The sequence below is a fragment of the Pseudomonas qingdaonensis genome (assembly GCF_018398475.1).
Classification (GTDB): domain Bacteria; phylum Pseudomonadota; class Gammaproteobacteria; order Pseudomonadales; family Pseudomonadaceae; genus Aquipseudomonas; species Aquipseudomonas palmensis.
In genome coordinates, this window is record NZ_CP074676.1 from 523,308 (window position 1) to 580,205 (window position 56,898).

Consider the following 56,898-nt stretch of genomic DNA (forward strand, 5'->3'; position numbering starts at 1 on the left):
AGGTTGCGCAACCAGCGCTCATACCCCGCCCGGCGCAGCGGCGAGCCTTCGGTGCTGGCCAGAAACGTCTCTTCATCCCACATGAACAGCTCCGCCAGCCCGGCATTGTCCAGCCCGTGCCGCGGCTTGAAATCCGCTTCGCCGGTGGGCCGGGCAAAGCGGTTCCACGGGCACACGATCTGGCAATCGTCACAGCCGAACACCCGGTTGCCGATCAGCGGCCGCAGCTCTTCGGGGATCGCGCTCTTCAGTTCGATGGTCAGGTACGAAATGCAGCGCCGCGCATCCAGCACATACGGCCCCACGAAGGCCTGGGTGGGGCAGATGTCCAGGCATGCACTGCACCGCCCGCAATGCTCGGTGGCCTGCGCCTCGTCCACCGGTAGCGGCAGGTCGACGAACAGCTCGCTGAGGAAGAAGTAGCTGCCCGCCTTGCGGTTGAGCAACAAGGTGTTCTTGCCGATCCAGCCCAGCCCGGCCTGTTCGGCGATGGCCTTTTCCAGCACCGGCGCGCTGTCGACGAAGGCGCGGAAGCCGAACGGCCCGATGTCTTTCTGGATGCGCTCGGCCAGGTGCTGTACGCGCTTGCGGACCAGCTTGTGGTAGTCGCGCCCCAGCGCATAGCGCGAAATGTAGGCCTTTTCGGGCTGGGCGAGCATCTGCGCCATCTGCGTGTCGCCCGGCAGGTAGTCCATGCGCAGCGACACCACGCGCAAGGTGCCCGGCACCAGCTCGTCGGGGTGCGAGCGTTTGCTGCCATGGGCGCCCATGTACTCCATCTCGCCGTGATAGCCCTCGGCCAACCAGCGTTCCAGGTGTTTTTCGTGTTCGCCCAGCTCCACACCGGCAATGCCGACGTGCGCAAAGCCCAGTTCACGGCCCCAATCCTTGATCGATTGGGCGAGGGCGGGTAGATCGAGGGGGGAAGCAGACATGCGAAATAGGGCAACGATGACTCAGGTGCGTATAATTCTGCCAGACATCGGAGCCGAACGACGCATGCCTCAGACCAAACACCCTGCAAATCAGCCATTGGTGCTCACCAGCGTCACCCTGGCGAGCCTCGCGCCGCGCTCGAATGCCGCACACAAGGGCGACTTCGGCCATGTGCTGGTGGTCGGTGGCGACCGTGGCACGGGCGGTGCGGTGCTGCTCAGTGCCGAGGCGGCGCTGCGCTGCGGCGCCGGCCTGGTGTCACTGGCCACCCGCAGCGAGCAACTGCCCGCCGCGCTGGCCCGCCTGCCCGAGGTGATGAGCCTGGGCGTGCATTCGGCCAACCAGTTGATGGCGCCGATTGAACGCGCCACCGTACTGGTGGTCGGACCCGGACTGGGGCAGGCCGCCTGGGGGCGCAGCCTGCTCTCGGCGGTGGTGCCGGCCAGGCACGCCCAGGTGTGGGATGCCGATGCGCTGAACCTGCTGGCGCAAGCACCCTTGCCGCTGGCGGCGGGCAGCATCATTACCCCGCATCCGGGGGAGGCGGCGCGCCTGCTGGGGATTTCCACCGAAGCGGTGCAGGCCGATCGCTCCTGGGCGGCGCTCAAGCTGGCGCGCAAGTACGCGGCGGTGTGTGTGCTTAAAGGCGCCGGCACGCTGGTGGCCGACCCGGCCGGGCAATTGGCACTGTGCCAGCGCGGTCACCCGGCCATGGCCGGTGCCGGCCTGGGCGATGTGCTCAGCGGCGTGCTGGGTGCGCTGCTGGCCCAGGGCATGCCGGCCTGGGACGCCGCCTGCCTGGGGGTGTGGCTGCACGCCTGTGCCGGCGAGCGCCTGGGCGTACAAGGTCGCGGGCTGGCGGCCAGCGACCTGATACCGGTCATTCGTCAAGTTCTGGAGGAGCATTCAGCGTGTCAGGTGTAACCCTGTTTATGGCCGACGAAGCGGCCATGTGTGAGTTCGGTGCCCGTATCGCCCAGGTGACCAAGGGTCACGGCGTGATTTTCCTCGAGGGTGACCTGGGGGCCGGCAAGACCACCCTGTCACGGGGCATCATCCGTGGTCTGGGACACATCGGCGCGGTGAAAAGTCCTACCTTCACCGTGGTTGAGCCCTACGAGATTGGCGACATTCGTGCCTTCCATTTCGACCTGTATCGTCTGGTCGATCCGGAGGAGCTGGAGTTCATGGGCATTCGCGACTACTTCGAAGACGACGCCCTGTGCCTGTTCGAGTGGCCCCAGAAGGGGGCGGGCATTTTGCCAAAGCCCGACCTGACCATTACCATAAGCCCCCAGGCGGACGGGCGTTCGCTGAACCTGTTGCCGCAGGGCTCTCGCGGTGAAGCCTGGTGTGCCGCTCTGGCCTTGGAAATCAATTAGAAAATGGGGATAGGTATGCGCTTTCGCGCACTGTTTGGCGTTGTAGGACTGCTGCTGGCGGCAGTAACCGTCGATGCCTTCGCGATCACGCAAGTCAAGAGTGTCCGTTTATGGCGTGCGCCGGACAACACACGCCTGGTGTTCGACCTGTCTGGCCCGGTGCAGCACAGTGTGTTCACCCTGACGGCCCCGGATCGCCTGGTGATCGACATCAATGGCGCAACCCTGGGTGCGCCTTTGAACGTGTCCACCTCCAATACCCCGATCACCAGCGTGCGCTCGGCGCAGCGCACCCCTACCGACCTTCGCGTGGTCATCGACCTGAAAAAGTCGGTGACGCCCAAGAGCTTCACCCTGGCGCCCAACGCCCAGTACGGCAACCGTCTGGTGGTCGACCTGTTCGATCAGGAATCCGACGCCACGCCACCCACCCCGACCCCGTCGGTGGCCACCACGCCGGCCGTGCCGGTGACCCCGACGCAGCCGGCGATCAAGTTGACCCCGGTGCCCAGCGGCAAGCGTGACATCGTGATCGCCATCGACGCCGGTCACGGCGGCGAAGACCCGGGTGCGTCCGGCTCGCGCGGCCAGCATGAGAAAGACATCGTGCTGGCCATCGCCAAGGAACTGCAGCGCCAGATCAACAGCGAGAAGGGCTTTCGCGCCGAGCTGACGCGTACCGGCGACTACTTCATCCCGCTGCGCAAGCGTACCGAGATTGCGCGCAAGAAGGGCGCCGACCTGTTCATCTCGATCCACGCCGACGCCGCGCCGTCCAAGGCGGCCTTCGGTGCCTCGGTGTTCGCCCTGTCCGACCGTGGCGCCACGTCCGAGACGGCGCGCTGGCTGGCCGACAGCGAAAACCGCTCCGACCTGATCGGTGGTGCCGGCAACGTCAGCCTCGACGACAAGGACCGCATGCTTGCGGGCGTGCTGCTCGACCTGTCGATGACCGCCTCGCTCAGCTCCAGCCTCAACGTGGGGCAGAAGGTGCTGGGCAATATCGGCCGGGTCACCCCGCTGCACAAGCGCCGCGTGGAACAGGCCGGGTTCATGGTGCTCAAGTCGCCGGACATCCCGTCGATCCTGGTGGAAACCGGGTTCATCTCCAACGCCAACGAAGCCTCCAAGTTGGCCACTGCTAGCCATCAGCAGGCCCTGGCACGCTCGATCCACAGTGGCGTGCGCCAGTTCTTCCAGCAAAACCCGCCGCCGGGCACCTACATCGCCTTCCTGCGTGACAGCGGCAAGATCGCCCAGGGCCCGCGCGAGCACACCGTGCGTCCGGGCGAGACCCTGGCCATGATCGCCGTGCGCTACCAGGTCAGCGTGGCCAGCCTGCGCAGCACCAACGGTCTGAAAACCGATGAGCTGAAGGTTGGCCAGAACCTCGACGTACCGGCCACCACGCTGGCTGGCCAGCCATGAGCAGCGGCGCTCGCATCGAGCTGCTCAGCCCGCGGCTTGCCAACCAGAACGCCGCAGGCGAGGTGGTCGAACGCCCGGCCTCGGTGATCAAGGAGCTGCTGGAAAACAGCCTCGACTCCGGTGCCCGGCGCATCGACGTCGAGGTGGAGCAGGGCGGGGTCAAGCTGCTGCGGGTGCGCGATGATGGCAGCGGTATCGCTGCCGATGACCTGCCGTTGTCCCTGGCGCGGCACGCCACCAGCAAGATCCGCGACCTGGAAGACCTCGAGCGGGTAATGAGCCTGGGCTTTCGCGGCGAGGCACTGGCGTCGATCAGCTCGGTCGCGCGCCTGACCCTGACCTCGCGCACCCGCGACGCCGACCAGGCCTGGCAGGTTGAAACCGAAGGCCGCGACATGTCCCCGCGGGTGCAGCCGGCAGCGCATCCGGTGGGTACCTCGGTCGAGGTCCGCGACCTGTTCTTCAATACCCCGGCCCGGCGCAAGTTCCTCAAGACCGAAAAAACCGAATTCGACCATCTGCAGGAAGTCATTCGGCGCCTGGCGCTGGCGCGCTTCGACGTGGCCTTCCATTTGCGCCACAACGGCAAGAGCGTCCTCAGCCTGCATGAAGCCCATGACGACACGGCCCGCGCACGGCGCGTGGCCTCGATCTGCGGCCCGGGCTTTCTGGAGCAGGCGCTGCCGATCGAGGTGGAGCGCAACGGCCTGCATCTGTGGGGCTGGGTCGGCCTGCCGACCTTCTCGCGCAGCCAGGCCGACCTGCAATACTTCTTCGTCAACGGCCGTGCCGTGCGCGACAAGCTGGTCGCCCACGCGGTGCGTCAGGCCTACCGCGACGTGCTGTTCAATGGTCGGCACCCGACCTTCGTGCTGTTTCTGGAGGTCGACCCCACCGGCGTGGACGTGAACGTGCACCCTACCAAGCACGAGGTGCGCTTTCGTGACGGGCGCATGGTGCACGACTTCCTGTACGGCACCCTGCACCGGGCGCTGGCCGATGTGCGCCCGCAGGATCACCAGCCGGGTGCAGCCGCTGCCCCCGAGGTGGAGCGCCCCAGTGGCCTGCAGGCCGGCGAGTTCGGCCCCCAGGGCGAGATGCGCCTGGCCGCCAACCTGCTCGAACAGCCCCCGGCGCAGCCGATGCTGAACACGGCGGGCAGCGCCGCGGGCAGTGGCTCGGGCGCCGGCTACCAGTACCAGTACACCCCACGTCCGGCCCAGGCATTGCCCGCGGCCGAGGCCCAGGGGGTGTATCGCGAATTCTTCGCCCCGCTGCCCGGCAGCGAGCCGGCCAACCTGCCTCAGGGCCAGGGCGATATTCCGCCGCTGGGCTATGCGCTGGCGCAGCTCAAGGGCATCTATATTCTTGCCGAGAACGCCCAGGGCCTGGTGCTGGTGGACATGCATGCGGCCCACGAGCGGATCATGTACGAGCGGCTCAAGGTGGCCATGGCCAGCGAGGGCCTGAGCGGCCAGCCGCTGCTGGTGCCCGAGTCCCTGGCCCTGAGCCAGCGCGAGGCCGATTGCGCCGAAGAACACGCGGCGTGGTTCCAGCGCCTGGGCTTCGAACTGCAGCGCCTGGGCCCGGAAAGCCTGGCGATCCGGCAGATCCCTGCGTTGCTCAAGCAGGCCGAGGCCAATCGCCTGGTGCAGGACGTGCTGGCCGACCTGATGGAATACGGCACCAGCGACCGTATCCAGGCACACCTGAACGAGCTGCTCGGCACCATGGCCTGTCATGGCGCGATTCGCGCCAACCGGCGCCTGGCCCTGCCGGAAATGAACGGCCTGCTGCGCGACATGGAAAACACCGAGCGCAGCGGTCAATGCAACCATGGCCGACCGACCTGGACCCAGATGGGCCTGGACGATCTGGACAAACTGTTCCTGCGCGGTCGCTGATATGGCAGTTCGCAATCCCCCGGCCATCTTCCTGATGGGCCCCACCGCCGCCGGCAAGACCGACCTTGCCATCGAGCTGACCAAGGTGCTGCCGTGCGAGCTGATCAGCGTCGACTCGGCGCTGGTCTACCGCGGCATGGACATCGGCACCGCCAAGCCGTCCAAGGCGCTGCTGGCCGAGCACCCGCACCGGCTGATCGACATCCTCGACCCGGCCCAGAGCTATTCGGCAGCCGATTTTCGCCGCGATGCGCTGCAGGCCATGGCCGAGATCACCGCGCGCGGCAATATCCCGCTGCTTGTGGGCGGCACCATGCTGTATTTCAAGGCGCTGCTCGAAGGCCTGGCCGATATGCCTGCGGCCGATGCGCAGGTGCGTGCCGAGCTTGAAGCCGAGGCTGCACAGCTGGGCTGGCAGGCCTTGCACGCCCAGCTGGCGGCGGTCGACCCCGAATCGGCGGCGCGCATCCACCCCAACGATCCGCAGCGGTTGGTACGGGCGCTGGAGGTGTACCGGGTCAGCGGCATGACGATGACGTCACATCGCGAGCGTCAATCGGCGCAAAGTAGCGTCGCAGGCGCTTCGGGCCAGGAACAATTGCCCTATACTGTCGCCAGCCTGGCAATCGCCCCGCAGGATCGAAAGGTGCTGCACGAGCGAATTGCGCTACGATTTGGGCAAATGCTGGAACAGGGCTTCGTCGACGAGGTCCGATCACTGCGTGCCAGAAGTGACTTGCATGCAGGGCTGCCGTCTATACGGGCAGTCGGTTATCGCCAGGTCTGGGATCACCTTGATGGCAAGTTGAGTGCAGCTGAAATGCAGGAGCGCGGCATCATTGCCACTCGCCAATTGGCGAAGCGGCAGTTTACCTGGTTGCGCAGTTGGGCCGATCTGCACTGGTTGGACAGCCTGGCTTGCGACAATCTGCCACGCACCTTGAAATACCTGGGATCGGTCTCCATATTGGGCTGAGTCCCTGCAATTGCCGTCTACTCTTGGGGGTGGGGCGGCCTGAGCCATCATATTTCTTTGATTTTTTACTATTGATCCTTACAGGAGTGCGGCATATGTCAAAAGGGCATTCGCTACAAGACCCTTACTTGAATACTTTGAGAAAAGAGAAGGTCGGCGTTTCGATCTATCTGGTCAACGGCATCAAGCTGCAGGGCACGATCGAGTCGTTCGACCAGTTCGTGATTCTGCTGAAGAACACCGTCAGCCAGATGGTCTACAAGCACGCGATCTCGACAGTGGTGCCGGTTCGTCCGATTCGTCTGCCAAGCGCAGCCGACGCCGAACAGGGCGACGCTGAGCCAGGTAACGCCTGATAGGAGTCTGCTTTGTTCTTTGAGCGCCACGGTGGTGGTGAACGGGCAATCCTCGTTCACTTGGAAGGTCAGAGCCCTGAGGCGCGCGAAGACCCGCAGGAGTTCCGCGAGCTGGCCCTGTCGGCCGGTGCCGATATTGTCGCGTTCGCCAATGTGGCGCGACACCAGCCTACCGCCAAGTTCCTGATTGGCAGCGGCAAGGTCGAGGAATTTCGCGACCTGGTCAAAGCCGAACAGGCCGATTTGGTCATTTTCAATCACACCCTCACGCCCAGTCAGGAACGTAACCTCGAACGTATCTTCGAGTGTCGCGTGCTTGACCGCACGGGTCTGATTCTCGACATCTTCGCCCAGCGGGCACGTACCCACGAAGGCAAGCTGCAGGTCGAACTGGCCCAGCTCGAGCACATGAGCACGCGTCTGGTGCGCGGTTGGACTCACCTCGAGCGGCAGAAGGGCGGTATTGGTCTGCGCGGGCCGGGTGAAACCCAGCTCGAAACCGACCGGCGCCTGCTGCGCATACGCCTGCGCCAGATCAAGGGTCGCCTGGAGAAGGTGCGCAGCCAGCGCGAGCAGGCACGGCGCGGGCGCAAGCGCGCGGATATCCCCTCGGTGTCGCTGGTGGGGTACACCAACGCCGGCAAGTCCACTTTGTTCAATGCGCTGACCCAGTCCGAGGTGTATGCGGCCGACCAGCTGTTCGCCACCCTCGACCCGACCCTGCGTCGGCTCGAGCTGGATGACGTCGGGCCGGTGGTGCTGGCCGACACCGTGGGCTTCATCCGTCACCTGCCGCACAAGCTGGTCGAGGCATTTCGGGCTACGCTCGAAGAGTCGAGCAACTCCGACCTGCTGCTGCACGTGATCGACGCCCATGAGCCGGAGCGCATGGAGCAGATCGAGCAGGTCATGGCGGTGCTCGGCGAGATCGGTGCCGAAGGCTTGCCGATCCTCGAGGTGTATAACAAACTCGACCTGCTCGAAGGGGTCGAGCCGCAGATCCAGCGCGATGCCGACGGCAAGCCGCAGCGGGTATGGGTATCGGCCCGTGACGGTCGTGGCCTGGAGCTGGTGGGGCAGGCGATTGCAGAACTGCTGGGGGATGACCTGTTCATCGGTACCCTGCGCCTGGAACAGCGTTTCGCGCGGTTGCGCGCGCTGTTCTTCGACCTGGGGGCGGTGCAGAGCGAAGACCATGACGAAGACGGCAACACCCTGCTGGCGGTACGCTTGTCCCGGGTCGAGTTCAATCGCCTGGTAAGCCGCGAGGGGATGAAACCGCTGGAGTTCATCGAGCAACACACTTTGCAATACAAGCCCGACCTCGCGGTCGGGCAGCCGTGACAGGCATTCTGTAGCATTGGACGGCGCGCCGTGGGCGCGTCTTTGCTTTATCAGATGGAGAGCGCTATGGCTTGGAATGAGCCGGGTGGCAACTCGAACAATCAGGATCCTTGGGGTGGGCGCCGTGGTGGCGGCGACAAGAAGGGACCACCGGATCTCGACGAGGCCTTCCGCAAGCTGCAGGATAGCCTGAACGGCATGTTCGGCAGTGGCAAGAAACGGGGCGGCGACAGCGGCTCCGGCAAGGGTGCCGGTTTCGGTCTGCTGGGTATCGGCCTGGCCGTACTGGCGGCCATATGGCTGTACAGCGCCGTGTACGTGGTGGACGAACAGGAGCAGGCCGTGGTGCTGCGCTTCGGCAAATACTACGAAACCGTAGGGCCGGGCCTGAACATCTACTTCCCGCCGATCGATCGCAAGTACATGGAGAACGTCACCCGCGAGCGTGCTTATACCAAGCAGGGCCAGATGCTGACCGAAGACGAGAACATCGTCGAAGTGCCGCTGACCGTGCAGTACAAGATCACCAACCTGCAGGATTTCGTGCTGAACGTCGATCAGCCTGAAGTCAGCCTGCAGCACGCGACCGACAGTGCCCTGCGCCACGTGGTGGGTTCCACCTCGATGGACAAGGTGCTGACCGAAGGTCGTGAGCAGATGGCCGTGGAAATCAAGGAGCGTCTGCAACGCTTCCTCGACACCTACCGCACCGGTATCACCGTGACCCAGGTCAACGTGCAGAGCGCGGCAGCCCCGCGTGAAGTGCAGGAAGCCTTCGACGACGTGATCCGTGCCCGTGAAGACGAGCAGCGTGCGCGCAACCAGGCCGAGTCCTACGCCAACGGCGTGGTGCCGGAAGCCCGTGGTCAGGCGCAGCGCATCATCGAGGATGCCAACGGCTACCGCGATGAAGTGGTCTCGCGTGCCAAGGGTGAGGCCGACCGCTTCACCAAGCTGGTGGCCGAGTACCGCAAGGCTCCAGAGGTGACCCGTCAGCGTCTGTACCTGGACACCATGCAGGAAGTGTATAGCAACACCAGCAAGGTCCTGGTATCCGGCAAGGACGGTCAGAGCAACCTGCTCTACCTGCCGCTGGACAAGATGATCGACAGCCGCCGCAGTGGCAGCACCCCGGTCACCAGCGTCACGCCGTCGGCCAATGACGCCGCCAACCGTGCCGCCGCAGACCTGCAACAGCAACAGCGCGAGACGCGCTCCAGGGAGAGCCGCTGATGAGCAATAAATCCCTGATCGCCGTGATCGTCGCCGTGGTGCTGGCGATCGTCGCCTGGAACAGCTTCTACATCGTGGCCCAGACCGAACGCGCCGTGCTGCTGCAATTCGGCCGTGTGGTACAGGCCGATGTGCAGCCTGGCCTGCATGTGAAGGTTCCCTACGTCAACCAGGTGCGCAAGTTCGACGCGCGGCTGATGACCCTTGACGCACCGACCCAGCGGTTCCTGACCCTGGAGAAGAAAGCGGTGATGGTCGATGCCTACGCCAAGTGGCGCGTGCAGGACGCCGAGCGTTTCTACACCGCGACTTCGGGCCTCAAGCAGATCGCCGACGAACGTCTGTCGCGCCGTCTGGAAAGCGGCCTGCGCGACCAGTTCGGCAAGCGCACCCTGCATGAGGTGGTATCCGGTGAACGTGACGCGCTGATGGCTGACATCACCGCTTCGCTGAACCGCATGGCCAGCAAGGAGCTGGGCATCGAAGTGGTCGACGTTCGCGTCAAGGCCATCGACCTGCCCAAGGAAGTGAACCGCAGCGTGTTCGAACGCATGAGCACCGAGCGTGAGCGTGAAGCTCGCGAGCACCGCGCCAAGGGTAACGAGCTGGCCGAAGGCATCCGTGCCGACGCCGATCGTCAACGCCGCGTGTTGCTGGCCGAAGCCTATCGCGAGTCGGAAGAAACCCGTGGTGATGGTGATGCCCAGGCAGCAGCCATCTACGCCAAGGCCTATGGCCAGGACCAGGAGTTCTACGCGTTCTATCGCAGCCTGAAGGCCTACCGCGAGAGCTTCGCCGACAAGAGCGACGTGCTGGTGCTGGACCCGAGCAGCGAGTTCTTCCGCTTCATGGGCAAGACCAAACCGTAAGCATGCACACCCCGCCCGGCGGCTAAAACGTCGGGCGGGGTGCCTCCCGCGAGAAAACGGGTGTATGATGCGGCAGCCGGGAAATTCCCGGCTTTTTTGCGTCTGCAAGATCGATTGGCCTTTATCGGGCCCGGGCTTGTGGCGCACTTCAGGTTTTACGAGGGTATCGGCACTGCGGTTTCGCTGGAATCAGCGCTGCCCGTCATTGTGTGCCGATAGCTGCTTCACTCAAGGCTCGCCCGCGGGCAGGCCGCCCGGACCATAGGGGAAATGGCGTAATGGCAACGGTAGACCGCTGGCTGCTGCCAGATGGCATCGAAGAAGTACTGCCACCTGAGGCGGCGCGCATCGAGATCGCGCGTCGTCAGGTGTTGGACCTGTTCCAGAGCTGGGGTTACGAGTTTGTCGTGACCCCGCATATCGAGTACCTGGAATCGCTGCTCACCGGTGCCGGCCAGGACCTGGATCTGCGCACCTTCAAGGTCATCGACCCGCAATCCGGGCGGCAGATGGGCTTTCGGGCCGACATCACGCCACAGGTGGCGCGCATCGACGCGCACACCCTGCGCCGTGAAGGGCCGAGCCGCCTGTGCTATGCCGGCAGCGTGCTGCACGCCTTGCCACGTGCCCTGTCGACCTCGCGCAGCCCGATTCAGCTGGGCGCCGAGCTGTACGGCGATGCCAGCCCGGTCAGCGACGTCGAGGTCATCAGCCTGATGCTGGCCATGCTGCAACTGGCCGACGTGCCGGATGTGCACATGGACCTCGGGCATGTCGGTATCTACCGCGGCCTGGCCCGTGCGGCCGGCCTGTCGGGCGCGGTCGAGCAGCAGTTGTTCGACGCCCTGCAGCGCAAGGCCATCGACGAAGTGATCGAGCTGACCGCCACGCTGCCGGCTGACCTGGCCGGCATGCTGCGTTCGCTGACCGAGCTGTGCGGTGGGCGCGAAGTGCTCGAGCAGGCACGTGTGCGCCTGGGCCGTGCCCCGGCCGCGGTGCTGGCGGCGCTGGATGACCTGATGGCGATCGCTGAGCGCCTCGCCACGCGTTACCCCGAGCTGCCGCTGTATTTCGACCTGGGCGAGTTGCGCGGCTACCACTACCACACCGGTGTGGTGTTTGCCGCCTTCGTGCCAGGCGTCGGCCAGTCGATCGCCCAGGGCGGTCGCTATGACGACATCGGAGCGGACTTTGGCCGGGCACGCCCGGCTACCGGTTTCTCCACGGATTTGAAGACCCTGGTCACACTGGGGCGAGCCGAGGTGGTGTTGCCGTCTGGCGGGATCTGGATGCCCGACAGCAGCGATGCAGCACTTTGGCAGTTGGTCTGCCAATTGCGCAGTGAGGGCCAGCGGGTGGTTCAGGCCTTGCCTGGGCAGCCGCTGACCGCCGCCGTCGAGGCGGATTGCGATCGGCAATTGATTCAGCAAAACGGGCTTTGGCAGGTTCTGCCGCTGGCCATTTGAGATTCCACGCCGGCACGAGCCGGCGCCAAGTTTGCGCGAATGAGGACAAGTGTTATGGGTAAGAATGTCGTAGTCCTGGGCACCCAGTGGGGTGATGAGGGCAAAGGCAAGATCGTCGATCTGCTGACCGAACATGCTGCCGCCGTAGTGCGCTACCAGGGTGGCCACAACGCCGGCCACACCCTGGTGATCGACGGTGAGAAGACCGTGCTGCACCTGATCCCCTCGGGCGTGCTGCGCGAAGGCGTGCAGTGCCTGATCGGCAACGGTGTGGTGGTTGCTCCCGACGCCCTGCTGCGCGAGATCACCAAGCTGGAAGAGAAGGGCGTGCCGGTGCGCGAGCGCCTGCGCATCAGCCCGTCCTGCCCGCTGATCCTGTCCTTCCACGTGGCCCTGGACCAGGCCCGCGAAAAGGCCCGTGGCGAGCTGAAGATCGGCACCACCGGTCGCGGCATCGGCCCGGCCTACGAAGACAAGGTTGCGCGTCGTGGCCTGCGTGTGGGCGACCTGCTCAACATGCCACGCTTCGAAGACAAGCTGCGCGAGCTGGTGGACTACCACAACTTCATGCTGGTGGGTTACTACAAAGAGCCGGCCATCGAGTTCGAAAAGACCCTGGCCGAGTGCAAGGAATACGCCGAACTGCTCAAGCCGCTGATGCTGGACGTGACTGCCGAGCTGCACGACCTGCGTCGCGCCGGCAAGGACATCATGTTCGAAGGTGCCCAGGGTTCGCTGCTGGACATCGACCACGGTACCTACCCCTACGTGACCAGCTCCAACACCACCGCCGGTGGCGTTGCGACCGGTTCGGGCGTTGGTCCGATGTTCCTGGACTACATCCTGGGCATCACCAAGGCCTACACCACCCGCGTGGGTTCGGGCCCGTTCCCGACCGAGCTGTTTGACGACGTTGGTGCGCACCTGGCCAAGCAGGGCCACGAATTTGGCGCAACCACCGGCCGTGCCCGTCGTTGCGGCTGGTTCGACGCCGTCATCCTGCGTCGCGCCATCGACGTGAACAGCATCTCGGGCATCTGCCTGACCAAGCTGGACGTGCTCGATGGCCTGGAAACCATCAACATCTGCGTCGGCTACAAGGACGCAGCGGGCAAGGACGTTGCCCCTACCGACGCCGACAGCTACGTGGGCCTGCAGCCTGTGTACGAAGAAGTGCCGGGCTGGAGCGAGTCGACCGTGGGCGCCAAGACCCTGGAAGAACTGCCGGCCAACGCCCGTGCCTACATCAAGCGTGTGGAAGAGCTGATCGGTGCGCCGATCGACATCGTCTCCACCGGCCCGGACCGCAACGAGACCATCGTGCTGCGCCATCCGTTTGCCTGATTCGCTGTAGGCAGTAAAGAACGCCGCTGTCCCTCCGGGTCAGCGGCGTTTTTTTTGGCCAGTTGGTGAAAGGGTCATAAAGGTCAGCCCTGGCTATGAATTTGACCGGTATGCCTGCTGCCCGGCACGGCCTTTGCTGTAAGAATCGTCCTATAAGGTGCCATCACTATAATGGCCCCGCGATACGGAGGGTTCTTTTGTGTCGGCCGTTCTCTCATTGTTACGAAGCCGCCTGTTGCGGCCTGTCTTTGTTGCGTTGGGTATCGCTCTTTTGGTGCAGGTGCTGGTTGCGGTCGCGCTGACGCGGAGCACGGTGACTGCGCTGGAGGCCGATCTGGGTAATCGCCTGGGTGCAGACAGCCAGAAACTGTCGGGTGAACTGGAACAAGCCGGGCGTGAGCTCAGCTCGGGCCTGGACAGCCTTTCGGCCAGTACCCGCCAGCGTTTGTCCGCCGGGCTATCCGCACGCCTTCAGGAGGAGCAGGCGCAACTGCGCGTCACCCTCGAAAAAAGCCTCAAGGAGTCGGCCAATCACATGGCCGAACTGCTGGCATCGGTTGCGCCACGGGCCATCTGGGATGACGACATACCGGCACTGTCGGAGTTTTCCCGGCGCGCCCAGCGCAATGCCAACGTGCTCTTCGTGGTCTACGACGATGCCCAGGGCCAGCACCTGACCCGCTACCTGAACCGGCAGAACCCGATCAACCAGGCCCTGATGGAAAAGGGCCAGGGCGAACGGGCGCTCGACAAGGTGCTGGATGCGGCGCGCAACGACCCGGCGGTGTACATGATCGAAGCCTCGATCAACCCCAACGGCACCGAGATCGGCAAGGTGGTGATGGGCGTCTCCACGGCGTCGGTCGACAACGAGCTCAAGGCGCTGGACGCGCGCTTCTCGGCGCTGATCGCCAGCGGCGACCAGTTGGTCGGCGACAGCCTGGTAGGCGCTGCGGCCGACAGCAACAAGGCCCTGAGCGCCCGCCTGCAGGCGGCCCAGGCCAGTGCCGCGGCGATGCAGGCCAACACCTCGCAGACCGTGCAGCAAGCGGCGGCGACCCTGCGCTGGAACATCGGCCTGGGGCTGGTGGCGGTGGGCTTCGGCGTATTGCTGGTGGTGGCCGTGGTACTCGGCCGGCGCGTGCTGAGCAAGCTGCGCCTGCTGATTGCCGCGCTCAACGACCTGGCGGCCGGCGACGGCGACCTGACCAAGCGCGTACCGATCGACAGCCGAGACGAGATCGGCGACATGGCTGCGGCGGTCAACCAGTTCGTCGACAAGCTGCAGCCCATCGTGCGCGAAGCGGGCGAGGTGGCGCAGCGCACCGGGGTCGAGATCGGCACCATGGCGCAGAACAACGCGGGCGCCGATGCGGCGGCCGCTTCGCAGCGCGATGAAGTGGCCGAGAGCCTGCGTGCCCTGTCGAGCATGGCCGATGAAGCCCAGGCCGAGAGCCAGGCCATGCAGGCAGCGTTGCAGCAGGTGGTGGACATTCGCCAGGCCACCGACGAGAACAGCCGTACCTCGGCCCAGGTGGCCAAGCTGATCGAAGCGTTGGCCGGGCAGGTGGGGGCGGGCTCCAAGGTGATCGAGCGGCTGGCCGAGCAGAGCCAGCAGATCGAGGTGGTGCTGGAGGTGATCCACGGGATTGCCGAGCAGACCAACCTGCTGGCGCTCAATGCCGCCATCGAGGCGGCGCGGGCTGGCGAGACCGGGCGCGGGTTTGCCGTGGTGGCCGACGAAGTGCGGGCGCTGGCGAGCAAGACCCAGAGCTCGACCGGCGATATCCAGGCGCACATCGGTGCCTTGCAGCAGGGCGCGCGGGAGGCGGTGGCAGCCATCAGCCAGGCCGGGCGTCAGGCCAGCGAAGGCTTGACCGTGCTCAAGGACAACGCGCGCCTGCAGCAGTCGGTGCAGGTGTCGGTGGAGCAGGTGCATGCGGCGATCGGCCTGGCCACCCGGGCGGCCGAGCAGCAGGCGCAGGGGGCGCAGGCGGTGCGTGGGCGGGTCGAGACGATTCATGCCCAGGCCGAGCGTGCAGCGCAGGTGGTGATGCAGACCACGGCCAGCAGCAAGGTGCTGGATGACCTGGCGGCGCAGTTGAAGGCCAGCCTGGGGCAGTTCAGGGCCTGAGATAGTGTCGTTTGTATCGCGGGTCAAGCCCGCTCCCACAAGGGCCTCATCGATCCTTGTGGGAGCGGGCTTGACCCGCGATGCCTTTCAGGCGCGGTTCAGGTACATCCGCGTCGTCAGCAGGTACACCGGCAACCCCGACACCACAATCAACAGCGCCGCATAGGGCGCCGCCGCCGCGAATTCGACGTTGGCGGTATGCGCCCACACTTCGGTCGCGAGCGTGGTCATGCCGGTGGGGCTGAGCAGCAGGGTGGCGGTCAGCTCCTTCATCGCATCCAGGAACACCAGCGCAAACGCTGCCGCCAGGGCCGGGAAGATGATCGGCAGGGTCACCTTGCAGAACGCCTTGAACGGCGTCGCGCCCAGGGTGCGCGCCGCCTCTTCCAGCTGTGGTGCGGCCTTGGTCAGCGCGGTACGCACCGGCGCCTGCGCCAGCGGCAAGAACAGCAGCGCATAGGCCAGCAACAGCAGGCCGGTGGTCTGGTACAGCGCCGGCACATAGTGCAGGGCGAAATACACCAGGGTCAGCGCAATCACCAGCCCCGGCAGCGCGTGCAGCAAGTAGGGCAGGCGCTCGGCCCAGATCGCCAGGCGGCCCTTGTAGCGCACCACCAGAAAGCTCACCGGTAACGCCAGCAGCAGGCTCACCCCCGCGCCACCCAGTGCCAGCGACAGCGACGAGAACAGCGCCCGGCTGATGTCGGCCACCGGGAAGGCCGCCGACGATCCCACGCTCAGCCAGTAGCCCAGCATGCCCAGCGGGATGCCGCTGCCCAGCACTGCCAGCAGCAGGCAGCTCAACTGCCCCAGTACGCTCCAGCCACCCAGGCGGATCGGCCTGGCGCGGCGTGCCACGCCCTGGCCGATGCGCACGTGCCGCGCCTTGCCGCGTACCCGCAGCTCGAACCACAGCAGCAACAGGCACATGAACAGCAGCACCGCCGAGAGCATCGCCGCATTGGCGTTGCTGAACTCCAGCTCGAACTGCTGGTAGATCGCGGTGGTGAAGGTCTGCAGGCCCAGGATCGACAGCGCGCCGAATTCCACCAGCATGTGCAAGGCAATCAGCAGGCTGCCGCCCAGGATCGACGGCCACAGCAGCGGCAGGGTGACCCGGCGGAACACACCCCAGCGGTTGTAGCCCAGGGTGCGGGCCGATTCTTCAAGCGAGGTATCGAGGTTGCGCAGGGTCGCGGCCACCGGCAGGAACACCAGTGGATACTTGGACAGCGCCATCACCAGGATCGCCCCGCCCAGCCCCTCGAAGCGCGGGCTCAGCGAGACCCAGGTGAAGCCGCTGACGAACGCCGGCACGGCAAACGGCAGGCACAGGATCACGCCCCACAAGCGCCGCCCGCGCAGGTCGCTGCGCTCCAGCAGCCAGGCCAGGGCCAGGCCGACCACGGCGCAGGCCACGGTCACCCCGGCCATCAGCAGCAGGGTGTTCTTCATCAGGCCCCAGACGAAGGGCCGCCACAGCAGGTACAACGCCTCGCGCCAGCCGGCCTGCCAGGCCTTGAGGCCCACGTACAGCAACGGCAGCAGGCTCAGGCCCACCAGCAGCAGCACCGGCAGCACCACCCAGATCGAGGGGCGCTTGCGGCGCGGAACATAATGCGCCACAGACGGCGCAGGCAGCACGGCTTCCATCAGAGCAGGCCGACCTCGCGCTCAAGTTCCAGGGCTTCCTCGGCATTGCCCAGGTCGGCCGGGGTGATCTTCGGCGGGCGCAGGTCTTCGAACGGCTTCAGGCCCTGGTCCGAGACCATGCCCTTGTGCAGCGGATACTCGGCGGTGGTCTGGGTGATCACGCGCTGGCCTTCTTCGCTGGCCATCCAGGCGAGCAGGGCCTGGGCTTCCTTGGGGTGCTTGCTGGCCTTGACCGCCGCGGCGCTGGAGATGGTCACCAGGCCACCGACGTCGCCGTCGGCCAGGTAGTAGAGTTTGGAGTCCAGCTGGCCGCGCTCTTTCTTGAGGGCGTACCAGTAGTAGTTGTTCACCAGTACGGCAGCCACTTCGCCGTTTTCCACGGCCTTGAGGGCAACCATGTTGTTGGTGTAGGTCTTGCCGAAGGCCTTGAGGCCGGTCAGCCATTCTTCGGCCGCTTCACGCCCGTGCAGCTTGAGGATGGCCACGGCCTGTTCCTGGAACGCGCCGCTGGTGGGCACGAAGCCGACCTTGCCGTCCCACTCGGGGTCGGCGAAGTCCATCACCGATTGGGGCAGGTCTTTTTCGTCGATCACCTTGGGGTTGAAGGCCACCACGCGGGTGCGAGCGGTCACGCCCATCCAGGTGCCGTTGCTGGCCACGTATTCCTTGGGCAGCACTTGCAGGGTCGAATCGTCGATCTTGGCCAGCAGGCCTTTCTCGCCCAGGTTGTTCAGCGGCGGCGATTCTTCGGTATAGATGACGTCGGCCGGGGAGCGTGCGCCTTCTTCCTCGATCTGGCTGGCCAGCTGGTTGCTGCTGCCCTTGCGGATATTGATGTGAATGCCGGTCTTGGCCTCGTAGGCCTTGGCGATGGCTTCGCCGATTTCCTTGTGCTGGCCGTTGTACAGGGTCAGCGTCACAGGGTCGGCGGCCATGGCGGCGGGTGCTGCGAGCACCAGGCTGAACACGGAAACGGCCAGGCCGCGCAAAATCGGGTTGATGCGGATCGTCATGCGGGTGGTTCCTCGCTTGCGGGCTACAAATCTTGAAACAATGATAAACGATATAGTTTCTCAAGTACGCCCGTGAGGAAAAATTCATGAGCTGACTATCGGTTAACTCACTTGATTTGTTGGGCAGGGCGGGGTGGCAACGCAGCGTCCGAATGGGCGGCAGTGGGGTGAGCTCGAATCGCAGGCATAAAAAAACCCGCTTTCGCGGGTTTCTCTAGAATATGGTGCCCAGAAGAAGACTCGAACTTCCACGACCGTAAGGTCACCAGCACCTGAAGCTGGCGTGTCTACCAATTTCACCATCTGGGCAAAGTTGAAGCATTGAAACATGAAACGGTGTAGCGTGTGTTGCGTAAATTCCAGACAGGCAAGCTAATCTGAAACTTGAAAATTGGTGCCCAGAAGAAGACTCGAACTTCCACGACCGTAAGGTCACCAGCACCTGAAGCTGGCGTGTCTACCAATTTCACCATCTGGGCATATCGTTGAGGCTTCATGATGCTTCACATCGCGCCGCTTCTCAACTATAACGACGCTGTCCGTCGTTGTGGTGCGCACTATACGGATGCCCTCGAAGGCTGTAAAGCCCCGTTCAGAAAAAATCTCAAAAATTTCAAGTCGTTGTTCCTTGGGCTGTTTTGGCATCACTCAAGGGCCCTGACGGGGCTGTCAAAGCCTCGGATTTCCGGTTTCAATACGGCTATGCCAAACTAACCCTATATAGACAAGGTGAACCCCTACTAATGGCCGATTGGCAGACCCTCGATCCCGAGGCCGCTCGTGAAGCGGAAAAATACGAAAACCCCATTCCTAGCCGTGAGCTGATCCTCCAGCGCCTTGACGAGCGCGGCTCTCCCGCCGCCCGCGAGCAACTGGTGGAAGAGTTCGGCCTGCAGACCGAGGACCAGATCGAGGCCTTGCGTCGCCGCCTGCGCGCCATGGAGCGCGACGGCCAGCTGATCTACACCCGGCGCGGCACCTATGCCCCGGTAGACAAGCTGGACCTGATCCTGGGTCGCATCTCGGGCCACCGCGACGGTTTCGGCTTTCTCGTCCCCGACGATGGCAGCGACGACCTGTTTCTGAGCCCGGCGCAGATGCGCCTGGTGTTCGATGGCGACCGAGCGCTGGCGCGCGTGTCCGGGCTTGACCGGCGCGGCCGGCGTGAAGGCGTGGTGGTCGAAGTGATCTCCCGTGCCCATGAAAGCATCGTGGGGCGCTACTTCGAGGAAGGCGGGGTGGGCTTCGTGACCCCCGACAACCCCAAGGTCCAGCAGGAAGTGCTGGTGACCCCGGGCCGCAATGCCGGCGCCAAGGTCGGCCAGTTCGTCGAGGTGAAGATCACCCACTGGCCGACCCAGCGCTTCCAGCCGCAGGGCGATATCGTCGAAGTGATCGGCAACTACATGGCGCCGGGCATGGAAATCGACGTGGCGCTGCGCAGCTACGACATTCCCCATGTATGGCCCGAGGCGGTCATCAAGGAAGCGCGCAAGCTCAAGCCTGAAGTCGAAGAGAAGGACAAGGAACACCGCATCGACCTGCGTCACCTGCCGTTCGTCACCATCGACGGCGAAGACGCACGGGACTTCGACGATGCCGTGTACTGCGAAAGCCTGGGCAAGTTGCGCCTGTTCTCCGGTGGCTGGCGCCTGTTCGTGGCGATTGCCGACGTGTCCAGCTACGTGCGCCTGGGCTCTGCCCTGGACAACGAAGCCCAGGTGCGCGGCAACTCGGTGTACTTCCCCGAGCGGGTGATCCCGATGCTGCCCGAGGAACTTTCCAACGGCCTGTGCTCGCTGAACCCGAACGTCGACCGGCTGGCGATGGTCTGTGAAATGACCATCAACAAGTCCGGCCAGATGGTCGATTACCAGTTCTACGAAGCGGTCATCCACTCCCACGCGCGCCTGACCTACAACAAGGTCAGTAGCATGCTCGAACATGCCCGTACCCGTGAAGGCAAGGCGCTGCGCGAGCAGTACAGCCACGTGGTGCCGGACCTCAAGCAGCTGTATGCGCTGTACAAGGTGTTGCTGGCGGCCCGTCACACCCGTGGCGCGATCGACTTCGAAACCCAGGAAACCCGCATCATCTTCGGTGCCGAGCGCAAGATCGCGGAAATTCGCCCGACCGTGCGCAACGATGCGCACAAGTTGATCGAAGAATGCATGCTCGCGGCCAACGTGGCGACGGCCGAGTTCCTCAAGAAGCACGAGATCCCTGCGTTGTACCGCGTGCACGACGGTCCGCCGCCGGAGCGCCTGGAAAAACTGCGCGCCTTCCTCGGCGAGCTGGGGCTTTCGCTGCACAAGGGCAAGGATGGTCCGTCGCCCAAGGACTACCAGGCGCTGCTGTCGCAGATCGCCGGTCGCCCGGACTTCCACCTGATCCAGACCGTGATGCTGCGCTCGCTGAGCCAGGCGGTGTACAGCGCCGACAACAACGGCCACTTCGGCCTGAACTACGAGGCGTACACCCACTTCACCTCGCCGATCCGGCGTTACCCCGACCTGCTGACCCACCGTGCCATCCGCAGCGTGATCCGTTCGCGCCAGGAAACCCCGCACGTCAAGCGGGCCGGCGCGATGAGCATTCCCAAGGCGCGCATCTACCCGTACGACGAGGCGGCCCTGGAGCAGCTGGGCGAGCAGTGCTCGATGAGCGAGCGACGCGCCGACGAAGCCACCCGCGACGTGACCAACTGGCTCAAGTGCGAGTACATGAAGGATCGCGTGGGCGAAAGCTTCCCGGGTGTGATCACCGCGGTGACCGGTTTCGGCCTGTTCATCGAGCTGACCGACATCTACGTCGAAGGCATGGTGCACGTCAGTGCCTTGCCGGGTGACTACTACCACTTCGACCCGGTACACCACCGCCTGGCGGGCGAGCGCACCGGTCGCAGCTTCCGCCTGGGCGACACGGTCGAAGTGCGCGTGATGCGCGTGGACCTCGAACAGCGCAAGATCGATTTCGAGATGGCCGAAAACACCCTGAATGCGCCGATCGGTCGCAAGCAGCGTGGTGCCGAGCCTGCCGCCAAGGGCAAGACGGGCGCTGCCCCGGCCAAGTCCAATGGTGCCGCCAAGCCCTACAGCGCGCCGGCCAAGGCCGCCAAGGTCGAAGCGGCGCCGGCCGAGCCGCCGCGCCGCAGCCGCAAGAACGAAACCTCCGAAGCCTATTTCCCGGCCGATGCCGCAGCCAAGAACGCCGAAGTGCGCAAGAGCCGGGAAATGAAGAAGGCGTTGCTGTCCGATGCCAAGAACGCCGTGGGCAAGCCTGCGGCCAAGGGCTCGAAGACGTCTTCGGAGAAACCGAGCAAGCACCGCAAGGGGCCGCCAAAAGCCGGTTCCGCTTCACGTAAACCCAAGGGCAAGTCATGAGTCAGCTGGAAAAGATCTACGGTGTGCATGCGGTGGAGGCCCTGTTGCGCCACCACCCCAAGCGGGTCAAGCAGATCTGGCTGGCCGACAGCCGCAGCGAACCGCGGGTGCAGGCCCTGCTGGAGCTGGCCGCACAGAACCGAGTGACGGTCGGCCAGGCTGAACGCCGCGAGATGGACGCCTGGGTCGAGGGCGTGCACCAGGGCGTGGTCGCCGAGGTCAGCCCGAGCCAGGTGTGGGGCGAGGCGATGCTCGAAGAGCTGCTGGACCGCACCGAAGGCGCGCCGCTGATTCTGGTGCTGGACGGTGTGACCGACCCGCACAACCTGGGCGCCTGCCTGCGCACCGCCGATGCGGCCGGTGCGCTGGCAGTGGTGGTGCCCAAGGACAAGTCGGCGACCCTGACCCCGGCGGTACGCAAGGTGGCGTGTGGCGCTGCCGAGGTGATCCCGCTGGTGGCCGTGACCAACCTGGCGCGTACCCTGGAGAAGCTCCAGCAGCGCGGCCTGTGGGTGGTGGGCACGGCGGGGGAGGCCGAACAGGAGCTGTATCAGCAGGACCTGACCGGCCCGACCATCCTGATCATGGGCGCCGAGGGCAAGGGCATGCGCCGCCTGACCCGCGAGCACTGCGATTTTCTGGTGAAGCTGCCGATGGCCGGCAGCGTCAGCAGCCTGAACGTGTCGGTGGCCACGGGCGTGTGCCTGTTCGAGGCGGTGCGTCAGCGTCAGGCCAAGCGCAAGGCCTGATAAGGCGTTGCCACTTTCGCGGGTCAAGCCCGCTCCCACAGGGCTTTCGGTGGCCTGTGTGGGGGCGGGCCTGGCCCGCGATGCTTTCAAAGCTGTTCAAATAATCACCAATTGCCTTGCGTGCGCCCCGGCGCTTCTCTACAATTGCGCCCCTTGCCCCGCTGGCAGGCGCGCATGCGCCCACCGCACAAGGCAAGACAAACAGTGTCATTCACTCCTTGTCTGACCACCTTGGTGGCAGACTACAACCCGTAAGGAGCATTCATGCGTCATTACGAAATCATCTTTCTGGTCCACCCTGACCAGAGCGAGCAAGTCGGCGGCATGGTTGAGCGTTACACCAAGCTGATCGAAGAAGACGGCGGCAAGATCCACCGTCTGGAAGACTGGGGCCGTCGTCAACTGGCCTATGCAATCAACAATGTTCACAAGGCTCACTACGTGATGCTGAACGTTGAGTGCACCGGCAAGGCCCTGGCCGAGCTGGAAGACAACTTCCGCTACAACGATGCCGTGATCCGTAACCTGGTCATCCGTCGCGACGAAGCCGTTACCGGCCAGTCCGAGATGCTCAAGGCTGAAGAAAACCGCAGTGAGCGCCGTGAGCGTCGCGACCGTCCTGAGCACGCTGACAACGCCGAAGGCGATGACAGCGACAACAGCGACAACAGCGATAACGCTGACGAGTAATCCACGGACCTTTTGAGGAGCCTATTACATGGCACGTTTCTTCCGTCGTCGTAAATTCTGCCGCTTCACTGCTGAAGAAGTGAAAGAGATCGATTACAAAGATCTCAACACCCTGAAAGCTTATGTATCCGAAACCGGCAAGATCGTTCCAAGCCGTATCACCGGTACCAAAGCTCGTTATCAGCGTCAGCTGGCTACCGCTATCAAGCGCGCCCGCTTCCTGGCCCTGCTGGCCTACACCGACAGCCACGGCCGCTGAGACCGGGTCGTCGACAGGTAGCAAGGGATAAAGTGCATGCGAGCGTTAGCTGATTTCATCATGCGCGGTCGCGTGCAGGCCACTCTGGTAGTGGTCGGTTGTGCGGCATTGCCGCTGTTGTTCTGGTTGAGTGCCGCCGCCGGGAGCCTGGTGTTCCTGCGGCGCGGTTTCAAGGACGCCTCCGGGATCCTCGCCTGGGCATTGCTGCCCGCGCTGGTCTGGTGGTTCTTCGGTGAACCGCGCACCTTGATGGTGTTGCTGGGAACCTTCGGTCTGGCTGCGTTGCTACGCGCCGGACAGTCCTGGAGCCGGGTGCTGTTGTTCAGCATCGCCTGGGGCCTGGTGTATGGCGTCATCCTGGGTTCGGTGTTCCGCGAACCGATCGAAGCGCTGGCGCAGGTGCTTGAAAAAGCCCTGCCGCAGATGCTCGACGGTCTCTACCAGCAGTTGACGGTAGAAGAGCGGGCCCGCCTGGGGAGCGTGATCGCACCGGTGCTTACCGGCCTGATTGCGGCATTGCTGCAGGCAGTCAGTCTGCTGGCCCTGATGTTGGGTCGCTACTGGCAAGCCGCGTTGTACAACCCGGGAGGCTTTGGCAGCGAGTTTCGCGCCATACGGCTCCCGCTGGTACCGGCGCTGTTGCTGCTGGTGTGCATGCTGATAGCGCCGAATTTCGGCAGCGAACTGGCGATGTTGACACCGTTGTGCAGCGTACCGCTGGTGTTCGCCGGGCTGGCCCTGATTCACGGGCTGGTCGCGCAGAAGCGCCTGGCCAGGTTCTGGTTGGTGGGGATGTACGTGACGCTGGTGCTGTTCATGCAGCTGATTTATCCGTTGCTCGTGGTTCTGGCCATTGTCGACAGCCTGATTGATTTTCGCGGTCGTTCTGCATCGAAAGATGCCGGTGACGCGAACGGTGAAGGTTAAAAGTTAAGAGGTTTATACCTAATGGAACTGATCCTGCTGGAAAAAGTCGCCAACCTGGGCAACCTGGGCGACAAGGTAAATGTTAAGGCCGGTTACGGTCGTAACTTCCTGCTGCCATTCGGCAAGGCTACCGCTGCGACCGCTGCCAACCTGGCTGCGTTCGAAGAGCGTCGCGCCGAGCTGGAAAAACTGGCTGCTGACAAGAAAGCTTCGGCTGAAACCCGCGCTGCCCAACTGGCCGAGCTGGAAGTGACCATCACTGCCACCGCCGGTGACGAAGGCAAGCTGTTCGGTTCGATCGGCACCCACGACATCGCTGACGCCCTGACCGCCTCCGGCGTTGAAGTGGCCAAGTCTGAAGTGCGTCTGCCGAACGGCACCATCCGCAACGTTGGCGAATTCGACGTAGCCGTGCACCTGCACAGCGACGTAGAAGCCACCGTTCGCGTGGTTGTCGTCGCAGCCTAAGCTGGACCAATCGACTGGCACCCTGGGTGCCAGCCGGTTAACATCGGGCACGATCCTGCATTGCAGGTCGTGCCCTTTGTCTTTTTCAACACCCTGATTCCCAAGTGGCCATGAACGAGATAACCGCCCCCGAGCAATATGATCTGCAAACCGCTGCCCTGAAGGTGCCGCCGCATTCCATCGAGGCCGAACAGGCCGTACTCGGTGGCCTGATGCTGGACAACAACGCCTGGGAGCGCGTGCTCGATCAAGTCTCCGACGGCGACTTCTACCGGCATGACCATCGCCTGATCTTCCGCGCCATCTACAAGCTCGCCGACCTCAACACCCCGTTCGACGTGGTGACGCTGCACGAGCAGCTCGACAAGGAAGGCCTGAGCTCCCAGGTCGGTGGCCTGGGTTACCTGGGCGAGCTGGCCAAGAACACCCCGTCGGTGGCCAACATCAAGGCCTATGCGCAGATCATTCGCGAGCGCGCCACACTGCGCCAGCTGATCAGCATCAGCAGCGAGATCGCCGACAGCGCGTTCAACCCCCAGGGCCGCAACGCCGCCGAGATCCTCGACGAGGCCGAACGGCAGATCTTCCAGATCGCCGAAGCGCGGCCCAAGACCGGTGGCCCGGTAGGGGTCAACGAACTGCTGACCAAGGCCATCGACCGCATCGACACGCTGTTCAACTCCGACAGCGCCATCACCGGTATTTCCACCGGCTACACCGACCTGGACGAGAAGACCAGCGGCCTGCAACCGGCCGACCTGATCATCGTGGCCGGCCGTCCGTCGATGGGTAAGACCACCTTCGCCATGAACCTGGTGGAGAACGCCGTGTTGCGCAGCGACAAGGCGGTGCTGGTGTACTCCCTGGAGATGCCAGGCGAATCGCTGATCATGCGTATGCTCTCCTCGCTGGGGCGCATCGACCAGACCAAGGTGCGTTCCGGCCAGCTGGACGACGACGACTGGCCGCGCCTGACTTCGGCGGTCAACCTGCTCAATGACCGCAAGCTGTTCATCGACGACACCGCCGGCATCAGCCCGTCGGAAATGCGCGCACGTACCCGGCGCCTGGTGCGTGAGCATGGCGAGATCGCCATGATCATGATCGACTACCTGCAACTGATGCAGATCCCGGGCTCCAGCGGCGACAACCGTACCAACGAGATTTCCGAGATCTCGCGCTCGCTCAAGGCCCTGGCCAAGGAATTCAACTGCCCGGTCATCGCCCTGTCGCAGCTCAACCGCTCCCTCGAGCAGCGCCCCAACAAGCGCCCGGTGAACTCCGACTTGCGTGAATCGGGTGCGATCGAGCAGGACGCCGACGTGATCATGTTCGTGTACCGCGACGAGGTTTACCACCCCGAGACCGAGCACAAGGGCATCGCCGAGATCATCATCGGCAAGCAGCGTAACGGCCCCATCGGCTTCGTGCGCCTGGCGTTCATCGGCAAGTACACGCGCTTCGAGAACCTGGCACCGGGCAGCTACAACTTCGACGACGACGAATAAGGTGCCGATGGCCAATTCCGACTTCTGACGTCGGAATTGGTCAAAATTTGTGCTATATTCCGCGCCCGCGATTTCCCTGATACCAAGAACCGGTCACTGACATGCAAGCAGCCAAACCACTTTTCGACTATCCCAAGTACTGGGCCGAATGCTTCGGGCCAGCGCCATTCCTGCCGATGAGCAGGGAGGAGATGGATCAGCTCGGCTGGGATTCCTGCGACATCATCATCGTGACCGGTGACGCCTACGTCGACCACCCGTCGTTCGGCATGGCCATCATCGGCCGGCTGCTCGAAGCCCAGGGCTTCCGGGTGGGCATCATTGCCCAGCCGAACTGGCAGAGCAAAGACGACTTCATGAAGCTGGGCGAGCCGAACCTGTTCTTCGGTGTCGCGGCCGGCAATATGGACTCGATGATCAACCGCTACACCGCCGACAAGAAGATCCGCTCGGACGACGCCTACACCCCGGGCGGCCTGGCCGGCAAGCGCCCCGACCGTGCCAGCCTGGTCTACAGCCAGCGCTGCAAGGAAGCCTACAAGCACGTGCCGATCGTGCTGGGTGGCATCGAGGCCTCGCTGCGCCGCATCGCGCACTACGACTACTGGCAGGACAAGGTGCGGCACTCGATCCTGATCGACGCCTGCGCCGACATCCTGCTGTACGGCAACGCCGAACGCGCGATCGTCGAAGTCGCCCAGCGCCTGTCCTACGGCCACAAGATCGAAGACATCACCGACATCCGCGGCACCGCCTTCGTGCGCCGCGACACCCCGCAGGGCTGGTACGAAGTGGACTCCACGCGTATCGACCGGCCGGGCAAGGTCGACAAGATCATCAACCCGTACGTGAACACCCAGGACACCCAGGCCTGCGCCATCGAGCAGGAGAAGGGCCCGGTCGAAGACCCGCAGGAAGCCAAGGTGGTGCAGATTCTGGCCAGCCCGCGCATGACCCGCGACAAGACCGTGATTCGCCTGCCGTCCTACGAGAAGGTGCGCAGCGATGCGGTGCTGTACGCCCACGCCAACCGCGTGCTGCACCTGGAAACCAACCCGGGCAACGCCCGTGCGCTGGTGCAGAAGCACGGCGAGGTGGACGTGTGGTTCAACCCGCCGCCCATCCCGATGACCACCGAAGAGATGGACTACGTGTTCGGCATGCCCTATGCGCGCGTCCCGCACCCGGCGTATGGCAAGGAGAAGATCCCGGCCTACGACATGATCCGCTTCTCGGTGAACATCATGCGTGGCTGCTTCGGTGGCTGCACCTTCTGCTCGATCACCGAGCACGAAGGCCGCATCATCCAGAACCGTTCCCACGACTCGATCATTCGCGAGATCGAAGAAATCCGCGACAAGGTGCCGGGCTTTACCGGGGTCATCTCCGACCTGGGCGGGCCGACCGCCAACATGTACCGCATTGCCTGCAAGAGCCCGGAAATCGAATCTGCATGCCGCAAGCCGTCGTGCGTGTTCCCCGGCATCTGCCCCAACCTGAACACCGACCACTCGGCGCTGATCCAGCTGTACCGCAGTGCGCGTGACCTGCCGGGGGTAAAGAAGATCCTGATCGCCTCGGGCCTGCGCTACGACCTGGCAGTCGAGTCGCCGGAGTACGTCAAGGAACTGGTCACCCACCACGTGGGCGGCTACCTCAAGATTGCCCCGGAGCATACCGAGGAAGGCCCGCTGAACCAGATGATGAAGCCTGGTATCGGCAGCTACGATCGCTTCAAGCGCATGTTCGAGAAGTACTCCAAGGAGGCGGGCAAGGAGCAGTACCTGATCCCGTACTTCATCGCGGCGCACCCGGGCACTACCGACGAAGACATGATGAACCTGGCCCTGTGGCTCAAGGGCAATGGCTTTCGCGCCGACCAGGTGCAGGCGTTCTACCCGTCGCCGATGGCCTCGGCCACTGCCATGTACCACTCGGGCAAGAACCCGCTGCGCAAGGTTACCTACAAGAGCGACGCGGTGACCATCGTCAAGAGCGAGGAGCAGCGCCGCCTGCACAAGGCGTTCCTGCGTTACCACGACCCCAAGGGCTGGCCGATGCTGCGCGAGGCCCTGCAGCGCATGGGGCGTGCCGACCTGATCGGGCCGGCCAAGCACCAGTTGATCCCGCTGCACCAGCCGGCGACCGACAGCTATCAGAGTGCGCGGCGCAAGAACTCGACGCCGGCGGGCAGCCACAAGGTGGCCAAGGAAACCAAGATCCTGACCCAGCACACCGGCTTGCCGCCGCGTGCCAGCGACGGTGCCAAGCCGTGGGACAAGCGCGAGCAGGCCAAGGCGGCCGCCTTTGCGCGTAACCAGGAAGCGGCCAAGGCACGCAAGGATGCCGCCAAGGGTGGCAAGGGCAAGGGCAAGAAGACCCGCGAGCCGGTGTTGCCACGCTGATACGCGTCGCGGCCATCGCGGGTCAAGCCCGCTCCCACAGGTACAGTGCAGATCCATAGGCCACTGACTATCCTGTGGGAGCGGGCTTGACCCGCGATGAGGCCCGCAAGGCCACATCCATCCTTCTCCCCATCCCCGCCACACGCTACCCTGCATCACCTGCCGTCACCGAGCACGCCCATGGCTGACCCGCTGGCCTCACCAAGCCCTGCCTCCTACCACGAGATGTTCGCGGCGGATGGCAGCGTGCGCCCGCATTGGCAGCGCCTGCACCAGCACCTGCAACGCAGCGGCCCCACCCAGCTGGCCCAGCGCCAGGCCCAACTGGCGCGTCATCTGCAGGAAAACGGCGTCACCTACAACATCTACGCCGACCCCGACGGCACCGATCGCCCGTGGGAGCTGGACCTGCTGCCGCAGCTGATCCCCGCGCAGGAGTGGCAGGCGCTGGCGGCGGGCATCGCCCAGCGCGCGCACCTGCTCAACGCGGTACTGGCCGACATCTATGGCCCGCAGCGCCTGATCGGCGAAGGCCTGCTGCCGTCCGAGCTGGTGTTCGGCCACAACAATTTTCTCTGGCCGTGCCAGGGCATCACGCCGCCTGGCTCGACCTTCCTGCATGTGTACGCTGCCGACCTTGCCCGCGGCCCCGATGGGCGCTGGTGGGTCACCGCCGACCGCACCCAGGCGCCCTCCGGGGCCGGCTTCGCGCTGGAGAACCGCACGCTGGTCACGCGCACCCTGCCGGACCTGTACCGCGACCTGCACGTGCAGCACCTGGCCGGCTTCTTTCGCAACCTGCAACAGAGCCTGCTGCGCCTGGCACCCAGCGGTCAGGAACCGCCACTGGTGGTGCTGCTGACCCCGGGGCGCTTCAACGAAAGCTATTTCGAGCACCTGTTCCTCGCCCGCCAGCTGGGTTACCCGCTGGTCGAAGGCAGCGACCTGACCGTGCGCGATGCCACGGTTTACCTCAAGACCCTGGGCGGGCTGCGCCGGGTGCACGCGATCATGCGCCGCCTGGACGACGATTTCTGCGACCCGCTGGAACTGCGTACCGACTCGGCCCTCGGCGTGCCCGGCCTGCTCGACGCGGTACGCCAGGGCCGCGTGCTGGTGGCCAATGCGCTGGGCAGCGGGGTGCTCGAATCTCCCGGCCTGCTCGGCTTTCTGCCAGCCATCAACCAGCACCTGTTCGGCGAGGCCCTGAGCCTGCCGTCGATCGCCACCTGGTGGTGCGGCGAGCCGCCTGCGCTGGAGCAGGCCCTGGCCAGGCTGCCGGAGCTGCTGATCAAGCCGGCGTTCCCCTCGCAAAGTTTCGCTGCGCTGTTCGGGCGCGACCTGGACGAGGCGGCGCGCGATGCCTTGGCCGGGCGCATCCGTGCACGCCCGTATGCCTACGTGGCACAGGAACTGGCGCAGTTGTCCCAGGCGCCGGTATGGCAGGGCACGCTGCAGGCGCGGCCGATCGGCATGCGGGTGTATGCGGTGGCCACCGCCGATGGCTACCGGGTGCTGTCCGGCGGCTTGACCCGGGTGGCCGCCCTGGCCGATGCCGAGGTGGTGTCGATGCAGCGCGGCGGGGCCAGCAAGGACACCTGGGTACTCGGCGAGGCGGCCCCGGTCGGCGAACAGTGGCAGGCCAGCCGCGCCCTTGGCGTGGCCGATCTGATCCGCCAGGACCCGTACCTGCCGTCGCGGGTCGTGGAAAACCTGTTCTGGTTCGGCCGCTATTGCGAGCGCTGCGACACCAGCGCGCGCCTGCTGCGCATCCTGCTCAGCCGCTACCTGGATGGCGAACATCCGTCCACCTGGCAGGCGGCGGTGGCCCTGGCCGAAGAGCTTGAGCTGCTGCCCCCCGAGGGCACCCTGGCCGAGCGCCTGCGCGCCGCCTTGCTCGATGCCGACTGGGCGTTCAGCCTGCGCGCCAACCTGCAGCGCCTGCAGTGGACCGCCGCCCAGGTGCGCGGCAAGCTCTCGCGGGAGAACTGGCAGGCGCTGGTGGAGTTGCAGCACGAAGCCCAGGCGCTGGGTGGGCAGACGGTGGACTTCGGCGAGCTGCTGGATTTTCTCAACCGCCTGGTGATGTCGCTGGCGGCGCTGTCCGGCTTTGCCCTGGACGACATGACCCGCGATGAAGGCTGGCGCTTTCTGATGATCGGGCGGCGCATCGAGCGCCTGCAGGGCTTGAGCCTGAGCCTGGCCAGTTTTCTGCGCGGCCCCGGCGCCTTCGACCAGGCAGGCCTGGAATGGCTGCTTGAACTGGGCAACAGCAGCATCACCTACCGCTCGCGCTACCTGGCGGTGGCGCAGTTGATCCCGGTGCTGGACCTGCTCCTGCTCGACCAGCAGAACCCCCATGCGGTGCTGTTCCAGCTCAAGCTGCTGGTGCGCGCCCTGGAGCGCTCCAGCGATGAGTTCGGCAGCCCGCCAGACCCGACCCTGGCCCTGCTGGCCGAGCGCCTGTACCACTTCGACCTGGGCAGCCTGGAGCACGCGCTGTTCGGCAAGGCCAGCGTGCGCGCGGTGCTCGATGGCCTGGCCGAGTTGCTGGGCGAGATCGCCAAGGCCAGCCTGCAGGCCTCCGAGCGACTGGCGCTGCGCCACTTCGTGCATGTCGATGACATCAGCCAGCAGACGGTGTCGGCCTGATGAGCGCGCGCTACCAGGTACTGCACGACACCCATTACCGCTATGACAGCCCGGTGTCCCTGGCCCAGCAACTGGTGCATCTGTGGCCACGGGCCTGTGCCTGGCAGCAGTGCGAAGACCGGCAATTGCAGGTCGACCCGCTGCCGACCCGGCGGCGCGACGAGCTCGACGGCTTCGGCAACCCGCTGACCCGGCTGGCGCTGGAGCGCCAGCATGATCAACTGCGCGTGGTGACGCGGGTGCAGGTGAACGTGCTGTCGCGCGCCGCGCCGGTGCTGGCTGCCTCGCCGCCGTGGGAACAGGTGTGCCAGGCGCTGGCGTATTCGGGGCAGGCGCTGCCTGCGGCCACGCTGGAGGCGTGCCGCTTTCGTTTCGAATCGCCGTATGTGCGGCTGAAGCAGCGTTTCGTCGCGTTTGCCGAGCCGTGTTTCGCCCCGGGCCAGCCGTTGCTGCTGTGCGTGCAGGCCCTGATGCAGCAGATTTTCAGCCAGTTCACCTTCGATGCCAGTGCCACCCAGGTGGCCACCCCGCTGGTGGAGGTGCTGCAGCGTCGCCGCGGCGTGTGCCAGGACTTCGCCCACCTGATGCTCGCGTGCCTGCGCTCGCGCGGGCTGGCGGCGCGCTATGTCAGCGGCTACCTGCTGACGCGCCCGCCGCCCGGGCAGGCCCGGCTGATCGGGGCCGATGCCTCGCACGCGTGGGTGTCGGTGTATTGCCCGGTCAACGGCTGGGTGGATTTCGACCCCACCAACAACCTGCTGCCGACGCTGGAGCACATCACCCTGGCCTGGGGCCGGGATTTTTCCGATGTGTCACCGCTGCGTGGGGTGATTCTGGGCGGGGGCAGCCATGACCCGCAGGTGCAGGTGACGGTGTTGCCGCTGGATGAAGGCCCGGCGTGACGGCCCATCACTCCGGCCGTGCGAATTCGACGTTGCTGCCAGTGGCACCGCAGGCATAGGCAGCCAGCAGGCTGCGCATCAGACTACCAAGGGACATGTCCTGTACTCCTAATTGAGAGGTTGTCTCATCGTCCCTGAATGGCGCATGATGGTCCCGCGGATTTTGTGTATACAATCCATAGCGAAAATTTACTACCAGCGCGCCTAACCTGCCCCTTGACTCATATCAGGCCGGTGGGGGACGCTCTGGGGCAGTATAGAAACGGATAAAAAACCCCTGCCAAGGAGATTCACGATGTTTGCCAAAGCTGTTGCGGTATCCCTGCTGACCCTCGCCAGTGCCCAGGTCTTCGCTGCCGATTGCAAGGTCACGGTCGATTCCACCGACCAGATGTCCTTCAACACCAAGGCCATTGAGATCGACAAGAGCTGCAAGACTTTCACCGTCGAATTGACCCACTCGGGCAACCTGCCGAAGAACGTCATGGGCCACAACCTGGTGATCAGCAAAGAAGCTGACATGCAGCCAATCGCCACCGACGGCCTGAGCGCCGGTATCGACAAGGATTACCTGAAGGAAGGTGATGACCGCGTGATCGCCCACACCAAGGTGATCGGTGCTGGTGAGAAGGACTCGGTGACCTTCGATGTTTCCAAGCTCAAGGCTGACGAGAAGTACGGCTTCTTCTGCTCGTTCCCTGGCCACATCTCGATGATGAAAGGCACTGTTACCCTGAAGTAACGCGGCGTTGCCAATCGCGGGTCAAGCCCGCTCCCACAGGTACAACACTGGTCTTGAAGGCAGTGATGTACCTGTGGGAGCGGGCTTGACCCGCGATGCTTTTACGGGGCGAACGGCATCTCGCGCTTGTGATGCGTCTTCTCGTACGTGCGCTTGATGATCTCGAACGCTTCCTCGCTCACTGCCTCGCCGTGCAGAAACGCATCGATCTGCGCATAGGTCACCCCATGCGATGCCTCGTCCGGCTTGCCCGGCGCCAGGTCTTCCAGGTCGGCGGTCGGCACCTTCTCCACCAGTGACTCCGGCGCGCCAAAGCTGCGTGCGATGTCGCGCACCTGATGTTTCACCAGCCCGCTCAACGGCGCCAGGTCGCAGGCCCCGTCACCGAACTTGGTAAAGAACCCCATCACCGCCTCGGCCGCGTGATCCGTGCCGATCACCAGCCCGCCACGTGCCCCGGCAATGGTGTACTGCGCCACCATGCGCATGCGCGCCTTGGTGTTGCCCACCACGAAATCCACCAGCGCCGGCTTGCCGTCCCTGAGCGCCTCGACCTCGGCCGCCAGCGCCTGCACCGCCGGCGCGATGTTCACCGTATGGCATTCGTCGGGCTGGATGAAATCGATGCACGCCTGGGCGTCATGCTCGTCATGCTGCACCTGGTACGGCAGGCGTACGGCGATGAAGCGGTAATGCACATCGCCCGTCTGTTCGCGCAGCTCGTTGATCGCGCGCTGGGCGAGCAGGGCGCCGGTCAGCGAGTCGACACCACCGCTGATGCCCAGCACCAGGGTCTTGAGCCCGGCGTTCTTCAGGCATTGCTGGATGAAGGCCACGCGCCGGGCCTTCTCGGCCTCGAGCGCGGCCGCGTCGGCGAACGGCGGCTGAACCTTGAGCTGCTGCGCAATCTCTCGCTGGACGGCTTGCATGGGTTACTCCTTGGGCACTTTGAATACGTGGCGCAGGTAGGCGACGAAGTTGGCGTCGCGGCATTGGGTCTTGGCCGCTTCATCGGAAATCTTCGCCACCGGCTGGCCGTTGCAGTCGGTCATTTTAAGTACGATGCTCATCGGCGCCACCCCGGGAATGTCACAGGTGAGGTTGGTGCCGATGCCGAAGCTGACATTGATGCGCCCGCGCAAGGCGCGGAATATCTCCAGGGTCTTGGTCAGGTTCAGCCCGTCCGAGAACACCAGCGTCTTGGTCATCGGGTCGATCCCCAGCTTGCGGTAATGCGCGATGGCCTTCTCTGCCCATTGCACCGGATCGCCGGAGTCATGGCGCAGGCCATCGAAGAGCTTGGCGAAGTACAGGTCGAAGTCGCCGAGGAATGCATCCATGGTGATGCAGTCGGTCAGTGCTATTCCCAACAGCCCGCGGTACTCGCGCACCCAGCAGTCCAGGGCGGCGATCTGGCTGTCGATCAGCCGCGGGCCGAGCTGCTGGTGGGCCATGATCCACTCGTGGGCCATGGTGCCCAGCGGTTTGATATCCAGTTTGCGTGCCAGGTGCACGTTGCTGGTGCCCACGAAGCGCGCCGGGAACTCCGCCGTCAGCACCTTCACCACCTGTTCCTGGACCTTGTAGGAGAAGCGTCGGCGGGTGCCGAAGTCGGCCACCTGCAGTTCGGCCAGCTCCTCGCTGCTGGCATTGGCGCGCAGCCAGTCGAACTTGCGGTACAGCTGGTCGCGTGCATCCACCAGCTTGATCTGTGGATAACGGTGCTGGTTGCGCACCTCGCTGATGATCGCCAGCAGCGGCACCTCGAACAGGATCACGTGCAGCCACGGACCGTGCAGGCGCAATACCAGTTCATCGTGCTCGATGGCCAGGTGCAGGTAGCGCAGGTTGAAGCGAAACAGCCCCAGAAAGCGCAGGAAGTCCGGCTTCATGAAGCTGATCTGCTCCAGGAAGCCCAACTGCTCGGCACTGATGCTCAGCTCGCTGAGGCGCTCGATCTGTGCGCGGATCTGCGCCAGATAGGGGCGCAGGTCTTCGCCGTTTCGGCAGCGGAACTCCCACTCCACATCCACGTTGGGGTAGTTGTGCAGCACCGCCTGCATCATCGTCAGCTTGTAGAAATCGGTATCGAGCAGGCTCTGCACGATGCGGTTGGCGAAGGCACTTTCGCTCATAAAGGACTCCAGGTCGGGCGTGCGCCCATCCGGGGCCGCCAATGCAGTCCATTGTGCCAGTCTTTTTGCCGCTGAGGCCGGCGCCGACGGGGTAATTCGGTAGCAGGCTATGGGTAGCGGCGGTTTTCGCATTGGCCAGCTAGCCTCTTATGGTGCCCGCTGTAGCAGATGCGCACCAAGGATGTGCAGTTCGGTTACGTATCTTGTTACAGGCTGGTTGCACGTAAACACAGGTCGGGGTTGCAATGATGGCACTCAAGGGTTGCGCTTCAAGCGGTTCGTGGGTGGCGCCAGGTGCAGGGCAGGAGGTTGCACGGCCCGTGGAAAAGGCGCGAAAGCGGCGCCTGCCGAACCTGATCGCGAGTTTTTACAGAATAAAAATCCAATGGCACGGCCCTTGCTCATCGCAATTGCTGAACGTTGTAGTGCCAACCAAAAAAACTCAGGAGCACCACCTCATGTCGCAGACGTTTTACAAGAAAGGCTTTCTGGCCCTCGCCGTTGCCACGGCGATGGGCGTGTCTTCGTATGTACAGGCCGACGTCAAGATCGGTGTAGCGGGCCCGATGACCGGTGCCAACGCGGCGTTTGGCGAGCAATACATGAAAGGTGCGCAGGCGGCCACCGACAAGATCAATGCCGCGGGCGGCATCAACGGCGAGAAGATCGTGCTGGTCAAGGGCGACGATGCCTGCGAGCCCAAGCAGGCGGTGGCCGTGGCCAACCGCCTGGTCGACCAGGACAAGGTCATCGGCGTGGTCGGGCACTTCTGCTCGTCCAACACCATCCCGGCGTCGGAGGTGTACGACGAGGCCGGGGTCATCGCCATCACCCCCGGCTCGACCAACCCGCAGGTCACCGAACGTGGCCTGAGCGCCATGTTCCGCATGTGCGGGCGCGACGATCAGCAGGGCATCGTGGCCGGCGACTACATCGTCGATGTGCTCAAGGGCAAGAAGGTTGCCGTGCTGCACGACAAGGACACCTATGGCCAGGGCCTGGCCGACGCCACCAAGGCGCAGTTGACCAAGCGCGGCGTCACCCCGGTGCTGTACGAGGGCCTGACCCGTGGCGAGAAGGACTTCAGCGCCGTGGTCACCAAGAACCGCTCCACCGGTGCCGACGTGGTCTACTTCGGCGGCCTGCACCCCGAAGCCGGCCCGCTGGTACGCCAGATGCGCGAGCAGGGGCTCAAGGACGTCAAGTTCATGTCCGACGACGGCATCGTCACCGACGAACTGGTGTCGACCGCCGGCGGCAAGCAGTACGTCGATGGCGTGTACATGACCTTTGGCGCCGACCCGCGCCTGCTGCCCGACAGCAAGGCGGTGGTGGACGAGTTCCGCAAGGCCGGTACCGAGCCCGAAGGCTACACCCTGTACGCCTACGCCTCGATCCAGGCCCTGGCCGCCGCGTTCAACGGTTCCAAGTCGAACAAGGGTGAAGACGCTGCCAAGTGGCTCAAGGCCAACCCGGTGCAGACCGTGATGGGCGAGAAGAAGTGGGACGCCAAGGGTGACCTGACCGTGTCCGACTACGTGGTCTACCAGTGGGACAAGGACGGCAAGTATCACCAACTGGAAAAACAAAAATAACAACGGCCGGCACCCCGGGCACTCGCTGCCCGGGGCGCGCCCCGGTTTTTGCCGTACCTGTCTTTTCTCGTAGATCTGCACAACCCGGCGCCGCTTGTACCGCCTCAACGGCGGTGCAACGTGGTCGGCGCTTGTGCAATCTCAAATACGTGAGATTGCGTTATGGATGGTATTTTCCTGCAGCAACTGATCAATGGTCTGACCCTGGGGTCGGTCTATGGTCTGATCGCCATCGGCTACACAATGGTCTATGGCATCATCGGCATGATCAACTTCGCGCACGGCGAGGTGTACATGATTTCCGCCTACCTGGCGGCTATCAGCCTGGCATTGCTGGCGTATTTCGGTATCGAGTCCTTTCCCCTGCTGATGCTCGGGACGCTGATCTTCACGGTGGTGGTCACCGGCGTGTATGGCTGGACCATCGAACGCATCGCCTACAAACCCCTGCGCAACTCCACCCGGCTGGCACCGCTGATCAGTGCCATCGGCATTTCGCTGATCCTGCAGAACTACGCGCAGATCAGCCAGGGCGCCCGCCAACAGGGCGTGCCGACCCTGCTCGAAGGCGCCTGGCGCCTTGAAGTGGGCACCGGCTTCGTGCAACTGACCTACACCAAGATCTTCATCCTGGTGGCAGCCTTCGTCGGCATGGCCGCGCTCACCTACATCATCAAGTTCACCAAGCTGGGGCGCATGTGCCGGGCCACCCAGCAGGACCGCAAGATGGCCTCGATCCTGGGCATCAACACCGACCGGGTGATCTCCTACGTGTTCGTCATCGGTGCGGTGATGGCCGCGCTGGCCGGCGTGCTGATCACCATGAACTACGGCACCTTCGACTTCTATGCCGGCTTCATCATCGGCATCAAGGCCTTCACCGCGGCGGTGCTGGGCGGTATCGGCTCGCTGCCGGGCGCGATGCTCGGGGGCATCATCCTGGGGATTTCCGAGTCGCTGTTCTCCGGGCTGATCAACTCCGACTACAAGGACGTGTTCAGCTTCTCGCTGCTGGTACTGATCCTGATCTTCCGTCCCCAAGGCCTGCTGGGTCGCCCACTCGTGGCCAAGGTGTAAGTATGTCTGCTGCCAAAAACGCTTCCATCGATATCAAGCGCAGCCTGGTCGATATGGTTCTCGCCGGGCTGATTTCCCTGATCGTGTTCGGCCCCATCGTCGGCGTGGTGCTCGACGGCTACAGCTTCAACATGCAGCCCGCGCGTGTCGCCTGGCTGGTGGCGGGGGTGATGCTGGGTCGCTTCGTGCTCAGCCTGTTCCTGCAGACCAGCAAGGGCCAGGCCATCCTGCAGGGCTTCGAGAGCAGTGGCTCGGGTGTGCATGTACTGGCGCCGGACTACAAGTCGCGCCTGCGCTGGATCATCCCGGCACTGATCGTGATTGCCATCGTGTTCCCGTTCTTCGCCAACAAGTACCTGCTTACCGTGGTCATCCTCGGGCTGATCTACGTGCTGCTGGGCCTGGGGCTGAACATCGTGGTGGGCCTGGCCGGGCTGCTCGACCTGGGCTACGTGGCGTTCTACGCCATCGGTGCCTATGGCCTGGCGCTGGGCTACCAGTACCTGGGGCTGGGCTTCTGGACGGTGCTGCCGCTGGCGGCGATCGCCGCGGCACTGGCCGGCTGCATACTGGGCTTTCCGGTGCTGAGGATGCACGGGGACTACCTGGCCATCGTGACCCTGGGCTTTGGCGAGATCATCCGCCTGGTGCTCAACAACTGGCTGTCGTTCACCGGCGGGCCCAACGGCATGCCGGTACCGTCGCCGACCTTCATGGGCCTGGAATTCGGGCGCCGGGCCAAGGACGGCGGGGTACCGTTCCACGAGTTCTTCGGCATCGACTACAACCCCAACGTGAAATTCCTGTTCATCTACATCGTGCTGTTCCTGGTGGTGCTGGCGGTGCTGTACATCAAGCACCGGCTCACCCGCATGCCGGTGGGGCGCGCCTGGGAAGCACTGCGCGAGGACGAGATCGCCTGCCGCTCGATGGGCCTGAACCATGTGCTGGTCAAGCTCTCGGCGTTCACCCTGGGTGCGTCCACCGCAGGCCTGGCCGGGGTGTTCTTCGCCAGCTACCAGGGCTTCGTCAACCCGTCCTCGTTCACCTTCTTCGAGTCGGCGCTGATCCTGGCCATCGTGGTGCTCGGCGGCATGGGCTCGACGGTCGGGGTGGTGATCGCCGCCTTCGTGCTGACCGTGGCGCCGGAGCTGCTGCGCAGCTTCTCCGAGTACCGCGTGCTGCTGTTCGGCGTGCTGATGGTGTTGATGATGATCTGGCGACCGCGTGGGCTGATCCGCATCAGCCGCACCGGTGTGGTCCCGCGTAAAGGAGTGGCGCCATGAGCGACGAAGTGATTCTTTCGGTCGACAACCTGATGATGCAGTTCGGCGGCATCAAGGCGCTCAGCGACGTGAGCCTGAAGGTCCGGCGCAACGCCATCTTCGCGCTTATCGGCCCCAACGGCGCGGGCAAGACCACCGTGTTCAACTGCCTTACCGGGTTCTACAAGGCCAGCGGCGGCAAGATCGAGCTGAACCTGCGCGGCACTCGCACCAATGTCATCCAGCTGCTGGGCGAACGCTTCCAGGCGGCCGACTTCGTGTCGCCCAGAAGCTTTGCCAGCCGCCTGTACTACAAGATGTTCGGCGGCACCCACCTGGTCAACCGGGCGGGGCTGGCGCGTACTTTCCAGAACATTCGCCTGTTCAAGGAAATGTCGGTGGTGGAGAACCTGCTGGTGGCCCAGCACATGTGGGTCAACCGCAACCTGCTGGCCGGGGTGCTCAACACCAAGGCCTACCGTCAGGCCGAGAGCGACGCCCTGGACCATGCCTTCTACTGGCTGGAGGTGGTCGACCTGGTGGACTGCGCCAACCGCCTGGCCGGCGAACTCTCCTATGGCCAGCAGCGCCGCCTGGAAATTGCCCGGGCCATGTGCACGCGCCCGCAGATCATCTGCCTGGACGAACCCGCCGCCGGCCTCAACCCGCAGGAAACCGAAGCGCTCAGCCGCATGATCCGCGTGCTGCGCGACGAGCATGACCTGACGGTGGTACTGATCGAACATGACATGGGCATGGTAATGAGCATTTCCGACCATATCGTGGTGCTGGACCACGGCAACGTGATCGCCGAGGGCGCGCCGCAGGAGATCCGCAACAACCCGACGGTGATCGCGGCCTACCTGGGCGCCGATGAAGAGGAGCTGGCATGAGCGTACCGATCCTCGAACTGAAGGACCTGAACGTGTTCTACGGCCCGATCCAGGCGCTGAAAAAGGTCTCGATGCACATCGACGAAGGCGAGACGGTAAGCCTGATCGGCTCCAACGGCGCGGGCAAGTCCACGCTGCTGATGTCGATCTTCGGCCAGCCGCGCGCGGCGTCGGGGCAGATCCTCTACCGGGGCACCGATATCACCCACAAGTCGTCCCACTACATCGCCTCCAACGGCATCGCGCAGTCGCCGGAGGGGCGCCGGGTGTTCCCGGACATGTCGGTGGAAGAGAACCTGATGATGGGCACCATCCCGATTGGCGACAAGTTCGCCGGCGAGGACATGCAGCGCATGTTCGAGCTTTTTCCGCGGCTCAAGGAACGGCGCAACCAGCGGGCGATGACCATGTCCGGTGGCGAGCAGCAGATGCTGGCGATTGCCCGGGCGCTGATGAGCCGGCCCAAGTTGCTGTTGCTGGATGAACCGTCGCTGGGGCTGGCGCCGATCGTGGTCAAGCAGATCTTCTCGACCTTGCGCGAGCTGGCCAAGACCGGCATGACCATCTTCCTGGTGGAACAGAACGCCAACCATGCGCTCAAGCTGTCGGACCGCGCCTACGTGATGGTCAACGGGCAGATCCGCATGACCGGCACCGGCCAGGAACTGCTGGTCAACGAGGAGGTGCGCAACGCGTATCTGGGTGGGCACTGACACTGCCCAACCACACAGACCCCGGCTTGCCGGGGTTTTTTTTGTGCGTATTACGGCCCAATCGCGGGTCGAGCCCGCTCCCACAGGGGCAGCGGTGAACCTTGTGGGAGCGGGCTTGAATCGCGATCGGGCCGCAGATCGGCCTTGCGGCAGATTGTGGAAAAGTTATTTGAAGGTGTGCAGGTAACGCGACACAACGTCGCTCCAGGCACTTGTTTTCAAAGGCATTGAAGTTGTCCCCGATTCGTGTGGAACCGACTGTGGGTAACTTGGTAGTACATGGCTGAAGACCATGTAATACAAGGCTTACAGAGGTGTGGTTGTTTTTTGAGCAGCGGTTTTTCAGACGCTGCAGCGGGCATTTGTCAAGGCTTTTATGGCGAGGTCGATTGCCCCTCATTTCACCTGTGCAGCCTGTGGATAACTCTGTGGGCAAGCACTGGAAAGACTGGTGCAGGCAGCGAGATCAAAGGCCTCGGGCCATCACTGCAGTTATCCTTTTGCCTCTCTGACTGTCGCGTTGTTCAAGGGGCGGCCGCCAGGTCAAGCGAAATACTTCCCGCGCCAGGCCACAGCCCGCTCAAACCGTGGGCCGCAGCCTGTGCAGTTGCCCCCAGTCTGTGTGGAAGGGCCTGTGGATAACGTGCGTACAGCTCGCGCCGGGCCTTGCGGGGCAAGGCTTTCAGGGTTTTGATCGTTTTTTGTACAGTTGATTTTCGGCTTGCTGCGCAGCGCCGTGGCGGGGCATGCTGCACGCCCTGTCGATCAGTTGCCCGTGGGCACGTTTTCCCGAGGAGATTTTCCATGACTTCCACCGTATTCATCACGGGCGCCACCTCCGGTTTTGGCGAAGCCTGCGCACGTCGCTTCGCCGAGGCGGGCTGGTCGCTGGTGCTGACCGGTCGGCGCCAGGAGCGCCTGGAGGCGCTGTGTGCGGAGCTGTCCAAGCAGACCGAAGTGCATGGCCTGGTACTCGATGTGCGTGACCGCAAGGCCATGGAAGCGGCCATCGAAGGCTTGCCGCCGACCTTTGCCAAGCTGCGCGGGCTGATCAACAACGCCGGCCTGGCCCTGGGTGCCGACCCGGCGCCCAAGTGCGACCTGGACGACTGGGAGACCATGGTCGACACCAACATCAAGGGCCTGATGTACAGCACCCGCCTGCTGCTGCCGCGCCTGATCGCCCACGGGCGTGGCGCGACGATCCTCAACGTCGGGTCGGTGGCGGGCAACTATCCGTACCCGGGCAGCCATGTGTATGGCGGTACCAAGGCGTTCGTCGGGCAGTTCTCGCTGAGCCTGCGCTGCGACCTGCAGGGCACGGGCGTGCGGGTCAGCAACATCGAGCCGGGGCTGTGCGAGAGCGAGTTCTCGCTGGTGCGCTTCGGGGGTGACAAGGCGCGCTACGACGCCACCTATGCCGGTGCCGAGCCGATCCAGCCGCAGGACATTGCCGAGACCATCTTCTGGATTCTCAACCAGCCGGCGCACATCAACATCAACAGCCTCGAGCTGATGCCGGTGAGCCAGGCGTGGGCGGGGTTCTCGATCGATCGTTCGAAGGCCTGAGTGCACTGTCGCCGGCAAGGCCGGCTCCTGCAACTCATGTAGGAGCCAGCGTTGCTGGCGAAGGCGTCAGAGGGCGCGCTGCAACCCTTCCAGGCAGGTCGCCAGGTGGTACGGCGTGGTCGACGGCATATCGTGCCGGCTCACCGCGCCACTGGCGTCGCGGCATTCATGCCAGCCGCCGTCATGCAGAAAGTTCTGCTGCAATGCCTGCAGTTGCGCCAGCACCTTGCCCGCGCTGTCGGGCCGCAGCGCCAACGCACGCAGGTACTCGGCCTGGGCCCAGATGCGCTGGGTGGCGTCACGCACGCTGCCGTCGACATTGAGCATCGCCAGCACCGCACCGTCCTTTACCCCCTGTTGCTCGGCATAGCCGAATGCGCGGCTCAACGAGCCATGCAGCGCGCCGCCGCGCAGCAGCGGTGAGGATTCGAGCAGATAGAACCACTCGAACTGGTGCCCCGGTTCGAACCAGTTATCCACAGCCCCGCGCGGTTTCTCCAGCATCACCCCATGTGCCGGGTCGATGAAGTGTGCCTGCATGGCCTCGGTGAGGTTCACCAGCGCGTCCTGTACCACCGCGTCGTGACGCACCGACAGGGTGGCGAGGAAGGCTTCGGCCAGGTGCATCAGCGGGTTCTGCAACGGCCCGCTGCCCAGCGTCGACCAGTCTTCGGCCAGGCTCGCCTCGTACAGGCCGTGCTCGGTGGCAAAGCGCTCCAGCACCACTTCAAGGGCTGCATTCAAGGTCGACTCGGCCATTGCTTCGTTCACCTTGCCCCAGTAATGCGCGCAGGCGAACACGATGAAGGCGTGGGTGTAGAGGTCCTTGGTGCGGTCCAGCGGGTTGCCCTGGGCGTCGATGCTGTAGAACCAGCCGCCGTGCTCGGCGTCGTGAAAGTGGCGTTGCAGGGTGCGCAGCAGGGCGGCGGCACGTTCCGCGGCGCCGGGCTGCTCGATGCGGCTGCTGAACAGGTACAGCTGGCGCGCGCAGGCCATGGCACGGTAGCGCTGTACCGGCAGGGGCCGGTGCTGCGGGTCGAGGGCTTCGAATGGCAGGGCCATGTCCGCGTTCCAGCCCGGGCCTTGCCACAGCGGCACGATGCGCTGGGCGAAGTGCTGCTGGACGCTGTCGAGCAGGGCAGGGAGTTCAGGCTGGGCGGTACGAAGGTCGGGCATGGAGAGGCGTCGTCGCGGTGGGCGTTTGTGGCGCATGGTAGCAGGAATTGCGGTTCGGCTTGAGCACCCCTTCGCTGGCAAGCCAAGGGCTCAGCGCAGATCGCCGAGCCCTTGCCAGTACTTGGCCCCGACAAAGATGAAGCGCAACTGCTGGGTGATCTTCGCCTGCGCGCTCAACTGCCCCGGTACCGGCTCGGCCGGCGAGTCGATCAGCTCGGGCAGGGTGGCGAACACGGTCTTGACCACCAGGTCGGCCATCACCCCCAGTGCCGCGTCGTCCAGATGCCGCCAGCGCGGCATGCGTTGGAGGTCCGCCGCCAGGTCCGAGCTGATCCCTTCGCGCAGCTTGGCGATGGCCTGGCGCACCGGCTGCGAGCCACCGTACTGCTCGCGGGCCAGGAACAGGAACTGCGCCCGGTTGGCCGCCACCACATCGAGAAAGATGCGCACCGAAGCATCGGTGATGCCGCCCAGTTCGAATTCGTTGTGGCGCACCAGGCGGATGGTCTGGCGGAAGGTTTCGTCCACCTCGTTGACCAGTGCCAGCCCCAGCTGGTCCAGGTCGCAGAAGTGGCGGTAGAAGCCGGTGGGCACGATGCCGGCGGTCTTGGCTACCTCGCGCAGGCTGATGCTGCCAAAGCCTCGGCCGCTCTCCATCAGGTGGCGGGCGGCATCCAGCAGGGCCTGTCGGGTCTGTAGCTTTTGTTCGGCGCGCGGCAGCATGGCGAGTATCGGTTCACAGTCATACAGCCCTGCACTCTAGGGCCTGGGCCGCAAAAAACAAAGCCCGGTCGATGGACCGGGCTGTGGGCGCGGGCACTGGCGCATGGGCTCAGCTCGCGCGGCTGTTGCGTTCGATCAGACGGTCCGAGCCGCCTTCGGCGATGCGAGTGCTGCGTTCGACAAGGCGGTCGGAACCACCTTCGGCAACGCGGTTGCTGCGCTCGATCAGGCGGTCAGAACCGCCTTCGGCCAGGGTCTTGAGGGGCTGTGCAATGACGCTGGCGCTGTCGCGGGCTTCGGCCGAGAGGTTCTGTTCGGTGGCGGGTACGGCGAAGGCGTTGGCAGCCAGCAGGCTGAGGGCAAAACTGAGCAGCAATGGGCGTTTCATGATCTGGCGCTCCTTGGGAGGGCTGGTAAGTGAGTACGGCGCCAATGCTACGCTTGGGGGTCAGATAAAGAAGTTCATAAAGATAATGGTAACAATCGACGGCATTGATAGTCGGAAGTGTTAAGTGCCCTCAACGGGCATGGCTGTTCGCCATGCTGTCATCAGGAGATTCGTGCAATGACGCGCCCTGCCAAAATTCTCACCTGGACCTTCGCCACTGTGCTGTTGTTGCTGGCGGTCCTGATCATCGTCATCGCCACCTTCGACTGGAACCGCATCAAGCCCACCCTCAACGAAAAGGTCTCCGAGGCCTTGCACCGACCTTTTGCGATCAATGGCGACCTGGCCGTGCGCTGGCAGCGCGATCGCGACGAGGGCGGCTGGCGCGCCTGGGTGCCATGGCCGCGCTTCATCGCCCAGGACCTGACCCTGGGCAACCCCGAGTGGCTCAAGGCGCCGCAGATGGTCGGCCTGCAGCGCGTGGAGTTTCGCCTCTCGCCGCTGCCGCTGCTGGCCCAGCGCATCGTGATCCCGCGTATCGACCTGACCCTGCCGGTGGCCAGCCTCAAGCGCCTGGCCGATGGCCGCGCCAACTGGACCTTCGATTTCGGGCCCAAGGACGAGAACGCCGAGCCGTCCAAATGGGTGCTGGATATCGGCGCCATCGGCTTCGACAAGGGCGAGGTGGCCTTCGACGACCAGACCCTCAAGACCGTGGTGAAGGTGCAGGTCGACCCGCTGGGCAAGCCCATCCCGTTCACCGACATCGTCGGCAAGGCCAGCGCCGACAAGGCGGCGAGCCAGGGCTCGGCGCCCCAGGACTACGCCTTCGGCTTCAAGGTCGACGGCCGCTACAAGGGCCAGCCGTTGAATGGCAGCGGCAAGATCGGCGGGCTGCTGGCACTGCAGGACGCCACGCAGCCGTTTCCGCTGCAGGCTGACGTGCGCATCGCCGACACGCGCGTCGCAGTGGCCGGCACCCTGACCGACCCGCGCAACCTTGGCGCGCTCGACCTGCGCCTGCGCCTGTCGGGCGCAAGCCTGGGCAATCTGTACCCGCTGACCGGCGTGACCCTGCCCGACTCGCCGGCCTATTCCACCGACGGCCACCTGATCGCCAAGCTGCACGAGCCGGGCGGGGCGGTGTTCCGCTACGAGGGCTTCAACGGCAAGATCGGCGACAGCGATATCCATGGCGACCTGGCTTTCGTCGCCAGCCAGCCGCGGCCAAAGCTCACCGGCAAGCTGGTGTCCAACCAACTGCTGTTCAAGGATCTTGGCCCGCTGATCGGCGCCGACTCCAACGCCGAACAGAAGGCCCGTGGTGGCGCGAGCAAGCAGCCGGCCGGCAAGGTGCTGCCGGTGGAGGAGTTTCGCACCGAGCGCTGGCGCACCATGGACGCCGACGTGAGCTTCAGCGGCAAGCGCATCGTGCACAGCGAAGAACTGCCCTTCAAGGACCTGGCCGCGCACTTCGTGCTCGATGACGGCGTGCTGCGCCTGGAGCCGCTGAGTTTCGGCGTGGCCGGCGGCAAGCTGGATGCGCAGATCCGCCTGGATGGCCGCGCGGTGCCGATGCAGGGGCGTGCGCGTATGAGTGCGCGCAACTTCAAGCTCAAGCAGCTGTTCCCCACCTTCGAACCGATGAAGACCAGCTTCGGTGCGCTCAATGGCGATGCCGACATCAGTGGCCGCGGCAACTCGGTGGCGGCCTTGCTGGGCACCTCCAATGGCGACCTGCGGCTGCTGATCAACGATGGCGCGATCAGCCGTGGCCTGATGGAGATCGCCGGGCTCAACGTGGGCAACTACGTGGTGGGCAAGCTGTTTGGCGACAACGAGGTGAAGATCAACTGCGCGGCGGCGGACTTCGGCATCAAGGACGGCCTGGCCAGTACGCGCCTGTTCGTGTTCGACACCGAGAACGCGATCATCTACATCGATGGCACGGCCAACTTCGCCACCGAGCAACTGGACCTGAAGATCAACCCCGAGTCCAAGGGCCTGCGCCTGTTCTCGCTGCGCTCGCCGTTGTACGTGCGCGGGCCGTTCGCCAAGCCGAGTGCAGGCGTGCAGGCGATTCCGCTGGCGTTGCGCGGGGCCGGGATGGTGGCGTTGGGGGTGGCGGTAGCGCCGGCGGCGGCGTTGCTGGCGCTGGTGGCGCCCAGTGGCGGGGACGAAAACCAGTGCACGCCGTTGCTGGAGCAGATGCGTTCGGGCAAGGCGCCCAAGACCGTCAAGGCTGGCTGAAAAAGCTTTGCCGGTAAGGCGGCTCCTGTAGGAGCCGGCCTTGCCGGCGAAGGGGCGCTACGTTTACAGCCCTTTGAGCAGATCCGCCATATCGTCCGCGTGCTCTTCTTCCTGGGCCAGGATGTCTTCGAAGATGCGCCGGGTGGTCGGGTCGCTGTCACCGATGTACTGGATGATCTCGCGGTAGCTGTCGATGGCGATGCGCTCGGCGACCAGGTCTTCGAGCACCATTTCCTTGAGGGTCTTGCCTGCCACGTACTGCGCGTGGGAGTTCTTGCTCAGGTTGTCGGGGTTGAAGTCCGGTTCGCCGCCCAGCTGCACGATGCGCTCGGCCAGCTTGTCGGCGTGCTCCATCTCCTGGTTGGCGTGCTCCAGGAACTCTTCGGCGGCCACGTTGGCCTTGATCCCCTCGGCCATGAAGTAGTGGCGTTTGTAGCGCAGTACGCACACCCACTCGGTGGCCAGCGACTCGTTCAGCAGGCGCAGGATCTTTTCGCGGTCGGCGGTGTAGCCTTCGGTCACCGCACCGTCTTCCACGTGCTGGCGGGCGCGGTGGCGCAGGGTTTGTACATCGGTCAGTTCAACGTTGCTCATCATGTTCTCCAAGCTGAAAACGGGGTTTCACGCTCTGACGGCGCGTCGGGTGCACAGTGTGTGATTGATTGGCGCGCTAAAAGTTTTACGCGCCGGGAAGGGCCTGTTCGTCCTTCTGGCGTTGCTCGCACGTCTTGAAGCCCTTGGCATCCACATGCCCGGTGGCATCGAAACGCACGTAGTAAGCCTGTTGCTTGCCTTCATGGTTTAGCACGTAGTTGTTGCATGTGCCGCCGTGGGGCAGGTCGATGACGGAGGAAGGGCTGCCGCCGATGGCGATCACCTGCTGCATGGTCATGCCGTTGCCCACCTGCTTGACCAGCGGCTGTTCGCGGTAGGTCACGTAGTCCACTGGGTTTTCAGGGCGGTTGCTGCCGCAGCCTACCAGGGTGGCGCTTGCCAGCAGGGCTGCCAGGGCGTGCTTGTACATGGTCTCGCTCCCTTGTGAAGGCCGTCATGGCCTGATAAGGGTTGGAACCGCAGCGCACGCCGGGAGTTCGATTGCAGTTGCCATTGTTGTGCCTGTAGGGTGGTGCGCACTGCCACGGATCGGGAGGGGCCGCCATGTCGCAAGCGCTTGCAACGCGTTATCCACTGGTACTGGTGCCGGGCATGCTCGGCTTCGTGCGCCTGGTGCTGTACCCGTACTGGTTCGGCATTGTCGCGGCCCTGCGCCGGGGCGGGGCCACGGTGTTCCCGGTGCAGGTCTCGCCGGTCCACGGCAACGAGGTGCGCGGTGAACAGCTGCTGCGCATCATCGACGACCTGCGCCGCCGCACCGGCGCCGACAAGGTTCACCTGCTGGGCCACAGCCAGGGTGCGCTGACCGCCCGTTATGCGGCGGCCAGGCGCCCGGAATGGGTGGCCTCGGTCACCTCCATCGCGGGCCCCAACCACGGCTCCGAACTGGCCGACTACCTGGACAGGCACTACCCCGGCGATTCCGTCCGCGGGCGCCTTCTCAAACTGGTGCTGCACGGGCTGGCACGGCTGATGGGCTGGCTGGAAACCGGCTGGCGCGGGGCAGGCCTGCCCATCGACGTGCACGCCTCGCACCAGTCGCTGACGTTCGAGGGCGTGGCCCTGTTCAACCAGCGTTATCCACAGGGCCTGCCGCTGACCTGGGGTGGCCAGGGGCCGGCCGAGGTCGACGGGGTGCGCTACTACTCGTGGTCGGGCACCTTGCAGCCGGGCATCACCGACAGCGGGCGCAACCGCTTCGATGGCAGCAACCGCTTTTGCCGCCTGTTCGCGCGCACCTTCGTGCGTGAACCGGGCCAGTGCGACGGCATGGTCGGGCGGTTCAGCTCGCACCTGGGCCAGGTGATCGGCGACGACTACCCGCTGGATCACCTGGATATCGTCAACCAGTCACTCGGCGCGGTGGGCAAGGGCGCCGACCCGGTACGGCTGTTTACCGAGCACGCGGCGCGTCTGAAGGCGGCGGGGCTTTGAGGCGGCGCAGCGGGGTGGTCCAGCGTTCGGCCAGAATCACCCCGGCCAGGGTCAGCACGCCGCCCACCAGGTGATACGGCGCCAGGCGCTCGTCGAGCACCAGTGCCGCAATCACCGCGGTCAGCGCCGGCAGCAGGTTGAAGAACAGCGTGGTGCGGCTGGGCCCCAGGCGCACCACCGCCTGCATCCACACCAGTGGCGCCACGATCGAGGCCAGCACGCAGGCATAGAGCACCAGGCCGATGTTGTCCACGCTCAGCCCGGCCTTGGGCGAGAACAGGTACAGCGGCAACAGCACCACGATCGCCACCAGCACCTGCAGGTACAGCAGTTGCAGCGGCGGCAGGCGCAGTTGCCACTTTTTCAGCAGGGTGCTGTACACCGCATAGGCCAGGGTGGCGATCAGCATCATCGCGTCTCCCAGGTTCAGGCCGTGGGCCAGCAGCGCGGCCGGGTCCCCGCCGGACACCACCACCAGCACCCCGGCGAACGACACCAGTGCACCCAGCAGCGCGCCGGCGCTCAGGCGCTGGCCCAGGGTGGCGATGGCCAGGGCCAGCGACATCAGCGGCATCAGCGACAGGATGATGCCCATGTTGGTGGCGCTGGTGATGGCGGCGGCAAAGTACGCCAGGCTCTGGTAAACCGCCATGCCCAGCACCCCGAGGATGACGATCTTGCCCAGGTGCGGACGGATCGCCGCGCGGTTGCGCAGCACTGCCCGCAGCAGGAATGGGCTGAGCAGCAGGCCGGCGAGCACCCAGCGGTAGAAGCCGATCTCGGCAGGGAAGATGGCGCCGACGGCCAGCTTGTTGACCACGGTGTTGCCGGCCCAGATCAGAATGGCCAGCAGGGGGAACGCATAATTCATGCAACAGGGACTCTTTGAAGATGACGGCGGTCATTATCCGCCTGTCTGTCTGGATGTTTATACTGCGATCCAGACAACCCGCCCATTGATCCAGACAGCATTCGACCGACAGCATGGCACGCAAATACCTCGACATCCCGCAGCTGGACGCGCTACCGGCACCGGTGTACTTCCGCTATGACGAGTTCGGCGCCGACACCCACAGCGCCGCGCACCGTCACGCCTGGGGCCAGCTCAACTACACCGCCCACGGGGTGATGCAGCTGGAGATCGACGGCCGGCGCTTCTTCTCGCCGCCCAACTACGCGGTATGGGTGCCGCCGGACACCGAGCATGGTTGTTACAACCCCCAGGCCGTGGTGTACCGCTCGGTGTACATCACCCGCGAGCTGAGCCAGAGCCTGCCTGCGCAGCCGTGCAGCCTGGTGATCAGCGACATCCTCAAGGCCATCCTCGGCGATTTTGCCCGGCGCGACGTCAAGGTACCGCGCACCGATGCCGACCAGCGCCTGGCCCAGGTGCTGGTGGACCAGTTGCACTGCGCCCCGGTGCACACCGGCTACCTGCCGTACGCCCAGGGCCCGGGCCTGCGCAGCGTGCTGCAGGCCCTGCAGCGCAACCCTGGGGACAACCGTCCGCTGGGCGACTGGGCCGCCAGCGTGCATGTGAGCGAGCGCACCCTGGCCCGCCAGTTCATCCGCGAGCTGGGTATCAGCTTTGGCGAATGGCGCCAGCGTCTGCGGTTTCTGCGGGCCATCGAGGCCCTGGAGGGCGAGCAGAGCATCCAGCAGATCGCCTTCGACCTGGGCTACGGCAGCCCATCGGCTTTTATCGCGATGTTCCAGCGCCAGGCCCAGTGCACCCCGGAGCAGTACCGACGCCAGGCGCGCCGCGGCTGACAAGGGTTTGTAAAAATTCTTGTCTACACTGGTGTCGAGGCTGCGCGGATGGCGTGGCGACCAGGAGAATGCCCCATGAAAATGTTGCGTGTGCCGTTGCTGCTGCTTGGCGTCCTGATGTGTTCGCAGGGGTTCGCCGCCACCGCACAGCAGGAGAAGATGAAGACCTGCAATGCCGACGCTACCTCCCAGGCGCTCAAGGGTGACGCGCGCAAGGCGTTCATGAGCACCTGCCTGAAAAAGGCCGAGCCCGCGACCCAGCAGGAGAAGATGAAGACCTGCAATGCCGACGCCACCACCCAGGCGCTCAAGGGCGACGAGCGCAAGGCGTTCATGAGTACCTGCCTGAAGAAGAAATGAGCCCCCGCTGAGGCTCAGTCGCGTGCCGGCAGGCCCACATACACCAGCCGGTCCACGCCCTCGCCAAAGAAGAACGAGAACGGCCGCCCCAGTGCGTCCATGCGCTGGTTGCACTCGGCGTGCAGTTCCCGGGCACGCGCATGGGTCATCTCGGCCATCGGCGCCGATACCAGTGGCGGGCCGATCACGAAGTGCAGGTGAATGTTGTCGGGGTTAAGGTAGTCGAGCCAGTTGCGGGTGCTGAACGCCACCTGCAGGTTGCCGTTATCGACCAGTCGGCGCAGCGCCGCGTCTTCGAACTGCAGGTGCACTGGCACCTGTGCGGCCTGGAAGTCGCGGTTGCGCACGTGCAGCAGGCCCTGACGGCCCGAGCCGAGCTCGCCTGGCCCGGTGGCGAGCATGTAGAACGGCAGTGTCGGAGTCATACCGGCCTCCAGGGTGCAGAGCATCTGGTCATCGGCCTGCGGCAGCACCTTGAGGTAGGGGTTGCTGTGCGGCGGGGTACCGATGTCCTGGCCAAGGGCAATGTGCAGGTTCTGCGGGGTCAGCACGGTGGTGTCGAAGTGACGCGGCGGCGCGCCCGTGCCCTGGCGCTGGCCGGTCAGCCCCTGGGCCTGGCCAGCGTCGAAACGCAGCTTCATGTTCAGGGTCACCGCATTGCGTGCCGGGATGATGGCTTCGAACACCTCGCGAATCTCGTCCAGCTGCTGTGGGCTCAGTGAGTCGTCCGTCAGGCGCAGGTGCACCACCTTGTCGTTGTACTCGTCCATCTCCATTACCAGGCTGTCGGTGGGGATGTGGTGCGCGGCCAGCAGCGCGAAGATCGATTCGCGGTAGCTGTAATTCACGTCCCGGCTGTAGTACAGGTCGCCCACCGGCGCCTGGAAGTGCAGCACCAGAAAGTCCTTGTCACAGCCTGCGAGCAACAGCGCGAGCGCGCACAGCAGTACCTTACGCATGGGGTTCCTTGGCCGTGTCGGCGTGTTCCTGCAGCGGCAGCAGGCGAGGCTGCCACAGGCGCAGGGTTTCGATGAGGGTGGGCCGACCATTGACGCTAAGAATGATGGCCACGCCCCGGCTGAACATCACCTCCACCTCGTTGTGCGGTTCGGTCTTTTCCTCGATGTCCTCCAGCGGCATGTGCACCGCGATGCCCTGGATGCGGTGGTGTATTTCGCCGAAGTGCTGCAGCGAGTAGCCCCAGGTGTCCAGCGGGCCTTGCAGGCGGTACACCGCGGCGCGCTTGCCGGTGACGTGGGCCAGTTTCTTCCAGGGCAGGTCGGTGGTGCCGACCAGCTTGCGCAGCATGTAGGCCGGGCCGCCGAGAAACGCCAGGGCCTCGCGTTCGCCGTCGTTCAGCTGGCGTATCGGGGTGGCTCGGCGCAGGTACCTGACGCGGTTGAGCCAGGTCATGAAGAACGTCCAGAAGATCGGCGTGATGCGCCAGACAATCAGCACGCAGAGAATCGGCACCAGTATTTCGAGGATATCTTTTTCGCGCATGCACGCTCCTGCGATTGCGCATGGGCGCGCGGTCATTCCGTGAGGGCGGGCATCATAGAAAGATTGCCCTGGCAACGCCAGCGCGCCGCGCCCCGCGTGCCCCTATGCCTGCTCGTAGAAGGCTGGCAGACTGCCGTCTTTGTGGTCTTTCTGCCTCCGAGGTTGTATGACATTTACCCAGCGCCAGATCGTCCTGGCGAGTTGGCTCATCGTGTTCACCGGGTTGCTGCTGGCGCTGCCGCTCAAGCTGCTGCCCAGCCTGCTGGCCGGCCTGCTGGTGTTCGAGCTGGTCAACATGCTCACGCCCAAGCTGCAGCACCTGATTGCCGGGCAGCGTGCGCGCTGGGTGGCGGTGGCGTTGCTGGGCACGCTGATCGTGAGCGTGCTGAGCCTGCTGTTTGCCGGGGCCATCAGCTTTCTGCTGCACGAGGCGGAGAATCCCGGCGCGTCGCTGGACAAGTTCATGCTGCTGGTGGACCAGGCGCGCGGGCAGTTGCCGCCGTTCATCGACGCCTACCTGCCGGCCAGTGCGGCGGAGTTCAAGGTGGCCATCGGCGAATGGTTGCGCACCCACCTGGCCGACCTGCAACTGGTGGGCAAGGGCGCGGCGCACATGTTCGTGACCTTGCTGATCGGCATGATCCTGGGCGCCATCGTGGCCTTGCAGCGCATCCCCGACCTGACCCAGCGCAAACCGCTGGCCGCGGCCTTGTTCGAGCGCCTGTCGCTGCTGGTGCAGGCGTTTCGCAACATCGTGTTCGCGCAGATCAAGATCTCGCTGCTCAACACCGCCTTTACCGGGGTATTCCTGGCGGTGGTGCTGCCGCTGTTCGGGGTGCACCTGCCGCTGACCAAGACGCTGATCGTGCTGACCTTCCTGCTGGGGCTGCTGCCGGTGATCGGCAACCTGATGTCCAACACGCTGATCACCATCGTCGGCCTGTCGCTGTCGATCTGGGTGGCGGTGGCGGCGCTGGGCTACCTGATCGTGATCCACAAGGTCGAGTACTTTCTCAATGCGCGCATCGTGGGCGGGCAGATTCGCGCCAAGTCGTGGGAGCTGCTGCTGGCGATGCTGGTGTTCGAGGCGGCGTTCGGCTTGCCGGGCGTGGTCGCGGGGCCGATCTACTATGCGTACCTGAAGAGCGAGTTGCGCCGGGCCGAGCTGGTGTAAGGCCTACGGGCCTCTTCGCCAGCCTTGCTGGCGAAGAGGCCAACTCATTTCTGTGGATAAGTGACCGCTTCCACGCGATCCAGCCCCGCACCCATGAAGAACGTATACGGCCGCCCGAGCTTCATCTGCTCGGCGTAGCACTGGCTGTTCAGCGCCTTGACCCGATAGTCGATCTGGTAGGCACGCATCAGCTCGTGCTCGCCCAGGTCCGCCAGCTTGAACGCGATGCTCAGGCTCTTGCGGTTCTGCTCGTCAGCCGGCAGCAGCGCGAGTTCACCCTTGTCGACCTGCTGCTGCAGGCTGGCCTGCTTGAAGCGGTAGCGGGCACTCACCTTCCACAGGCTGAAGGCATCCGCTTCGCCTGTTTCGGCAAACTCCAGCACCACCCGCTGCGGGTCATCGCCCTTGGCCGCGTAGACGTCGGTCATGCCCGGGTAATACTGGCGCGGGCTGATGTACAGCAGGCAACTGACCTCGGCCTGCACCTGTTCGTTGACATCCATCGTGGTGCCCGGCCATTGCTCCGGCATCGCGGCCACCGTGCTCACTTCGTCGCCCGGTTCGGCGGGCAGGGTGAACGAGGCGGGCATCGCCTCCAGGGCCTGCAGCTGGCTTGGGGTCAGGCGCTGGCGCTCGGCGGCGGTGGGTTGCAGGGTGACTTCGATAGCGAAGGTGACAGCGTTGCGCGCCTGCACGATGTCCTCGAACAGCCCGCGCAAGGCGGCCTGCTGCTGTTCATCCAGCGGTTGCAGCAGCACCACATGCACCAGGCGCTTGTCCTCGGCATCCACGTCGAAACGCAGGCGCTTGGGGTCGACCTGGCGCTGTTCGAGGGCCTCGCCGATCATCTGCAGGTTGATCGGGTCCAGCCCCCAGCGGGCGGTGCCGACGTCAGTCTGAAAGCGCACGCTCATGAATGTTTCATCGCCGCAGCCGCCCAGCAGCAGCGCGCTCGACAGTGCCAGGGTTCTGGCCAGGTTCATTGGGTTTCTTCCTTGTAGGTCACCGATTCGAGCCGGTCCAGGCCGTCCCCGACCCGAAAGCTCAGGGGGCGTGGCAAGTGATTGGCAGCGCTTTCGCACGAATGGATCAGCTGCGAAGCATTGGGTTGCAACGGAAAACTGCGGTACAGCCGCTGTTGCCCCAGGTCCGAAAAGCCCAGCATTACCACCAGTGGGTCCACCGACAGGTAGTTCGGCTCGACGAGCCACAGTTCGCCTTTGTCGATCCTGCCTTGCAGGCCGGCGTCGGTCAGCCGGTAATGCGCCGGGTAGTGCGCTTCGCCCAGCTCGACGCTGACCTGATTGGCCGTGTCCAGCGTCATCTGCCACAGGCCGGTGATGCCTTCTGGCAACGGCTTTACCGGCAGCGCCTGCAGTTGGCAGGTGACCTTGGAGTTGATGCGTTCGGTCACGTCCCGCGGCACGTTGTCGTCGTCCCTGGGCATCAGCGCCATGGTCAGCACCGTCGGGCTGAGCTCCAGCGGGATCAACAACGGTTGCGGCAGCGCGTCGATCCGCTGGCGCTCTGCCGCGCTCAGGGCCTGGCGTTGCTCGGGGGTGATGTCCAGGGTGAGTTCGATCTGCAGCGTGTTCGCCGCGCGTGCCTGCAGGATCTCGTCGAACGGTTCGCGCAACGCCTTGCGCTGCGCCTCGCTCAGCGGCTGCAGTTCCCTCACGTACACCAGGTGTTGGTCTTCGAGGTCGACCCGCCAGCGCAGGCTTTTCGGGTCGATCTGGCGTTGCACCAGGGCCTCGTCGATCATCTGCTGCTTGCGCGCGTCCAGGCCGGTGCCCGAGGAGCCGGCCGAGTCCTCGAAGCGCAGGGTCATCAGGTCGTCGTTGCAACCGGCCAGCAGCAGGGCGCTGATCAGCGCCAGGGGTTTGAAACTCATCTGTTCACGTCCTTGTGGGGCGGCGGGCTAGCCGTAACGCTTGCGGGCTTCGATCGCCAGGCCGCTACCGATGCTGCCGAAGATGTTGCCCTCGACGTGGCGCGCGTTGGGCAGCATGGCCGCCACGCTCTGGCGCAGGGCGGGGATGCCGCTGGAGCCGCCGGTGAAGAATACCGTGTCGACCTGCGCCACCCCTACACCGGCCTTGTTCAGCAGCTCGCCGACGCTGCCACGCACACGTTCGAGCAGGCTGTCGATGGACGCCTCGAACAGCGCACGGGTCAACTCCACACTCAGCTCGGGCTGCACGCGCTTGAGGTCGACCAGGCGGCTGTCGCTGTGGGTCAGCTCGATCTTGGTGGCTTCCACTTCCATCGCCAGCCAGTGCCCGGCGCGCTGTTCGATCAGCTTGAACAGACGGTCGATGCCGTCGGTGTCCTCGATGTCGTAGCGCATGCTGCCCAGCGCCAGCTGGGATTTCTGCGAGTACACCGAGTTGATGGTGTGCCAGGTGGCCAGGTTCATGTGGTGGCTGGTGGGCATGAAGGCACCGCTTTTCATGCGGCTGCCATAGCCGAACAGCGGCATCACGCCCTGCAGGCTCAGCTGCTTGTCGAAGTCGGTACCGCCGATGTGCACGCCACCGGTGGCCAGAATGTCGGCGTGGCGGTCATCGAGCATGTGGCGCTCGGGGGCCAGGCGTACCAGCGAGAAGTCCGAGGTACCACCGCCGATGTCGACGATCAGCACCAGCTCTTCGCCCTGGATGCTCGACTCGTAGTCGAAGGCTGCGGCGATGGGTTCGTACTGGAACGACACGTCCTTGAAGCCGATCTTCTTCGCCACCTCGGCCAGGGTGTCTTCGGCCTCCTGGTCGGCGGCCTGGTCGTCGTCGACGAAATGCACCGGGCGGCCCAGCACCACCTCGTCGAAGTCGCGCCCGGCATTTGCCTCGGCGCGCTTCTTCAGCTCGCCGATGAACATGCCCAGCAGGTCCTTGAACGGCAGCGCGGTGCCCAGCACGCTGGTGTCGTGCTTGATCAGCTTGGAGCCCAGCAGGCTCTTGAGCGAGCGCATCAGGCGGCCTTCGTAGCCCTCCAGGTACTCGTGCAGGGCCAGCCGGCCATAGACCGGGCGCCGCTCCTCGATATTGAAGAACACCACCGAGGGCAAGGTGATCTTGCCGTCTTCCAGGGCAATCAGCGAATCCACGCCGGGACGGTGCCAGCCGACGGTGGAATTGGAGGTGCCGAAGTCGATACCGCAGGCGCGGGCCGGGGATGCGTGACTCATGGGTGTGCTTCCGGGGGAAAAACGGCCGCGCAGTTTATGCCAGCCATCGGCAGAATCAAGACCGAATATCTGCTCGACAGCAATCCTTTGTCCGACTTGAAAGGCTATGCTTGACCCCAATCTTCACAGCAGTGATGCATTCGATAACCGATGGTGAATCGTAAAGATGGACTTCAAAGACTATTACAAGATCCTTGGCGTAGAGCCCACGGCGGATGAAAAGGCGATCAAGACCGCCTACCGCAAGCTTGCGCGCAAGTATCACCCGGACGTCAGCAAAGAGCGCGACGCCGAAAACCACTTCAAGGAAGTGAACGAGGCCTATGAGGCCCTGAGCAGCCCTGAAAA

50 protein-coding genes, 2 tRNA genes and 1 pseudogene (2 of these 53 running past the window's edge) are annotated in these 56,898 nt (G+C 64.5%); 35 read left to right on the plus strand and 18 right to left on the minus strand.

What is annotated here, in order from left to right; translation table 11 throughout:
* On the minus strand, positions 1–935 hold the 5' portion of the coding sequence (gene queG / locus KH389_RS02410; RefSeq protein WP_043863541.1) for a tRNA epoxyqueuosine(34) reductase QueG. Its footprint begins 133 nt before the window's first position; only the first 935 of its 1,068 coding nucleotides appear in the window; the start codon lies at positions 933–935; the stop codon falls past the left edge of the window.
* Positions 936–999: 64 nt separating this feature from the next.
* On the opposite strand from queG, the gene KH389_RS02415 reads away from it, so the two are divergent.
* From KH389_RS02415 to KH389_RS02470, 12 genes are all read left to right on the plus strand, one after another.
* Positions 1,000–1,860, plus strand: coding sequence for an NAD(P)H-hydrate dehydratase (locus KH389_RS02415; protein WP_058541594.1), 861 nt, complete (start codon positions 1,000–1,002; stop codon positions 1,858–1,860).
* Positions 1,848–2,318: a tRNA (adenosine(37)-N6)-threonylcarbamoyltransferase complex ATPase subunit type 1 TsaE gene (gene tsaE / locus KH389_RS02420; protein WP_116052588.1), complete on the plus strand. Its 471-nt coding sequence runs from the start codon at positions 1,848–1,850 to the stop codon at positions 2,316–2,318. Before KH389_RS02415 ends, tsaE begins: the two co-directional genes overlap by 13 nt.
* Positions 2,319–2,321: 3 nt before the next feature.
* Positions 2,322–3,746, plus strand: a complete 1,425-nt coding sequence (locus KH389_RS02425) for an N-acetylmuramoyl-L-alanine amidase (protein ID WP_196932996.1) — start codon at positions 2,322–2,324, stop codon at positions 3,744–3,746.
* The gene (mutL, locus tag KH389_RS02430) at positions 3,743–5,650 is read left to right on the plus strand and encodes a DNA mismatch repair endonuclease MutL (protein WP_213606816.1); all 1,908 of its coding nucleotides are present in this window, start codon (positions 3,743–3,745) and stop codon (positions 5,648–5,650) included. Before KH389_RS02425 ends, mutL begins: the two co-directional genes overlap by 4 nt.
* A gap of 1 nt (position 5,651) precedes the next feature.
* The gene (gene miaA / locus KH389_RS02435) at positions 5,652–6,626 is read left to right on the plus strand and encodes a tRNA (adenosine(37)-N6)-dimethylallyltransferase MiaA (protein WP_043863536.1); all 975 of its coding nucleotides are present in this window, start codon (positions 5,652–5,654) and stop codon (positions 6,624–6,626) included.
* A gap of 95 nt (positions 6,627–6,721) precedes the next feature.
* Positions 6,722–6,982, plus strand: coding sequence for an RNA chaperone Hfq (gene hfq, locus KH389_RS02440; RefSeq protein ID WP_043863535.1), 261 nt, complete (start codon positions 6,722–6,724; stop codon positions 6,980–6,982).
* Positions 6,983–6,994: 12 nt separating this feature from the next.
* Positions 6,995–8,326 carry a ribosome rescue GTPase HflX gene (hflX, locus tag KH389_RS02445; protein WP_058541590.1) on the plus strand — a complete coding sequence of 444 codons (1,332 nt, stop codon included), beginning with the start codon at positions 6,995–6,997 and terminating at the stop codon, positions 8,324–8,326.
* Positions 8,327–8,392: 66 nt separating this feature from the next.
* Positions 8,393–9,559, plus strand: coding sequence for an FtsH protease activity modulator HflK (hflK, locus tag KH389_RS02450; RefSeq protein WP_043863533.1), 1,167 nt, complete (start codon positions 8,393–8,395; stop codon positions 9,557–9,559).
* The gene (gene hflC, locus KH389_RS02455; protein WP_043863532.1) at positions 9,559–10,428 is read left to right on the plus strand and encodes a protease modulator HflC; all 870 of its coding nucleotides are present in this window, start codon (positions 9,559–9,561) and stop codon (positions 10,426–10,428) included. The genes hflK and hflC overlap by 1 nt, the downstream gene beginning before the upstream one ends.
* Positions 10,429–10,706: 278 nt before the next feature.
* Entirely contained in the window at positions 10,707–11,894 is a 1,188-nt protein-coding gene (locus KH389_RS02460; RefSeq protein ID WP_043863531.1) for an ATP phosphoribosyltransferase regulatory subunit, read from the plus strand.
* Positions 11,895–11,948: 54 nt separating this feature from the next.
* Positions 11,949–13,238, plus strand: coding sequence for an adenylosuccinate synthase (locus KH389_RS02465; protein WP_043863530.1), 1,290 nt, complete (start codon positions 11,949–11,951; stop codon positions 13,236–13,238).
* A gap of 199 nt (positions 13,239–13,437) precedes the next feature.
* A complete protein-coding gene (locus KH389_RS02470) occupies positions 13,438–15,372 on the plus strand; it encodes a methyl-accepting chemotaxis protein (RefSeq protein WP_043863529.1) in 1,935 nt (644 codons plus the stop codon).
* 87 nt (positions 15,373–15,459) lie between these two features.
* Here KH389_RS02470 and KH389_RS02475 read toward each other — a convergent pair whose 3' ends face one another.
* From KH389_RS02475 to KH389_RS02490, 4 genes are all read right to left on the minus strand, one after another.
* Complete coding sequence (locus KH389_RS02475; RefSeq protein ID WP_116052593.1) at positions 15,460–17,025, minus strand: ABC transporter permease; 1,566 nt, start codon at positions 17,023–17,025, stop codon at positions 15,460–15,462.
* Positions 17,025–18,038, minus strand: a complete 1,014-nt coding sequence (locus tag KH389_RS02480) for an extracellular solute-binding protein (RefSeq protein ID WP_043863527.1) — start codon at positions 18,036–18,038, stop codon at positions 17,025–17,027. Before KH389_RS02480 ends, KH389_RS02475 begins: the two co-directional genes overlap by 1 nt.
* A 222-nt stretch (positions 18,039–18,260) precedes the next feature.
* A tRNA-Leu gene (locus tag KH389_RS02485) sits at positions 18,261–18,347 on the minus strand.
* 83 nt (positions 18,348–18,430) lie between these two features.
* A tRNA-Leu gene (locus tag KH389_RS02490) sits at positions 18,431–18,517 on the minus strand.
* Between the two features lie 264 nt (positions 18,518–18,781).
* On the opposite strand from KH389_RS02490, the gene rnr reads away from it, so the two are divergent.
* From rnr to azu, 11 genes are all read left to right on the plus strand, one after another.
* Complete coding sequence (rnr, locus tag KH389_RS02495) at positions 18,782–21,421, plus strand: ribonuclease R (protein WP_058541588.1); 2,640 nt, start codon at positions 18,782–18,784, stop codon at positions 21,419–21,421.
* Positions 21,418–22,170 (plus strand): 23S rRNA (guanosine(2251)-2'-O)-methyltransferase RlmB, encoded by a 753-nt coding sequence (gene rlmB, locus KH389_RS02500; protein WP_043863525.1) that lies wholly within the window; start codon positions 21,418–21,420, stop codon positions 22,168–22,170. Before rnr ends, rlmB begins: the two co-directional genes overlap by 4 nt.
* Positions 22,171–22,434: 264 nt before the next feature.
* Complete coding sequence (rpsF, locus tag KH389_RS02505; protein ID WP_043863524.1) at positions 22,435–22,860, plus strand: 30S ribosomal protein S6; 426 nt, start codon at positions 22,435–22,437, stop codon at positions 22,858–22,860.
* A gap of 28 nt (positions 22,861–22,888) precedes the next feature.
* Positions 22,889–23,119 carry a 30S ribosomal protein S18 gene (rpsR, locus tag KH389_RS02510; protein ID WP_003171373.1) on the plus strand — a complete coding sequence of 77 codons (231 nt, stop codon included), beginning with the start codon at positions 22,889–22,891 and terminating at the stop codon, positions 23,117–23,119.
* A 36-nt stretch (positions 23,120–23,155) separates the two neighbouring features.
* The gene (locus KH389_RS02515) at positions 23,156–24,046 is read left to right on the plus strand and encodes a hypothetical protein (RefSeq protein ID WP_043863523.1); all 891 of its coding nucleotides are present in this window, start codon (positions 23,156–23,158) and stop codon (positions 24,044–24,046) included.
* A gap of 21 nt (positions 24,047–24,067) precedes the next feature.
* Entirely contained in the window at positions 24,068–24,514 is a 447-nt protein-coding gene (gene rplI, locus KH389_RS02520) for a 50S ribosomal protein L9 (protein WP_043863522.1), read from the plus strand.
* 110 nt (positions 24,515–24,624) lie between these two features.
* Positions 24,625–26,022: a replicative DNA helicase gene (dnaB, locus tag KH389_RS02525; protein ID WP_043863521.1), complete on the plus strand. Its 1,398-nt coding sequence runs from the start codon at positions 24,625–24,627 to the stop codon at positions 26,020–26,022.
* A gap of 101 nt (positions 26,023–26,123) precedes the next feature.
* Entirely contained in the window at positions 26,124–28,427 is a 2,304-nt protein-coding gene (locus tag KH389_RS02530) for a YgiQ family radical SAM protein (protein ID WP_043863520.1), read from the plus strand.
* A 180-nt stretch (positions 28,428–28,607) separates the two neighbouring features.
* Entirely contained in the window at positions 28,608–31,079 is a 2,472-nt protein-coding gene (locus KH389_RS02535; protein ID WP_213606819.1) for a circularly permuted type 2 ATP-grasp protein, read from the plus strand.
* Entirely contained in the window at positions 31,079–31,981 is a 903-nt protein-coding gene (locus KH389_RS02540; protein ID WP_213606821.1) for a transglutaminase family protein, read from the plus strand. The genes KH389_RS02535 and KH389_RS02540 overlap by 1 nt, the downstream gene beginning before the upstream one ends.
* A gap of 295 nt (positions 31,982–32,276) precedes the next feature.
* A complete protein-coding gene (azu, locus tag KH389_RS02545; protein WP_043863517.1) occupies positions 32,277–32,723 on the plus strand; it encodes an azurin in 447 nt (148 codons plus the stop codon).
* A 101-nt stretch (positions 32,724–32,824) separates the two neighbouring features.
* Here the strand turns inward: azu and nadE are convergent, their stop codons facing one another.
* A complete protein-coding gene (nadE, locus tag KH389_RS02550) occupies positions 32,825–33,652 on the minus strand; it encodes an ammonia-dependent NAD(+) synthetase (protein ID WP_213606822.1) in 828 nt (275 codons plus the stop codon).
* Positions 33,653–33,655: 3 nt separating this feature from the next.
* Positions 33,656–34,858: a nicotinate phosphoribosyltransferase gene (gene pncB, locus KH389_RS02555; protein WP_043863515.1), complete on the minus strand. Its 1,203-nt coding sequence runs from the start codon at positions 34,856–34,858 to the stop codon at positions 33,656–33,658.
* A 458-nt stretch (positions 34,859–35,316) separates the two neighbouring features.
* Here pncB and KH389_RS02560 point away from each other — a divergent pair, with 458 nt between their 5' ends.
* The 6 genes from KH389_RS02560 to KH389_RS02585 all read left to right on the plus strand — a co-directional run bounded on the left by KH389_RS02560 (position 35,317) and on the right by KH389_RS02585 (position 41,970).
* Positions 35,317–36,453 (plus strand): branched-chain amino acid ABC transporter substrate-binding protein, encoded by a 1,137-nt coding sequence (locus KH389_RS02560; protein ID WP_213606825.1) that lies wholly within the window; start codon positions 35,317–35,319, stop codon positions 36,451–36,453.
* Positions 36,454–36,615: 162 nt separating this feature from the next.
* Positions 36,616–37,530 (plus strand): ABC transporter permease subunit, encoded by a 915-nt coding sequence (locus KH389_RS02565; protein WP_043863513.1) that lies wholly within the window; start codon positions 36,616–36,618, stop codon positions 37,528–37,530.
* A 2-nt stretch (positions 37,531–37,532) separates the two neighbouring features.
* Complete coding sequence (gene livM, locus KH389_RS02570) at positions 37,533–38,816, plus strand: high-affinity branched-chain amino acid ABC transporter permease LivM (protein WP_043863512.1); 1,284 nt, start codon at positions 37,533–37,535, stop codon at positions 38,814–38,816.
* Complete coding sequence (locus KH389_RS02575) at positions 38,813–39,688, plus strand: ATP-binding cassette domain-containing protein (protein ID WP_054916169.1); 876 nt, start codon at positions 38,813–38,815, stop codon at positions 39,686–39,688. The genes livM and KH389_RS02575 overlap by 4 nt, the downstream gene beginning before the upstream one ends.
* Positions 39,685–40,401, plus strand: coding sequence for an ABC transporter ATP-binding protein (locus tag KH389_RS02580; RefSeq protein WP_213606827.1), 717 nt, complete (start codon positions 39,685–39,687; stop codon positions 40,399–40,401). The genes KH389_RS02575 and KH389_RS02580 overlap by 4 nt, the downstream gene beginning before the upstream one ends.
* Before the next feature lie 804 nt (positions 40,402–41,205).
* Complete coding sequence (locus KH389_RS02585) at positions 41,206–41,970, plus strand: SDR family oxidoreductase (RefSeq protein WP_043863510.1); 765 nt, start codon at positions 41,206–41,208, stop codon at positions 41,968–41,970.
* A gap of 66 nt (positions 41,971–42,036) precedes the next feature.
* Here the strand turns inward: KH389_RS02585 and KH389_RS02590 are convergent, their stop codons facing one another.
* The 3 genes and pseudogenes from KH389_RS02590 to KH389_RS02600 form a co-directional block, all read right to left on the minus strand.
* Positions 42,037–43,146, minus strand: a complete 1,110-nt coding sequence (locus KH389_RS02590) for an AGE family epimerase/isomerase (RefSeq protein WP_043863509.1) — start codon at positions 43,144–43,146, stop codon at positions 42,037–42,039.
* A 90-nt stretch (positions 43,147–43,236) separates the two neighbouring features.
* A complete protein-coding gene (locus KH389_RS02595; RefSeq protein ID WP_058541583.1) occupies positions 43,237–43,869 on the minus strand; it encodes a TetR family transcriptional regulator in 633 nt (210 codons plus the stop codon).
* Between the two features lie 112 nt (positions 43,870–43,981).
* A pseudogene (locus KH389_RS02600) lies at positions 43,982–44,257 on the minus strand (phage infection protein); the annotation flags it as partial.
* A 177-nt stretch (positions 44,258–44,434) separates the two neighbouring features.
* Between KH389_RS02600 and KH389_RS02605 the strand changes: the two are divergent.
* Positions 44,435–46,507 (plus strand): AsmA family protein, encoded by a 2,073-nt coding sequence (locus tag KH389_RS02605; protein WP_213606829.1) that lies wholly within the window; start codon positions 44,435–44,437, stop codon positions 46,505–46,507.
* A 63-nt stretch (positions 46,508–46,570) separates the two neighbouring features.
* On the opposite strand, the gene KH389_RS02610 is transcribed toward KH389_RS02605, so the two are convergent.
* Both KH389_RS02610 and osmE read right to left on the minus strand, forming a co-directional pair.
* Positions 46,571–47,101, minus strand: a complete 531-nt coding sequence (locus KH389_RS02610; protein WP_043863506.1) for a ferritin-like domain-containing protein — start codon at positions 47,099–47,101, stop codon at positions 46,571–46,573.
* An 85-nt stretch (positions 47,102–47,186) separates the two neighbouring features.
* Positions 47,187–47,531 (minus strand): osmotically-inducible lipoprotein OsmE, encoded by a 345-nt coding sequence (osmE, locus tag KH389_RS02615; protein ID WP_043863505.1) that lies wholly within the window; start codon positions 47,529–47,531, stop codon positions 47,187–47,189.
* A 134-nt stretch (positions 47,532–47,665) separates the two neighbouring features.
* Between osmE and KH389_RS02620 the strand changes: the two genes are divergently transcribed.
* Positions 47,666–48,556 (plus strand): esterase/lipase family protein, encoded by an 891-nt coding sequence (locus tag KH389_RS02620; protein ID WP_213606831.1) that lies wholly within the window; start codon positions 47,666–47,668, stop codon positions 48,554–48,556.
* On the opposite strand, the gene KH389_RS02625 is transcribed toward KH389_RS02620, so the two are convergent.
* Positions 48,516–49,427: a DMT family transporter gene (locus KH389_RS02625; protein ID WP_043863503.1), complete on the minus strand. Its 912-nt coding sequence runs from the start codon at positions 49,425–49,427 to the stop codon at positions 48,516–48,518. The genes KH389_RS02620 and KH389_RS02625 overlap by 41 nt on opposite strands.
* A gap of 113 nt (positions 49,428–49,540) precedes the next feature.
* Between KH389_RS02625 and KH389_RS02630 the strand changes: the two genes are divergently transcribed.
* Positions 49,541–50,326, plus strand: coding sequence for an AraC family transcriptional regulator (locus tag KH389_RS02630; protein WP_043863502.1), 786 nt, complete (start codon positions 49,541–49,543; stop codon positions 50,324–50,326).
* Positions 50,327–50,401: 75 nt separating this feature from the next.
* Positions 50,402–50,686: a PsiF family protein gene (locus KH389_RS02635; protein WP_043863501.1), complete on the plus strand. Its 285-nt coding sequence runs from the start codon at positions 50,402–50,404 to the stop codon at positions 50,684–50,686.
* Between the two features lie 14 nt (positions 50,687–50,700).
* Here the strand turns inward: KH389_RS02635 and KH389_RS02640 are convergent, their stop codons facing one another.
* A complete protein-coding gene (locus KH389_RS02640) occupies positions 50,701–51,645 on the minus strand; it encodes a hypothetical protein (protein ID WP_213606832.1) in 945 nt (314 codons plus the stop codon).
* Positions 51,638–52,189, minus strand: coding sequence for a hypothetical protein (locus KH389_RS02645; protein ID WP_213606834.1), 552 nt, complete (start codon positions 52,187–52,189; stop codon positions 51,638–51,640). Before KH389_RS02645 ends, KH389_RS02640 begins: the two co-directional genes overlap by 8 nt.
* A gap of 166 nt (positions 52,190–52,355) precedes the next feature.
* Between KH389_RS02645 and KH389_RS02650 the strand changes: the two genes are divergently transcribed.
* Positions 52,356–53,363, plus strand: a complete 1,008-nt coding sequence (locus KH389_RS02650) for an AI-2E family transporter (RefSeq protein WP_054916161.1) — start codon at positions 52,356–52,358, stop codon at positions 53,361–53,363.
* A gap of 44 nt (positions 53,364–53,407) precedes the next feature.
* Here KH389_RS02650 and KH389_RS02655 read toward each other — a convergent pair whose 3' ends face one another.
* Genes KH389_RS02655 through KH389_RS02665 form a run of 3 tightly spaced genes read right to left on the minus strand, consistent with a single transcriptional unit; the run spans position 53,408 to position 56,550 of the window.
* On the minus strand, positions 53,408–54,346 hold the full coding sequence (locus KH389_RS02655) for a hypothetical protein (RefSeq protein WP_043863497.1): 939 nt from the start codon (positions 54,344–54,346) through the stop codon (positions 53,408–53,410).
* A complete protein-coding gene (locus tag KH389_RS02660; protein WP_043863496.1) occupies positions 54,343–55,257 on the minus strand; it encodes a hypothetical protein in 915 nt (304 codons plus the stop codon). The genes KH389_RS02655 and KH389_RS02660 overlap by 4 nt, the downstream gene beginning before the upstream one ends.
* A 27-nt stretch (positions 55,258–55,284) precedes the next feature.
* On the minus strand, positions 55,285–56,550 hold the full coding sequence (locus KH389_RS02665; protein ID WP_043863495.1) for an Hsp70 family protein: 1,266 nt from the start codon (positions 56,548–56,550) through the stop codon (positions 55,285–55,287).
* Positions 56,551–56,716: 166 nt separating this feature from the next.
* Between KH389_RS02665 and cbpA the strand changes: the two genes are divergently transcribed.
* Positions 56,717–56,898, plus strand: partial view of a curved DNA-binding protein gene (gene cbpA / locus KH389_RS02670; RefSeq protein ID WP_043863494.1) — the 5' portion only. The gene runs 781 nt beyond the window's last position; only the first 182 of its 963 coding nucleotides appear in the window; its start codon is at positions 56,717–56,719; its stop codon lies off the right edge, out of view.

Coding starts and splice junctions, on each gene's coding strand:
- mutL (WP_213606816.1), top strand. CDS start 3,743: ATGAGCAGCGGCGCTCGCATCGAGCTGCTCAGCCCGCGGCTTGCCAAC.
- dnaB (WP_043863521.1), top strand. CDS start 24,625: ATGAACGAGATAACCGCCCCCGAGCAATATGATCTGCAAACCGCTGCC.
- KH389_RS02585 (WP_043863510.1), top strand. CDS start 41,206: ATGACTTCCACCGTATTCATCACGGGCGCCACCTCCGGTTTTGGCGAA.
- KH389_RS02590 (WP_043863509.1), bottom strand. CDS start 43,146: ATGCCCGACCTTCGTACCGCCCAGCCTGAACTCCCTGCCCTGCTCGAC.
- rplI (WP_043863522.1), top strand. CDS start 24,068: ATGGAACTGATCCTGCTGGAAAAAGTCGCCAACCTGGGCAACCTGGGC.
- hfq (WP_043863535.1), top strand. CDS start 6,722: ATGTCAAAAGGGCATTCGCTACAAGACCCTTACTTGAATACTTTGAGA.
- KH389_RS02480 (WP_043863527.1), bottom strand. CDS start 18,038: ATGACGATCCGCATCAACCCGATTTTGCGCGGCCTGGCCGTTTCCGTG.
- KH389_RS02610 (WP_043863506.1), bottom strand. CDS start 47,101: ATGAGCAACGTTGAACTGACCGATGTACAAACCCTGCGCCACCGCGCC.
- rnr (WP_058541588.1), top strand. CDS start 18,782: ATGGCCGATTGGCAGACCCTCGATCCCGAGGCCGCTCGTGAAGCGGAA.
- KH389_RS02575 (WP_054916169.1), top strand. CDS start 38,813: ATGAGCGACGAAGTGATTCTTTCGGTCGACAACCTGATGATGCAGTTC.
- KH389_RS02425 (WP_196932996.1), top strand. CDS start 2,322: ATGGGGATAGGTATGCGCTTTCGCGCACTGTTTGGCGTTGTAGGACTG.
- osmE (WP_043863505.1), bottom strand. CDS start 47,531: ATGTACAAGCACGCCCTGGCAGCCCTGCTGGCAAGCGCCACCCTGGTA.
- KH389_RS02475 (WP_116052593.1), bottom strand. CDS start 17,025: ATGGAAGCCGTGCTGCCTGCGCCGTCTGTGGCGCATTATGTTCCGCGC.
- rpsR (WP_003171373.1), top strand. CDS start 22,889: ATGGCACGTTTCTTCCGTCGTCGTAAATTCTGCCGCTTCACTGCTGAA.
- KH389_RS02660 (WP_043863496.1), bottom strand. CDS start 55,257: ATGAGTTTCAAACCCCTGGCGCTGATCAGCGCCCTGCTGCTGGCCGGT.
- livM (WP_043863512.1), top strand. CDS start 37,533: ATGTCTGCTGCCAAAAACGCTTCCATCGATATCAAGCGCAGCCTGGTC.
- KH389_RS02625 (WP_043863503.1), bottom strand. CDS start 49,427: ATGAATTATGCGTTCCCCCTGCTGGCCATTCTGATCTGGGCCGGCAAC.
- KH389_RS02605 (WP_213606829.1), top strand. CDS start 44,435: ATGACGCGCCCTGCCAAAATTCTCACCTGGACCTTCGCCACTGTGCTG.
- KH389_RS02640 (WP_213606832.1), bottom strand. CDS start 51,645: ATGCGTAAGGTACTGCTGTGCGCGCTCGCGCTGTTGCTCGCAGGCTGT.
- nadE (WP_213606822.1), bottom strand. CDS start 33,652: ATGCAAGCCGTCCAGCGAGAGATTGCGCAGCAGCTCAAGGTTCAGCCG.
- KH389_RS02460 (WP_043863531.1), top strand. CDS start 10,707: ATGGCAACGGTAGACCGCTGGCTGCTGCCAGATGGCATCGAAGAAGTA.
- KH389_RS02630 (WP_043863502.1), top strand. CDS start 49,541: ATGGCACGCAAATACCTCGACATCCCGCAGCTGGACGCGCTACCGGCA.
- KH389_RS02665 (WP_043863495.1), bottom strand. CDS start 56,550: ATGAGTCACGCATCCCCGGCCCGCGCCTGCGGTATCGACTTCGGCACC.
- KH389_RS02565 (WP_043863513.1), top strand. CDS start 36,616: ATGGATGGTATTTTCCTGCAGCAACTGATCAATGGTCTGACCCTGGGG.
- KH389_RS02650 (WP_054916161.1), top strand. CDS start 52,356: ATGACATTTACCCAGCGCCAGATCGTCCTGGCGAGTTGGCTCATCGTG.
- KH389_RS02655 (WP_043863497.1), bottom strand. CDS start 54,346: ATGAACCTGGCCAGAACCCTGGCACTGTCGAGCGCGCTGCTGCTGGGC.
- azu (WP_043863517.1), top strand. CDS start 32,277: ATGTTTGCCAAAGCTGTTGCGGTATCCCTGCTGACCCTCGCCAGTGCC.
- KH389_RS02620 (WP_213606831.1), top strand. CDS start 47,666: ATGTCGCAAGCGCTTGCAACGCGTTATCCACTGGTACTGGTGCCGGGC.
- hflK (WP_043863533.1), top strand. CDS start 8,393: ATGGCTTGGAATGAGCCGGGTGGCAACTCGAACAATCAGGATCCTTGG.
- KH389_RS02535 (WP_213606819.1), top strand. CDS start 28,608: ATGGCTGACCCGCTGGCCTCACCAAGCCCTGCCTCCTACCACGAGATG.
- KH389_RS02595 (WP_058541583.1), bottom strand. CDS start 43,869: ATGCTGCCGCGCGCCGAACAAAAGCTACAGACCCGACAGGCCCTGCTG.
- KH389_RS02415 (WP_058541594.1), top strand. CDS start 1,000: ATGCCTCAGACCAAACACCCTGCAAATCAGCCATTGGTGCTCACCAGC.
- KH389_RS02465 (WP_043863530.1), top strand. CDS start 11,949: ATGGGTAAGAATGTCGTAGTCCTGGGCACCCAGTGGGGTGATGAGGGC.
- hflC (WP_043863532.1), top strand. CDS start 9,559: ATGAGCAATAAATCCCTGATCGCCGTGATCGTCGCCGTGGTGCTGGCG.
- KH389_RS02635 (WP_043863501.1), top strand. CDS start 50,402: ATGAAAATGTTGCGTGTGCCGTTGCTGCTGCTTGGCGTCCTGATGTGT.
- KH389_RS02515 (WP_043863523.1), top strand. CDS start 23,156: ATGCGAGCGTTAGCTGATTTCATCATGCGCGGTCGCGTGCAGGCCACT.
- miaA (WP_043863536.1), top strand. CDS start 5,652: ATGGCAGTTCGCAATCCCCCGGCCATCTTCCTGATGGGCCCCACCGCC.
- KH389_RS02645 (WP_213606834.1), bottom strand. CDS start 52,189: ATGCGCGAAAAAGATATCCTCGAAATACTGGTGCCGATTCTCTGCGTG.
- KH389_RS02530 (WP_043863520.1), top strand. CDS start 26,124: ATGCAAGCAGCCAAACCACTTTTCGACTATCCCAAGTACTGGGCCGAA.
- pncB (WP_043863515.1), bottom strand. CDS start 34,858: ATGAGCGAAAGTGCCTTCGCCAACCGCATCGTGCAGAGCCTGCTCGAT.
- KH389_RS02580 (WP_213606827.1), top strand. CDS start 39,685: ATGAGCGTACCGATCCTCGAACTGAAGGACCTGAACGTGTTCTACGGC.
- KH389_RS02540 (WP_213606821.1), top strand. CDS start 31,079: ATGAGCGCGCGCTACCAGGTACTGCACGACACCCATTACCGCTATGAC.
- KH389_RS02560 (WP_213606825.1), top strand. CDS start 35,317: ATGTCGCAGACGTTTTACAAGAAAGGCTTTCTGGCCCTCGCCGTTGCC.
- rpsF (WP_043863524.1), top strand. CDS start 22,435: ATGCGTCATTACGAAATCATCTTTCTGGTCCACCCTGACCAGAGCGAG.
- rlmB (WP_043863525.1), top strand. CDS start 21,418: ATGAGTCAGCTGGAAAAGATCTACGGTGTGCATGCGGTGGAGGCCCTG.